This window comes from Colwellia sp. 5_MG-2023 (assembly GCF_030547795.1).
Taxonomy (GTDB): Bacteria; Pseudomonadota; Gammaproteobacteria; order Enterobacterales; family Alteromonadaceae; genus Colwellia.
Genome location: NZ_JAUOPW010000030.1, coordinates 1 through 47,991 on the forward strand (window position 1 = coordinate 1; position 47,991 = coordinate 47,991).

45 protein-coding genes are annotated in these 47,991 nt (G+C 34.9%); 21 read left to right on the forward strand and 24 right to left on the reverse strand.

Translation table 11 applies throughout. From position 1 onward, the window contains the following. From Q4496_RS15580 to fabB, 4 genes are all read right to left on the reverse strand, one after another. Positions 1–2,294 (reverse strand): FimV/HubP family polar landmark protein (locus Q4496_RS15580; protein WP_303610789.1); only part of this gene is annotated, 2,294 nt, incomplete at its 3' end. Between the two features lie 314 nt (positions 2,295–2,608). After that, positions 2,609–3,628, reverse strand: a complete 1,020-nt coding sequence (locus Q4496_RS15585) for an aspartate-semialdehyde dehydrogenase (RefSeq protein WP_215971959.1) — start codon at positions 3,626–3,628, stop codon at positions 2,609–2,611. A gap of 44 nt (positions 3,629–3,672) precedes the next feature. After that, positions 3,673–4,821, reverse strand: a complete 1,149-nt coding sequence (locus Q4496_RS15590; protein ID WP_303610790.1) for a 4-phosphoerythronate dehydrogenase — start codon at positions 4,819–4,821, stop codon at positions 3,673–3,675. Between the two features lie 140 nt (positions 4,822–4,961). Further along, the gene (gene fabB, locus Q4496_RS15595) at positions 4,962–6,173 is read right to left on the reverse strand and encodes a beta-ketoacyl-ACP synthase I (RefSeq protein ID WP_215971957.1); all 1,212 of its coding nucleotides are present in this window, start codon (positions 6,171–6,173) and stop codon (positions 4,962–4,964) included. Positions 6,174–6,450: 277 nt separating this feature from the next. On the opposite strand from fabB, the gene mnmC reads away from it, so the two are divergent. After that, on the forward strand, positions 6,451–8,496 hold the full coding sequence (mnmC, locus tag Q4496_RS15600) for a bifunctional tRNA (5-methylaminomethyl-2-thiouridine)(34)-methyltransferase MnmD/FAD-dependent 5-carboxymethylaminomethyl-2-thiouridine(34) oxidoreductase MnmC (protein WP_303610791.1): 2,046 nt from the start codon (positions 6,451–6,453) through the stop codon (positions 8,494–8,496). Positions 8,497–8,545: 49 nt separating this feature from the next. Here the strand turns inward: mnmC and Q4496_RS15605 are convergent, their stop codons facing one another. Further along, positions 8,546–8,818: a YfcL family protein gene (locus Q4496_RS15605; protein ID WP_303602326.1), complete on the reverse strand. Its 273-nt coding sequence runs from the start codon at positions 8,816–8,818 to the stop codon at positions 8,546–8,548. Between the two features lie 125 nt (positions 8,819–8,943). Here Q4496_RS15605 and Q4496_RS15610 point away from each other — a divergent pair, with 125 nt between their 5' ends. Next, a complete protein-coding gene (locus Q4496_RS15610) occupies positions 8,944–9,483 on the forward strand; it encodes an isochorismatase family protein (protein WP_215971954.1) in 540 nt (179 codons plus the stop codon). A gap of 110 nt (positions 9,484–9,593) precedes the next feature. On the opposite strand, the gene Q4496_RS15615 is transcribed toward Q4496_RS15610, so the two are convergent. Further along, on the reverse strand, positions 9,594–10,283 hold the full coding sequence (locus Q4496_RS15615) for a 2OG-Fe(II) oxygenase (protein ID WP_215971953.1): 690 nt from the start codon (positions 10,281–10,283) through the stop codon (positions 9,594–9,596). Positions 10,284–10,581: 298 nt separating this feature from the next. On the opposite strand from Q4496_RS15615, the gene Q4496_RS15620 reads away from it, so the two are divergent. After that, positions 10,582–11,232 (forward strand): hypothetical protein, encoded by a 651-nt coding sequence (locus Q4496_RS15620; RefSeq protein WP_215971952.1) that lies wholly within the window; start codon positions 10,582–10,584, stop codon positions 11,230–11,232. Between the two features lie 12 nt (positions 11,233–11,244). Here Q4496_RS15620 and Q4496_RS15625 read toward each other — a convergent pair whose 3' ends face one another. Genes Q4496_RS15625 through Q4496_RS15635 form a run of 3 tightly spaced genes read right to left on the reverse strand, consistent with a single transcriptional unit; the run spans position 11,245 to position 14,792 of the window. Next, positions 11,245–12,627: a sigma 54-interacting transcriptional regulator gene (locus Q4496_RS15625; RefSeq protein ID WP_289847518.1), complete on the reverse strand. Its 1,383-nt coding sequence runs from the start codon at positions 12,625–12,627 to the stop codon at positions 11,245–11,247. A 3-nt stretch (positions 12,628–12,630) separates the two neighbouring features. Further along, on the reverse strand, positions 12,631–13,266 hold the full coding sequence (locus tag Q4496_RS15630; protein ID WP_215971951.1) for a hypothetical protein: 636 nt from the start codon (positions 13,264–13,266) through the stop codon (positions 12,631–12,633). After that, positions 13,263–14,792 (reverse strand): cell wall metabolism sensor histidine kinase WalK, encoded by a 1,530-nt coding sequence (locus tag Q4496_RS15635; RefSeq protein WP_215971950.1) that lies wholly within the window; start codon positions 14,790–14,792, stop codon positions 13,263–13,265. Before Q4496_RS15635 ends, Q4496_RS15630 begins: the two co-directional genes overlap by 4 nt. A 405-nt stretch (positions 14,793–15,197) precedes the next feature. Between Q4496_RS15635 and Q4496_RS15640 the strand changes: the two genes are divergently transcribed. The 3 genes from Q4496_RS15640 (at position 15,198) to Q4496_RS15650 (ending at position 19,066) form a co-directional block, all read left to right on the forward strand. Further along, the gene (locus Q4496_RS15640) at positions 15,198–15,548 is read left to right on the forward strand and encodes a hypothetical protein (RefSeq protein WP_215971949.1); all 351 of its coding nucleotides are present in this window, start codon (positions 15,198–15,200) and stop codon (positions 15,546–15,548) included. Positions 15,549–15,858: 310 nt separating this feature from the next. Then, a complete protein-coding gene (locus tag Q4496_RS15645; RefSeq protein WP_303610792.1) occupies positions 15,859–18,600 on the forward strand; it encodes a TonB-dependent receptor in 2,742 nt (913 codons plus the stop codon). 166 nt (positions 18,601–18,766) lie between these two features. Further along, entirely contained in the window at positions 18,767–19,066 is a 300-nt protein-coding gene (locus Q4496_RS15650) for a hypothetical protein (RefSeq protein ID WP_215971947.1), read from the forward strand. 128 nt (positions 19,067–19,194) lie between these two features. Here Q4496_RS15650 and Q4496_RS15655 read toward each other — a convergent pair whose 3' ends face one another. Next, a complete protein-coding gene (locus tag Q4496_RS15655; protein WP_215971946.1) occupies positions 19,195–19,689 on the reverse strand; it encodes a DUF1353 domain-containing protein in 495 nt (164 codons plus the stop codon). 127 nt (positions 19,690–19,816) lie between these two features. Between Q4496_RS15655 and Q4496_RS15660 the strand changes: the two genes are divergently transcribed. Beyond that, on the forward strand, positions 19,817–21,163 hold the full coding sequence (locus Q4496_RS15660; RefSeq protein WP_215971945.1) for a magnesium transporter: 1,347 nt from the start codon (positions 19,817–19,819) through the stop codon (positions 21,161–21,163). Positions 21,164–21,215: 52 nt separating this feature from the next. Next, on the forward strand, positions 21,216–22,178 hold the full coding sequence (locus Q4496_RS15665) for a zinc transporter ZntB (RefSeq protein WP_215971944.1): 963 nt from the start codon (positions 21,216–21,218) through the stop codon (positions 22,176–22,178). 326 nt (positions 22,179–22,504) lie between these two features. Here the strand turns inward: Q4496_RS15665 and hxpB are convergent, their stop codons facing one another. The 6 genes from hxpB to Q4496_RS15695 form a co-directional block, all read right to left on the reverse strand. After that, the gene (gene hxpB, locus Q4496_RS15670; protein WP_303610793.1) at positions 22,505–23,182 is read right to left on the reverse strand and encodes a hexitol phosphatase HxpB; all 678 of its coding nucleotides are present in this window, start codon (positions 23,180–23,182) and stop codon (positions 22,505–22,507) included. A 114-nt stretch (positions 23,183–23,296) separates the two neighbouring features. After that, entirely contained in the window at positions 23,297–23,569 is a 273-nt protein-coding gene (locus tag Q4496_RS15675; RefSeq protein WP_303610794.1) for a hypothetical protein, read from the reverse strand. A gap of 273 nt (positions 23,570–23,842) precedes the next feature. Then, positions 23,843–24,379, reverse strand: a complete 537-nt coding sequence (locus Q4496_RS15680) for a DinB family protein (RefSeq protein ID WP_303610795.1) — start codon at positions 24,377–24,379, stop codon at positions 23,843–23,845. A gap of 682 nt (positions 24,380–25,061) precedes the next feature. Next, on the reverse strand, positions 25,062–25,781 hold the full coding sequence (locus Q4496_RS15685; RefSeq protein ID WP_303610796.1) for a DUF2971 domain-containing protein: 720 nt from the start codon (positions 25,779–25,781) through the stop codon (positions 25,062–25,064). Positions 25,782–25,910: 129 nt separating this feature from the next. Continuing rightward, the gene (locus tag Q4496_RS15690; protein ID WP_303610797.1) at positions 25,911–26,237 is read right to left on the reverse strand and encodes a hypothetical protein; all 327 of its coding nucleotides are present in this window, start codon (positions 26,235–26,237) and stop codon (positions 25,911–25,913) included. 100 nt (positions 26,238–26,337) lie between these two features. Next, positions 26,338–26,739, reverse strand: coding sequence for a hypothetical protein (locus Q4496_RS15695; protein WP_303610798.1), 402 nt, complete (start codon positions 26,737–26,739; stop codon positions 26,338–26,340). A gap of 352 nt (positions 26,740–27,091) precedes the next feature. On the opposite strand from Q4496_RS15695, the gene Q4496_RS15700 reads away from it, so the two are divergent. Next, the gene (locus Q4496_RS15700; RefSeq protein ID WP_215971940.1) at positions 27,092–28,060 is read left to right on the forward strand and encodes an integron integrase; all 969 of its coding nucleotides are present in this window, start codon (positions 27,092–27,094) and stop codon (positions 28,058–28,060) included. A 193-nt stretch (positions 28,061–28,253) separates the two neighbouring features. On the opposite strand, the gene Q4496_RS15705 is transcribed toward Q4496_RS15700, so the two are convergent. Further along, the gene (locus Q4496_RS15705; RefSeq protein ID WP_303610799.1) at positions 28,254–28,631 is read right to left on the reverse strand and encodes a DUF3224 domain-containing protein; all 378 of its coding nucleotides are present in this window, start codon (positions 28,629–28,631) and stop codon (positions 28,254–28,256) included. Between the two features lie 95 nt (positions 28,632–28,726). On the opposite strand from Q4496_RS15705, the gene Q4496_RS15710 reads away from it, so the two are divergent. From Q4496_RS15710 to Q4496_RS15720, 3 genes are all read left to right on the forward strand, one after another. After that, positions 28,727–29,524, forward strand: a complete 798-nt coding sequence (locus Q4496_RS15710; RefSeq protein ID WP_215971938.1) for an AraC family transcriptional regulator — start codon at positions 28,727–28,729, stop codon at positions 29,522–29,524. A 577-nt stretch (positions 29,525–30,101) separates the two neighbouring features. Next, positions 30,102–30,380 carry a hypothetical protein gene (locus Q4496_RS15715; protein ID WP_215971937.1) on the forward strand — a complete coding sequence of 93 codons (279 nt, stop codon included), beginning with the start codon at positions 30,102–30,104 and terminating at the stop codon, positions 30,378–30,380. A 25-nt stretch (positions 30,381–30,405) separates the two neighbouring features. Continuing rightward, a complete protein-coding gene (locus Q4496_RS15720) occupies positions 30,406–30,654 on the forward strand; it encodes a hypothetical protein (protein WP_215971936.1) in 249 nt (82 codons plus the stop codon). Positions 30,655–30,731: 77 nt separating this feature from the next. Here Q4496_RS15720 and Q4496_RS15725 read toward each other — a convergent pair whose 3' ends face one another. Continuing rightward, positions 30,732–31,580 (reverse strand): LysR family transcriptional regulator, encoded by an 849-nt coding sequence (locus Q4496_RS15725; protein WP_215971935.1) that lies wholly within the window; start codon positions 31,578–31,580, stop codon positions 30,732–30,734. Positions 31,581–31,727: 147 nt separating this feature from the next. On the opposite strand from Q4496_RS15725, the gene rimK reads away from it, so the two are divergent. Genes rimK through Q4496_RS15745 form a run of 4 tightly spaced genes read left to right on the forward strand, consistent with a single transcriptional unit; the run spans position 31,728 to position 35,038 of the window. Further along, entirely contained in the window at positions 31,728–32,633 is a 906-nt protein-coding gene (gene rimK, locus Q4496_RS15730; RefSeq protein ID WP_215971934.1) for a 30S ribosomal protein S6--L-glutamate ligase, read from the forward strand. Between the two features lie 11 nt (positions 32,634–32,644). Next, positions 32,645–33,670, forward strand: coding sequence for a succinylglutamate desuccinylase/aspartoacylase family protein (locus tag Q4496_RS15735; protein ID WP_215971933.1), 1,026 nt, complete (start codon positions 32,645–32,647; stop codon positions 33,668–33,670). Between the two features lie 8 nt (positions 33,671–33,678). Then, the gene (locus tag Q4496_RS15740; protein ID WP_215971932.1) at positions 33,679–34,107 is read left to right on the forward strand and encodes an ATP-dependent zinc protease; all 429 of its coding nucleotides are present in this window, start codon (positions 33,679–33,681) and stop codon (positions 34,105–34,107) included. Positions 34,108–34,156: 49 nt separating this feature from the next. Beyond that, the gene (locus Q4496_RS15745) at positions 34,157–35,038 is read left to right on the forward strand and encodes a mechanosensitive ion channel family protein (protein WP_303610800.1); all 882 of its coding nucleotides are present in this window, start codon (positions 34,157–34,159) and stop codon (positions 35,036–35,038) included. 73 nt (positions 35,039–35,111) lie between these two features. Here the strand turns inward: Q4496_RS15745 and Q4496_RS15750 are convergent, their stop codons facing one another. Further along, on the reverse strand, positions 35,112–35,876 hold the full coding sequence (locus tag Q4496_RS15750) for a mechanosensitive ion channel family protein (protein ID WP_252727364.1): 765 nt from the start codon (positions 35,874–35,876) through the stop codon (positions 35,112–35,114). A 449-nt stretch (positions 35,877–36,325) separates the two neighbouring features. Beyond that, positions 36,326–37,711 (reverse strand): signal recognition particle protein, encoded by a 1,386-nt coding sequence (gene ffh / locus Q4496_RS15755; protein ID WP_215971929.1) that lies wholly within the window; start codon positions 37,709–37,711, stop codon positions 36,326–36,328. Positions 37,712–37,908: 197 nt separating this feature from the next. On the opposite strand from ffh, the gene Q4496_RS15760 reads away from it, so the two are divergent. The 3 genes from Q4496_RS15760 to Q4496_RS15770 all read left to right on the forward strand — a co-directional run bounded on the left by Q4496_RS15760 (position 37,909) and on the right by Q4496_RS15770 (position 41,338). Then, a complete protein-coding gene (locus Q4496_RS15760; RefSeq protein WP_303610801.1) occupies positions 37,909–39,087 on the forward strand; it encodes an SO_0444 family Cu/Zn efflux transporter in 1,179 nt (392 codons plus the stop codon). Between the two features lie 101 nt (positions 39,088–39,188). After that, entirely contained in the window at positions 39,189–39,989 is an 801-nt protein-coding gene (locus Q4496_RS15765; RefSeq protein WP_215971927.1) for an inner membrane protein YpjD, read from the forward strand. 44 nt (positions 39,990–40,033) lie between these two features. Then, entirely contained in the window at positions 40,034–41,338 is a 1,305-nt protein-coding gene (locus tag Q4496_RS15770; protein ID WP_215971926.1) for an HlyC/CorC family transporter, read from the forward strand. A 372-nt stretch (positions 41,339–41,710) separates the two neighbouring features. Here Q4496_RS15770 and Q4496_RS15775 read toward each other — a convergent pair whose 3' ends face one another. Next, complete coding sequence (locus Q4496_RS15775; protein ID WP_215971925.1) at positions 41,711–42,331, reverse strand: hypothetical protein; 621 nt, start codon at positions 42,329–42,331, stop codon at positions 41,711–41,713. A 602-nt stretch (positions 42,332–42,933) separates the two neighbouring features. Further along, entirely contained in the window at positions 42,934–43,455 is a 522-nt protein-coding gene (locus tag Q4496_RS15780) for an NADPH-dependent FMN reductase (protein WP_215971924.1), read from the reverse strand. A gap of 160 nt (positions 43,456–43,615) precedes the next feature. Here Q4496_RS15780 and Q4496_RS15785 point away from each other — a divergent pair, with 160 nt between their 5' ends. Both Q4496_RS15785 and Q4496_RS15790 read left to right on the forward strand, forming a co-directional pair. Beyond that, positions 43,616–44,518 carry a LysR family transcriptional regulator gene (locus tag Q4496_RS15785; protein ID WP_215971923.1) on the forward strand — a complete coding sequence of 301 codons (903 nt, stop codon included), beginning with the start codon at positions 43,616–43,618 and terminating at the stop codon, positions 44,516–44,518. Positions 44,519–44,690: 172 nt separating this feature from the next. Next, positions 44,691–45,434: a DNA/RNA non-specific endonuclease gene (locus Q4496_RS15790; RefSeq protein ID WP_215971922.1), complete on the forward strand. Its 744-nt coding sequence runs from the start codon at positions 44,691–44,693 to the stop codon at positions 45,432–45,434. A gap of 81 nt (positions 45,435–45,515) precedes the next feature. Here Q4496_RS15790 and Q4496_RS15795 read toward each other — a convergent pair whose 3' ends face one another. Next, positions 45,516–45,845 (reverse strand): multidrug efflux SMR transporter, encoded by a 330-nt coding sequence (locus tag Q4496_RS15795; protein WP_215971962.1) that lies wholly within the window; start codon positions 45,843–45,845, stop codon positions 45,516–45,518. Positions 45,846–46,405: 560 nt separating this feature from the next. Further along, positions 46,406–47,419, reverse strand: coding sequence for an MBL fold metallo-hydrolase (locus Q4496_RS15800; RefSeq protein WP_303610802.1), 1,014 nt, complete (start codon positions 47,417–47,419; stop codon positions 46,406–46,408). Positions 47,420–47,991 lie beyond the last annotated feature (572 nt).

Here is a 47,991-nt window from a genome sequence, read left to right on the forward strand (position 1 = left end):
TCAACATCATTGTCGAGTGAGCTATCATTTGACTGTTCCATATCAGCAATTAGGTCATCGATATCAAGCTCGTCATCGGTTAACTCATTACTTTTTTGAGTCAATTCAGCTTCATCTAGCTCAGGTTCTGTTAATTTATCTTCTGATGACTTATTCAAAATATCACTAAAATCCGTTGATAATAACGGCGAGATATACTCTTCAGTTAAACTTTCAATTTTAGCTTTATTCTCACTAACATCTGACTCATCAATAGCCGTTTGTTCATCATTTTCATCTGGGTCGGTTACTTCAGACTCAGCTGGCTCTTCTGCAATAGCTTCATCCGCATCAACACCAATAGAATCTAGCAAGGCATCAATATCATCTGGGTCGGTTACTTCAGACTCAGCTGCCTCTTCTGCAATAGCCTCATCCGCATCAACACCAATAGAGTCTAGCAAGGCATCAATATCGTCTGGGTCGGTTACTTCAGACTCAGCTGCCTCTTCTGCAATAGCTTCATCCGCATCAACACCAATAGAATCTAGCAAGGCATCAATATCGTCTGGGTCGGTTACTTCAGACTCAGCTGGCTCTTCTGCAATAGCTTCATCCGCATCAACACCAATAGAATCTAGCAAGGCATCAATATCGTCTGGGTCGGTTACTTCAGACTCAGCTGCCTCTTCTGCAATAGCTTCATCCGCATCAACACCAATAGAATCTAGCAAGGCATCAATATCGTCTGGGTCGGTTACTTCAGATTCAGCTGGCTCTTCTGCAATAGCTTCATCCGCATCAACATCAATAGAATCTAGCAAGGCATCAATATCATCTGGGTCGGTTACTTCAGACTCAGCTACTTCCTCTGAAACTAAAGGCTCCTCTTCCTGAATATTTGCTTCATCATCAAGCCCACTTAACAAGTCATCCAAATCATTTTGATCTAGTTCATTATTTGCTAAAACATCATCTTCCGGAGACTCGTCTTTATCTTCATCTTTGCCAGCCAGTAAGGAATCAAGTGCAGATTGATCTAACTCTCCACCTTCAAGTAAAGCTGATTCATCAACCTCCTTATCAAGTATCATGTCGTCTAGATCATCCAAGTCATCTAAATCGTCTAAGTCATTTAATGTGTCATCGTCACCATCAAGGTGTATAACATCGCTATCATCAGTCTCAAGAAGATCACTAGATAAATCGTCATCTAGTGATAATTCATCATCTAGTAATAACTCTTCATCCAGAGATAGTTCTTCATCTAATGATAATTCATCGTCGAGCGACAATTCTTCAGGCGCTTCAACTTCTTCTGTGACTTTGTCAGCTTTAGTTTTTTCTTTTAATGGCTCTTTTGGAGAATCTTCTAGGGTTGCAGGCTCTTTTTTCCTACGCTTCAGGATAAATGCAGCCACAAGTAAGATTAAAATGGCCGGTAATGTTGCCATTAATACAACAAACCATTGACTACTAAAAATATTATCATCTAACTTGGCTTGTTCTTTTTCTAAAAGTAGTTCTTCTTCTCTCGCTTGTGCTTTTGCCAGTAACGCCTGCTGCAATTGAATCATATCATCCATTTGTAGCTTAATTTCTTTGCTTTTAGCGACTTCTGCCTGCATTGTGTCTAATTGATCATTAAAAGATGACAAACGTTGGCGTAATGCCTCATTTTCTTTTAAAAGCGCTTGTAAACCACCGATAGAATCTAAAATATCCTGTTGGATATTTTCTAAGCGTAACTGTTGTTCACTATCTATTTTTTCTAATTGATCATTGAGCTCGACTTTTACGGTATCTAAATCTTGTTTATTAACATTCCGTCTAGCTGTTTTTGATGCTGAGGTCGATTTCTTAGATGAGTTGTTTTTCCATGCTTGTTCGTCTTCACTAGATTTTTTCTTTGCTGCACTAGTGTCAACTAACATCATATATTCAAACGATGGTATCTTTAAATATTCGCCATTAACTAAAAGGTTAAGATTACCATCAACAAAGGCATTAGGATTAGCTTGATATAGGGCTTGCATCACTTGATAAACACTTAAGCGATTATCAGGTCGAACGGTTAACGCTATATTCCATAGCGTATCACTTTTATTTATAGGGCCATAACGTTCATAACGTACAACATCTGATCCCTTAGGGCCTAACATACGAACGCCAGCTCTTTCTGGTAAAGCTTCTTGAGCAAAAGTAGGGAAACCAATAACGGATACACTAGTAATGATAAGGCTAGCGCTTAATATACTAGCTATTGATATGCTAAGAACAACCTGCCGTAGGCACAGGTGTAATAATTTTGGCATCGAAGTTTTCCTAGTTATTGTTTTGCAAAATTAGCTATAGGTCAGTTATTTGACAATATTTCGATAATAGTTAATCTTTAAAATATAAGCAAAAATCATTCCATTTAAAGGTGTAGCTTTAATACAACGATTAGTTTGTCATTAGGAATAATAGCAAATTCAACGTAAATATCTCAATATTTTAGTGATATAAAACAAAAAACCCGCAATTAACATATTTTATACAATGTTAACGGCGAGTTTTAAATTTTCTTAAGAGTAACAAGTAAACTATAATGGATAAGTTGAGCTTGCTACTTTTCTATCGTATTTTATTAGCTTAAATAATCTTTCACTAACAACTCAGCTATTTGAACACTATTAGTAGCAGCGCCTTTACGAATGTTGTCTGCAACAATCCATAAGTTAATACCATTTGGGTGGGTGATATCCTCACGTACACGACCGACATAAGTATCATCTTGGCCACTTGCTTCACCAATTTGTGTTGGGAAATCTTCATCATTTTCACATAATACAACACCTGTTGCATTACTTAGCAATGCTTTAACTTCATCAACCGAGATTTGGCTACGTGTTTCAATGTGCAACGCTTCAGCGTGACCAAAAAATACCGGAACACGAACGGCCGTAGGGTTAACTAAAACGTTATCATCTCCAAATATTTTCTTGGTTTCCCAAACCATTTTCATTTCTTCTTTGGTGTAACCATTTTCAAGGAAAACATCGATTTGCGGAATTACATTGAATGCGATTTGACGAGAGAAATTTTTAGATTCAACTGGCTTACCTTGTAATAAATCAGCCGTTTGCTTTGCAAGCTCATCCATTGATTCTTTACCACCACCAGAAACTGATTGGTAAGTACACACGTTAATTCTATCAATGCCTACAGCATCTTGAATTGGCTTTAACGCCACTAACATTTGAATAGTTGAACAATTAGGATTAGCAATGATGTTGCGGTTTCTATATTCAGCTAATGCTTCTGGATTTACTTCTGGCACAACTAATGGAATATCGTCGTCGTAACGAAATTCAGAGGTGTTATCAATAACGATACAACCGGCATCACCAGCCAAAGGTGCAAACTTTGCTGACGTTGCACCACCAGCAGAGAAAAAGCCAATTTGCGCTAAGCTCCAGTCAAACTTATCTGCATCAAGCACTTCAATGCTTTCGCCATTAAATTCAATAAATTCTCCAGCAGAGCGAGCACTTGCTAATGGGTATAATTTATTAATTGGGAAGTTTCTTTGTTCTAAAATTTCCATAATGGTTTTGCCAACTAGCCCTGTTGCGCCAAGTATGCATACATCAAATTTCTGTGCCATGATCCTCTCTCTTTTTCGTTAAATTTAGCTAAACTAATGCTAGTTTATGTTTTATTAAAACCTAAGCGATGTGGCACATCACTTGAGGTACTAGATGACAAGGTAACTTGTACCGCTGAAAACTCCCGTCTTACCGGATAGTTCTTTCTTAAGCTATCAAAACCTTTAATTGATAAGTGCTGACGGAAAATAGCATCGTCACGTCTTACATCGTAAACCATTTTTACCAGTTGGTTTAGCAATTCTTCATTAAATTCTTGATTTAATTTTACTTCTGAAATATTTGCAGGAGGTAAAAAGTTAATTAATTTACGTTTTGGCTCAAGATTAATATTCTGACGTTTTTCTATATGGCGACATAATGCCTGATAAAGCATTTCTGTTCCACCTGCTTTTCCTTCTAAGCTATAACCTGCGATATGTGCTGTCGCTATTTCTGTATGTTCAATAAGTGGCGTTAATACTTCCGGCTCACCTTCCCATACATCCAGCACAATTTTTAGTCCATGGCCTTGTAACTTTAATGCTAATAGAGCATGGTTATCAATGACTTCACCACGACAGGCATTAATTAATATTTGATTGTCTTTTAATTTAACTAAGCGTTCTTCATTTAATAAATGATAGGTTGGATAATCACCATCAGTAATTTTAGGCACATGTAATGAAATAACATCACACGCTAACACCTCTTCTAACGATGAAAAGTCTCTTGTATCTTCTTTATTATGCTCAAGTAAAGGGTCACAAATTTTATATGGAATACCTAACGCTGTTAGCTTTTCACTTAACCGTGTTCCAGTATTACCACCACCAACAATCCCAACCGTTAATAGGCTTAAATTTAATAAATAGCGTTCTGCTAACACCACCAAACTACTGATAACATATTCAGCAACAGAAATAGCATTACAGCCAGGTGCAGAATGAAAATCTATATTGCGTTGAGCTAGGTAGGTTTGATCAATATGATCTAACCCAATAGTTGCGGTACCAACAAAACTAAGCTTTTTATTCTTTTTTAAAAGCGCTTCATTAACTTTAGTAATTGAGCGAACCAATAATACATCAGCATCTATTATTTGCTCTGCTGTTAAGTTTCGCCCAGAGAAAGGTATCAAGTCCCCTTCCTTACAAAAATCGTTAAAAAACTCTTTAGCGTAAGGCATGTTTTCATCGAAGAATATTTTCATTAATTTTTCATTTATTTATTTAGCGGGAGTGTTCAAAAACTAAGTTATAGAGTAACTGCACTTGCAGAGGCAAGCAATAAAAAAGCCATAATAAGTAAATACCTAATATGGCTTTATTTAAGTCCCCTCGCTAAAGGCTATTATTTATATTTTTTCATCACTAACGTTGCATTAGTTCCACCAAAGCCAAAACTATTAGACATAATTAAGTTAAGCTCTTTGTCTAACTTCTCAGTCACAATATTCAAACCTTTTGCTTGTTCATCTAAGTTATCAATATTAATCGATGGTGCAACAAAACTATTTTCCATCATTAAAATTGAATAGATGGCTTCATGAACACCAGCAGCTCCTAGTGCATGACCAGTCATTGCTTTTGTTGCGCTAATTGCAGGGGAATTTTCACCAAACAACTCTTGAATAGCGCCTAGCTCTTTAACATCACCAACAGGTGTAGAAGTACCATGAGTATTTAAATAATCAATTTCGCCTTCAACACCTTCCATTGCTTGTTGCATACAACGTACCGCGCCTTCACCGCTTGGTGCTACCATGTCATAGCCATCAGATGTTGCGCCATAACCAACAATTTCAGCATAAATATGTGCACCACGAGCCAAAGCATGCTCTAATTCTTCAACAACAACCATGCCGCCACCGCCAGAAATAACAAAACCATCTCTGTCTGCATCATAAGTACGTGATGCTAACTCAGGTGTATCGTTACGACCTGCAGATAATGCGCCCATGCCGTCAAACATCATAGCTAAAGACCAATCAACTTCTTCACCACCACCAGCAAAAACAACATCTTGCTTACCTAGCTGGATAAGCTCCATTGCATGACCAATACAGTGAGCACTCGTTGCACAAGCAGAGCTGATAGAGTAGTTAACGCCTTTAATTTTAAATGGTGTAGCTAAACAAGCAGAAACTGTACTACCCATAGTTTTAGGTACTGCGTAAGGACCAACACGACGAATACCACGATTACGTAAAGTATCACAAGAAGCAACAATATTTGCTGACGATGCACCACCGCTACCAGCAACAATACCCGTTCTAAAATCTGAAACTTGTTCCTCTGTTAGTTTTGCATCAGTAATGGCTTGCTCCATCGCTATGTAGGCATAACCTGCTGCATCACCCATAAAGCGCAATGCTTTACGATCGATATGATCTTTAATATCAATGTTAGGTTTACCCCAAACATTACTTTTTAACCCTTGTTCAGCAAAACTCTCTGAATATGTAATGCCTGATTTTCCTGATTTTAAAGAGGTTAAAACCTCATCAGCATTATTACCAATGCTAGATACAATACCGATACCGGTGATTACTACACGTTTCATTTAAATAACCATTGTTTAATAAAAAATTAAGTACGAATTTGGAAAGTTCAGACTTTGATACACAAAAAATACTGAGTATTATACTGAGCTTAATCTAATAACTGGTACAACAAGTAAACTAAAAACAGACCAACCAGCGTACACCTGTACACCATAATATAATGTTACTGATAGAATATCTACGTTATCACAATAATAAAAATGTAATTACGCTGATCTAAAGCTAAAATTAACGTAAAATCTCAGACATTATGCACTGTATATAGTTGAGTTTCTTTTGAAAAAACCTGTTAGATCATCCCCTGAGTTAAGCTTTCAGCAAGATGGTACGCCATATTCTAAACAATTTACTGATATTTACTTTGATAGTGAATCTGGATATCAACAAAGCGAACAAGTTTTTTTATTAGGAAACAATATCAGTGATAGAATAAAACACAAAGATGACCGTTTTGTGATTATGGAAACTGGGTTTGGTACCGGACTTAATTTTCTATTGACCTTACAGGCGTACCATAAATTATTACAAGAAGTCACAGATAAGGAATTACCTGAATTATCTTTTATTAGCGTTGAAAAATTTCCACTTACTAAGCAACAGTTGGTTAAATCACTGCAAGCACTACCACAATTAACTAATTTTTCTAACTTACTATTAGCACAATATCCTGAGTTATCTTGTGACAACGACAACGTTGAAGAGTTTTCGCTTAGTTTTTTTAATAATAAAGTCACGCTCACTGTTATTATTAATGATGCCACCAAAGGGTTATCCAACCTTAATCCACTAAAAAATGATTTAGCTGACGCATGGTATCTCGATGGTTTTTCTCCTGCTAAAAATCCAGAAATGTGGAGTAAGGCATTATTCGAACAAATAGCTCGTTTATCGAAACCTGAAGCTAGCATAGCCACCTTTACTGTCGCTGGTTTTGTAAAACGACAAATGCAAGACGTTGGCTTTAGAACACAAAAAACAGCCTGTATCGGTAATAAGCACGAAATGTTAACTGGCGTTTTTCAACAAAATCCTTATTCAAAAAAAGGGTATCAACTTCGCTCTATTATCACTAAACCGCAACATGTCAGCATCATCGGCGGTGGTATTGCTTCAGCTTGTGCCGCATTAGCTTTAACTAAACAAGGTATTAAAGTAACTATCTACTGTAAAGATAACTCGCTTGCTCAAGGCGCATCAAGTAACGCAATTGGTGCTTTATATCCTTTATTACACCAACAAGCCGATGATATTAGTTTGTTTTATCAACAAGCATTTTGGCGAGCTAAAACACTTTATAATACGATTATTGAAGATGGTTTTAGTTTTCCTCACCAATGGTGTGGCTTATTAGAAATAGCCTATAAAGAGGCACTTGAAAAACGTCAACAGAAGTTTAATGAGTTAGCCACTTGGCCAACAAAACTAATTCATAGGGTTGATGCTAACAAGGCAAGTGAGTTAGCTAATATAGAGTTAACTCATGGTGGTTTATTTATGCCACATGCAGGCTGGATATCACCGCAAGATGCGGTTAAACAAATAATCAATGCAGCAAAAGCCACTGGTCGATTAAAAGTTGAAAATAATATATTAGTAAATAAAATAAAAAAAATAGAAACAGGTAAACCTAACAATAGTCATCAGAAAAACTGGACGTTACTCACAAATAAAGGTGAATTCGATGCCTGTGTTGTTGTTTTTTGTGGAGGCGCAGAAATAATTGATTTTGACTGGGTAAAACAATTACCTTTTAGCTCAGTTCAAGGCCAAGTAACCAACATGAATACCAATGAAAGTATCAGTGACCTTTCAACAGTGATATGTCATAAAGGTTATTTAACCCCTCAACATAACAATATGCATGCTATTGGCGCTACATTTAATAAAGACTGTACAAGAACCACAACGACATCTGAAGAAGATCAATTCAATCTAAATATGTTATCAACTTGCTTACCTGAATTAACTCAAAAAATAGGTTGGGATACAAGTGACATTGCTAGAAGTAAATCAAGGTTACGCTGTATGACCCCTGATCATATGCCAATAGTGGGTGCTATGCCTGATATTGAAAAACACATTGAAATATATCCACATTTAGCCAAAGATAAAAATTGGAAGTATGATCAAATTGCACCGGTTATTGATAATTTATATGTCATGATGGGCTTTGGTGCTAGAGGCCTATGTTCAGCACCATTGGCTGCCGATATTCTAGCAGCTGACTTGTGTGCTACTCCCTACCCTGTTGATAACGAAATGCTTTTCAATTTAAGTCCAAATCGTTTTGTCATTCGAGATATTATTAGACGAAAAATTTAACAATACCTCGGTTCTCAGATACATTAACAGAGTATAAACTTAATCCGTATTACATTAAACCTTGCACAACAGACCAGAAATTTTGGACTATCGCATTATCTTGTGGACTAAGTTCAGATTTTGCATTTGCTAATCTTTGTGAAACATTTTCCACTAAGGCTGCAGACATAGCTTGTTGTTCATCCCCACTATCGGTTGCGGCCAACGAAACTAAACCGCGAAGATAGCCTCCGGCAAAGAGCGTATCACTATCAACATCTTGATCAAAAAGATTATCTAAATATTGGTAAAGATCATTTAACGTATTTATTTTTTCTATCATGGTTTTCTATTCTTTATTGTCGTCATGGTTCGTATTATACCGATTCTATTAAATTAAATAAGCTTGATCCAAATATTGTTATTGATATATTGAACACAAGTAAAATTTAAAGTTAAGGTGTGACTATGCTAAAACGAGAAAAAACAGGTCTTATTGTTGTTGATATCCAAGGAAAGCTGGCACGCTTAGTTCATGATAGTCACACGTTAATTTCGAATTGTGAAAAACTCATCAAAGGAGCAAAAGCGCTTGATTTACCGGTTATCTTACTGGAGCAAAATCCTGATAAACTTGGTGCTACCACTGATGAACTAAAAACGTTACTAGCAACCAACTCTCCAATTACTAAATTTACTTTTGATGGATGCGCAGAGCCTTCATTCATCGAACAAATTAACACGATAGATGTTGATACTTGGCTTATTTGCGGCATTGAAGCACATATTTGTGTTTATCAAACAGCATTGCATTTACATCTACTAGGCTTAAAAGTACAGTTGGTGACAGACTGCATATCGGCCAGAACTCTTGTTAATAAAGAGTTAGCAATAAAAAAACTTATTAATAGAGGCCTTGATATTTCTGGGCTAGAAATGTGTTTATATGAACTTGTTAAAGATTGCAGGGCCAGTGAATTTAAAGAAATTCTTAATTTAGTTAAATAACCTGTGCTGCTTGATTAATATAATCTAAGTACGATTTAATAAACAAGCAGAGACCTCTAACAGACAGTTATAGTTAAGAAAAATTTAAAAGAAAACTAAAAGCGATAAGATTAACTTGGTGGATCAATATTATTAGCAATACTATTATTTAAGCGAAACCAACCCGCTATAGAATAACGATCACGTTTTGCCGGTAGAACTTCATGAACAAACTCTTCACTTAAAAAAACCACTATTGTGCCAAAACTTGGGATCACCGTTACTTTTTTGTTATCAATAGCAGCTGAAGCTGGTAGCTTTTTATCGTATATCACTAACTCGCCAGCATCATCTGCTGACCAATGTTGATTAAGGTATACCACAACAGATAACACGCGATTTCCCTCACCTTTAAAAGCATCTTTATGTTTTTTATAAAAATCGCCTTTGGTATAACGAGCAAAGTGACTCTCAAAAGAAAATAAACCGAGAAATAACCGTCTGTTCAAATAAGCCTGTAATGCCGCAGCCCATGATATCCACGCACTGCCAGCTTCACTACTTCCTGTTATCCAACTGATTTCATCTGTTCTGATAAAATCATTAATTATATGATCTTTAGCGCGGCCAATACCTGCCCGTTTAAAGTTTGATTCAGGTAATTCGGTAATATGGTGTAATAATAAATTGGTTAAATTTTCAGGTAATGCATAAGGTCGAATACTGTAACCTTTTTCAATAATATCATTCGCGATGAATTCAAATAGCGATTCAAACAATGATGAATCATCGTCAAGAAGGCTAGCTTTAGGTAGGTTCATGGTCTGTTCTATGGTGTAATTGGGCAAGTAATAGCCACATTAAAAGGATAAATCTAATTGTGAACATATGCGACGAGTAACTTTTGATGCACAATATCAGCTATTCATCTCAACGTCTGTTTTATATACTAATAAAAACCCTTTATCTATCTTTTATTTTTACCCGAGATAGACATAAAAGTTAAGACCTTAAACATAGGTGCCTTACGAGCTAATATTTTACAAACTAAAAGCTTAAAAAATAACAAGTTTCAAGTTTCCTAACAACCATAGTGTAGAATCAACGGATCACAATACAATGTTATTAAAACTATCAGCACACAATAAATCTAGCCAGAGCTATTATGAAAATAAATTACTAGGGCTCAGTGTCGGCATTCAAGATAGTAATAATCATATGAAAAGAGCAACGTCACATGACAGCGATAAGTTCGTCACTATAGTAGAGGGCTCTGCTGAAATAAAGAACACAATTACGGGTAAAGTTGATAAGGTAAATCAGGGAGAAAGCTTTGTTATTCCACAAGGTTATACTTATCAATGGCAACAAAGTGCTAATTTAATCACTTTTCATCTTACTTACCTAGCATCGGAACAGTCCTTACCTATATCAGAAAAACTTAAAGATATTTTTTTTATTGATGAAAAAAATGAAACTCCTTGGCAAGACACGTCTGACGGTTACAAAAAAAAGGTTGAATATCAAAGCTATAACAAAAAATTTACCGCAGGAGTATGGCAAGGAGGACAATTTAAAACAGGGCTTATTGCCTTTCCTTATAATGAATTCATTTTAGTTAAATGTGGCACTCTTATTTGTACTGATGAACAAGAAAATATACACACAATTAATACAGACGAAGCACTATTTATTCCTCAAGGTACTCGTTGCTCTTGGACGTCTCAAGGAAAAATTAGCCTTCACTTTGTACAAGTCAAAAAAGATTAAATATTTTTTATATTATTCGGTTACCCTAAACGCTTCAGCAGATAGATGATGTCGATTCAATAACTTGTAAAACTCAGTACGATTGCGCTGAGCTATTTTAGCTGCTTGAGATACATTCCCTTCCGTTAGCTTTAATAATTTAGCTAAATAATCTCGTTCAAACTCATCTTTAGCTTGCTGAAATGAAGGTAATGAACTACTTTCGTCACGCAAAGCATTTTTAACTAAACTCGCGACAATTATACTTTCTCGAGATAAAGCGACACTCTGCTCAACAACATTTTGTAATTGCCTAATATTCCCAGGCCACGGAGCAGCAATAAGTACCTCCATTGCTTCTTGCGAAAAACCATTAATATCAAGACTGGTTTGTTTACTGCTATGATTAAGAAAGTGTTGAGCAAGTAAAGGAATATCTTCTCGACGTTCTATTAAGGGCGGCAATTCTAGTTCAACCACATTTAAACGATAATATAAATCTTCTCTAAACGTTTTTTCTTTTATCGCTTCCTGCAAATTTTTATGAGTAGCTGAAATAATTCTAACATCAACTTTAACGGCTTGTGTACTGCCCACAGGACGCACTTCTCTTTCCTGTAAAGCTCTGAGTAACTTAACCTGAAACCCCATTGGCATATCACCAATTTCATCTAAGAATAATGTGCCTCCGTTACTGGCTTGAAAAAGTCCTTGGTAACTTTTATCCGCTCCCGTAAATGCGCCTTTAACGTGACCAAATAACTCTGATTCTAATAACTGTTCTGGAATTGCGGCACAGTTAATCGCCGTAAATGGTTTATCAGAACGATGGCTTGCCTGGTGAATTGCTTGTGCTAAGAGCTCTTTACCAGTACCACTTTCACTATGGATAAGTAAACTAAAATCACTTGTAGCAACCTGCTTTGTTTGTTGCAATAACGATTCCATAATAGCGCTACGACTAATTATTTTCTCACGCCATGTCGCTTCTTTATCTTTATTAGTAGAGCTTGAAGGTTGTAAACGAATAGCTTGAGCAACCGTTTCAAGTAACTGTTGGCTTTCAAAAGGTTTAGTTAGAAAACTAAAAACACCTTGTTTGGTTGCATTAATCGCATCTGGTATTGTGCCGTGTGCGGTCATAATAATAACGGGGACATTAGGTGATTGTTGACGTATTTGTTCAAATAACGCCATGCCATCCATTCCTTCCATACGTAAATCGCTAATCACTAATTGGGGGTGAAAACTTTTTAACATACCCAATGCCACTTTTGCATTAGCTGCAGATTCAACTAAATACCCCGCTGCAGATAGACGTATACCTAATAAACGTAATAAGCTAGGATCATCGTCAACAATTAAAATTTTATCTTGCTCAATATTCGTCATGGGTTGATGATCTGATAATTTCATAATTTATTGTCCATGCTCACTAATATTTTGCTCAATTTTTTTCAGCTGAGTTATTTGTTCTGTTAACTGTTTAACGGTTAATTCGAGTGCTGCAATTTTATTCACTTGCTTTTTCTCATTAATTCGATTTTTAGTCACTTGCTTATCATAAGCAAGCTCCTGATTAATTAACTTCTGGAATAAGAATAACTGCTGATTTAATTGATCTTTAAGTAAACGGATAAAAGCTTGATCAGCTGTACTCAATGGATAATTCTGATACGTTTTTAATTGTTCATTTAGTTGAGATTTAGCCGAATAAACATTATGAATAGAAGAATTAGGCAAGCTATATAATAAAATTAAATTAATTCCAGCTTCAATATTACCGGCTCGCTTTTTAGCCTGTTGCTCTTCTATCTCTTTTTGCAGCTCAGCGTCTGATAGTGTCTTAAGTTTGAGATAATACTGACCAAAGCTAACGGTATTAGTGACAATCGTATTATTGGCATCTTCTTCTGTGCTTTGAGGCGATAAAGATTTCTCAATCGGTACAGTATTTTGACATGCAGTAATTCCAATACTAATAAACACAATAAAAAGAGCTTTATAGAATTTAAAGCCTTGCTTTATATCCTGTGCATTTATAACTAAATTCATTGCTTATCTCCAATACCAACACTATTAAGTATGATTTTCATTGTTGTACCACTAGGCGGCTTTGTTTGACTAATAAGCGTAATGTCACCATTTAATCTCATCAGTAGTTCTTTCACAATAGTTAAACCAAGACCACTACTTTTAATATTATAATCTTTGGCTGGTGTTCCTTGATAAAAAGCATCAAAAACTTTACCTTGTTGCTCCTTTTCAATACCGCTCCCTTGATCGCTAACGGAAAATACCAACTGATTATTACAAATAACCGCGAATATTTTTACCATTCCGTTTTCAGGTGAATATTTGATAGCGTTAGATAATAAATTATCAATAATAACATTGAGTTGCTTCATATTACTTTCAATAGTGATATTGGGGTAATCTTTTTCTATTATGATATTTTTGCGTTTAATATCGAGTATTCTATCATTTAAGACTTGTTCAATAAGTTCTGACAAATTAATCGTTTCCTTATCTTGCAAACTTGTAGAATCTAAAACAATATTAAAATCAAGTAGCTCTTCAATTAACCGTTGTAATCGAGTTGTACTGTTACGAATAATTTTAGTTATCTCCTGTTGATCACTATTAAGCGAACCAACACTGTTATCATAAATTAACTCTGTACCTTCTCGTATTGCGGCTAATGGCGTTTTTAATTCATGAGAAATATGCCTAATAAAGCTCGATTTTTGTAACTCTAGCGCATGTAAGCGGCCTCTCATACGATTTAATGCATCATTAATCTCTTTAATTTCAAGAAAACCAGCAACATAGTCCGTAGGTAAATTAGTATCTTGTTCAAAATTACCTTGCTGAAGTCTACCTATTTTTAGAATTAACCGTTTGAGAGGCTGAGTGATTAATACAATAAATATCCCTGCAATTAATAATGAAATTGGGATAATAAATAGACTTTGTAATAAGGTATGGCTTACTTTCTCTGTAGCATCTTTGATGCCTTGCGCTTGTTGACTGATAAACTCGCGGCTACGCGTATCTATTTCCTCATTAATATTAATCAACCGTTTAAACTGACTCTGTAATTCTTCTAAAGACGTTACCACCACTACACTATCAGTATTTAATGTCGTCGTGCTAGGAATCATTATACTCTGGTGCACCTGAAGTATTGCTGTTGAGAACTGTTCACTCAACTCTTTAATTACCCTATCATCAAACTGATGTAGCTTCTCATTGGTTGCCTGTAATATTTGTTGTTCAATAATGTAGTTATCTATTAATTCAATATCTTGCAGTACTAAGTATTGGCTAGCGTACCTTTCCATTTTCTTTAATGTATTATTTATTTTTTGGTTGGTATTAATTAATTCTGCCACAGTAAAAATAGAACTAGCCCCTTGCTTAGAGAGTTCATTCACCTGCTTAGCACTGTATAAAAGCGCTAAAACTAAAGGCAATGCAACGAGTGTAAATCCCAAAAAAGTTAATGTCTTTATTGATAACGATTTTACTCGATTTAATTTACTACCAAGATCGATCTTCAATTTCTTCAGCCAAAGCACCCTGAATAACTCCTTATCATTAATTCAACGCCTTTTTATGTCATTTTTAATGTAAATACAATGATGTCTCAAATTGGAGACAAATATCAGAATAAAAAACGACTCTATTACCCATTGATTTATAAAGATTTATTTTAAAACAAGGACTTTTAATTTCATAAAACTTTATCACACCAATAAACCTGTCGCCAAAAAGAGACACACCTACTAGAGAAAACACCTAAAAATAAAAAATATACCAATAAAAACAACGAATTACAAAGTAGGCATGGAGTATGCAATCACTGTATTCGAACACATAACAGAGCATAAATAATGCATATACACTGATTTATTTAACTCATTATGGATTTTATCGTAAATACACATCGAGCGTTGCTCGACTACAAATAAAAAGGTATCAAAATGAAAAACATTAATTTATTCAAAGTTACTGTAATGGTAATTACTGCGGCTCTTGCTTCTAATTTTGTTAACGCTGAAGATAAAATAAGTACAGCGATAGAAAGTTCTCAGCCAACAATGGCTAAAGTCGAACAACAACTTAGCTTCCCTGCATTAATCACCGAATTAGACGGCGATGCAAATGGCATGTTAAGCCAAGATGAAGTTGCTGTTTCTCACCTAACCTTCTTGCAAGAAGAGTTCAATAATATCGATGCCAATCAAGATGGCCAAATTGAGGAAGCTGAATTTAATAGCTTTATCGCTCAGCTGAAAGATAAAGTAACAGATATGGCTAATACTGAAGATTAGTATTTTAGGCTATTAAGATCTATTAAGCCGGCTGTCCCCTTACAGTCGGTTTTTTTGAGCATTTAGTGCGCTCTAATTAAAGCTAAACAATTGAACCAATTCAAAAAAGTTACTTCCCACTACACAAATGTAACGTTAATAGGCAAAACATTGATTAAATTTATCCCTAAGAGAATAGTACTTCAATTAACCAATGACACAAGCTATGTATCATCCTTTTCGAAATCATTAACTCAGCATTTAAAGCTTTACTTTATATTCGTCATTCGCCCCTTGCGAGCTCATTAGTAAATTATAAACGGAGATTCACATGAAAAAGCACTTCGCCAAAAAGACACTAGCTATAGCTATTATTGGCGCTCTCAGCTCTGTATCAATAACGACCTTAGCACAAACGGATACAAATGAAGGTGACATAGAAACAATTGAAATTAAAGGCTTTCGCGGTAGTTTACTTCAAGCAAAAGACTTAAAACGAAATGCATTGGGTACGCAAGACTCAATTGTAGCTGAAGATATCGCTGACTTTCCAGATCTTAACCTTGCCGATGCATTGCAGCGTATTCCTGGTGTTGCCATTACTCGTGAAGGTGGTGAAGGCCGACAAATTTCATTACGTGGCTTAGGCCCAGATTTTACCCAAGTTCAGCTTAATGGAATGGAAGCATTAGGTACTTCATCTTCGGCTATGGATAGTCGTGGCTCAATCAGTCGCTCACGCGCTTTTGATTTTAACATTTTTGCTTCTGAGTTATTTAACCGTGTTGATGTGAACAAATCTTTCTCAGCCGACATGGATGAAGGTGGCATCGGTGGAACAGTTAATTTAGTAACTGCAAAACCTTTTGATTATGATGGCTTTAAAGGGGCGATTAGTGGTCAAATAGGACAAAATACTTTAGCCGATGGTACAAGTCCTCGAGTAGCTGCATTAATTTCGAATACATGGGGAGATTTTGGTGCCTTAGCATCGATCGCCTACAGCAAACGTAATACCAATGAACAAGGCTTTAATACCTATCGTTGGCGATTAAAAAATGCAGATGGGTCGGATATTTCGGCTCTATCTCAGGAAAACCAAGATGCTGTTAACAGTGGTGACCTAAGGTTTTCACGCGGTAGCCGTTATTCTTCATTTGAAAATGAACAAACCCGTATTGGTGCAACCGTTGCTTTGCAGTATCGTCCTAGTAGTAACTTTAAAATAGGGTTTGATGGCTTATACGGTGTTTTGGATAACGACCGTAATGAATTTCACCTGCAAAGTAGAGGCTCAAGCTCTACTGCTTTAGGCTGCACAGGCCCAACTTATAGTAGTATCCAAGCAGAAGCTAACGCACCTATTTGCTCAAGTTTAGTCGATATACAATATAATGCGGGTAACGAAGTAATCTATTCACATTTTGAAAACGCAGCGATTCACTCAGAAAGTCGTCAACAAAATGCTGATACTACATTAACCCAAATGGTGTTAAATAGTGAATGGAGCATCACTGATAGCTTCACTTTAAAAGCATTAGTTGGTCACGCTAATAGTGATTTTGATACTGGAAGCACTAAAGTCTATTTGGAATCCTTTGGTGATCAAACAATTGACTATACTAAGAATCAATTTTATGGCATTAACACCTATGGCTATGATGTAACCGACGTTGATGAGTATAGGTACCACGAAATAGATCTAGAAGAAGATCAAATATCGAATAGCTTTGACCTTGCCAAGCTAGACACAATCTATATGTTAGATAATGCTGGTACTATCTCTGCAGGTATTTCCTTAAAAAACTTTAAAAATGAAGCATGGGAAAACAAAACTGACAATATCTTACGTACCGAATGGGAACAAGGAGATATAAGCGATATTATTGACCCTAATGTAACTTATACCTATACAGGACATAACGAACAACAGTGGTTAGTTGTTGACGTACCTAGCGTATTAAATGCCTATGGCATTGATAGTAACTTACCTCAAGCTAGCTATTCAAACCAAGTAGAAGAGGAGACCTTAGGCGCTTATTTACAATACGAATTTAGTGCTGACTTTTCTAATGGCTTCTTACGTGGCAATATAGGTGCTCGATATTACAATACAAACATTAGTTCCGTAGGTTTAGTCAATAATGAACTTACTGAAGTAACACAAGAATACTCTGGTGTATTGCCAACATTAAATCTAGCTTGGGAGGCGACCAATAACCTAGTGATACGGGCAAGTATTGGAAAAAATGTTACACGCCCTTCATTAGCGGCATTAAATGCAACAGGAACAGTACAAAATGATCCTAACTCAACAAATGGCCTGAGCATTTCTGCAGGTAATCCAGGACTACAACCATTTGAATCAACTAATTTTGAAACAGCAATAGAATATTACTTCGATGAAGTCGGTTATGTATCTGCCGCCTACTTTACTAAATCAATTGACAATTTCATTGTTACCAATACAACCTCATTAGCGTATGGAAATACTGGCTATTCATTATCATTTTTAGGTGACGTTGATGGCAATGGCAATCCACAAACAGCAGATACTATGTATACCGTTATTCAGCCTATTAATACCGATAAAAGCAATATTAGCGGTTATGAAATGGCATTTCAGCGAGATTTAGACTTTTTACCAGAGCCACTAAATAATATGGGGCTAATTATTAATTATACTTATGCCGATGGCGAAGCCTTGTATCGCAATGTGGGTAACACTGGAGTTGATGAGTTTAAATCGTTCCCTGGATTATCTGAGCATTCAGGCAACTTTACCATTTATTTTGAGCAAGAAAATTGGGGAACACGTATCTCCGCAGCTTACCGTAGTGATTATATTTCAGATGTCTCATCAAATAGTGATGAAGATGAACGTGGTTACCATGCAACCACCTATGTTGATTTTTCAGCTTTTTACAATATATCGGAACAATTAAAAGTAACCATTGAAGGTACCAACTTAACTGATGTGAAAGAGGAACAGTACAGTGACTCAGCAGACAGACTATACAATGTAACTGAAAACGGCCGTACTTTCTACTTAGGTGCTACCTATACGTTCTAACAAATAATGTTTACTAATAAAATAGCAATGATGTCATAGCATTTTTTAAATATAGTCCAGTTATTGTTAGTTTAATATACTTAGCTGATAGTTTATGCTGTCAGCTTTTTGGATCGAACAATTAAGAAAAATCATAATTGTTATATATCAACAAGAGGCATATAAGATGAATGAAAAAATAACTCGTCATATTAAAATAAATGATTGGATTTTCGAAGTAAAAATGGTGAAAGCTATACGTGTTGAAAACTATGGAGAGCCCTATAGTGCAGTCGCTAATATTAATTTAAATGGTAATAACGCATACATTGACGGCATGATGCAAAAAAATTTATTACAAATAAGCACTAAAGACATCGCTGCTATTGAACAATATTGTGACAAAATGTCAATCGATGACATAACATTTGATACACAAGCCCCTAAATTACATAGCTCCCCATTATTTTCATTACCTACAGGGTAATAACGATCAGAGAATACCTAAATAGAGCGTGATCGATAAAGTACTCACTTAAATTACTCATCTTCAGTCATAACTAATAAATGAATAATTATCGTCATTCTAGAAACTACCTCACAGTAACTATACAACTACATGCTTTTATTCGCATTAACAGGAAATAACTCCACTGATTTTTTTCTTTGAAAAGTAAACCAATTTATCCAACCAAAACTAATACAAACAAGCCACATAAAATAGTCAATCAACAATAATTCATTCCTTTCAATACCGACATTACGTATTAATGCTGACCATTTAAAGAAACCATTACCAGCCTTAAATTTATATACTCGCTCCCCCTGCTTTGCCCATAAATAATTATATTTAAAACAAAAGTCATGCAATATCACTGGAATTAACAGCAGCCCTGTCGGTGAAAAAAAGATCCATACGATTGATGGATAGGAGCTACCGTCAAATACAAATCCTTTAGGGATAATAATGACCCTTTTATTTGGTAATACATAATGCCAATCTTCAACAAGTTGCCATTGCCTTTTTCTAAAAAGTAAACGCCATAGCTTAGAATAAAACGAAAAACGTTGTGTCTTAATGGCAAAGGGCTGTAATTTTGGCATTTCCATAAAATTTATCACATTATTAATAGTTAATAATGTGATTCTATAGTTAAATGTATCATAGATTAAAACGTAAAATTTCACTTAGTTTAATTAAAAAAATTTGTTGAACAACGGCCTATTAGGAAAAGTAATGTCTTTAGAGTTATTACCTGAATATATTGAAAAAGTAGATGAGCTTTTTACTCATGAATTACCACTCAATGCACTTACCGTAGAAATTGAACGTGAATTGTTACCCGAAAATACTGCCATTCTACTCGAAGCGTTTCCAATAAAGCCTCGTTTAATGCTTTGGAAAGAATTCAGTAGTGAGTACCAGCAAAATATTTTCCTAGAGATGAAAAATGAATCCAGGCAAATGCTATTAAATGCTATGGATGATGATGCATGTTTACCGCTGTTTGATAAATTAGATGCTAATAGCTTACTTGAACTTACCGAAGATCTAAGTGTTCGCTTTATTGAGTATGCGATTTCTCAAATGACAGCAAAGCAGCGCGAACATTTCAAAAAAGCACAAGATTATTCAGAAGACGAAGTTGGCCATTGGCAAAGTTTTGATGAGCACAAAATCCTTGCTAAGTTAAAAGTATCGTCAGCAAAGAAAATTTGCTCAAAAAAACAAGCTGCTTGTAGTGAAGTTATTTATATTATTGATAATAAATCTGTTTTACTCGGTGAAATAGCGATTAATAAATTATTACTTTTAAATGATGAACAACCATTAAGCGAGTTAGTCGATGAAGAGTTTATAGCATTAGACAGTACTAAAAATATAGATGAAGCCGCTGAAGCAGTAATTCTTTCAGGTAAATTGGCATTACCCATCATCGACGAAAATGGTTGCTTAACTGGGCGCTTAGACTTACATACAGCATACAAATACAAAGAACAACAAAAAGATAATCAGTTAATTCAATCAGCCGGTTTAAGTGAAGAAGAAGATTTATTCTCTAGTGTATGGCTAAGTAGTAAAAACCGTGCGATTTGGTTAGGTGTTAATTTAGTAACCGCTTTTTTAGCTTCTTGGTTTATCGGATTATTTGAAGCTACATTACAACAAGTAGTCGCTTTAGCGGTACTAATGCCTGTTGTTGCTTCAATGGGAGGAATATCCGGTAGTCAAACATTAACGCTAATTATTAGAGGGTTAGCATTAGGACAAATAAGTGACTCGAATAGACAAGCTATCATCAATAAAGAACTAAAAGTCGGAGCAATAAATGGCATACTCTGGGCAACAGTCATCGGTATAATTACTTTTTATTGGTTTTCAAATCCTATGTTATCAGTCACCATTTGTCTCGCGATCTTAGGTAATATTCTAGTTGCTTCATTATCTGGAGTTTGGATCCCTTGGATACTAACTAAGTTTAAAATCGATCCTGCTTTGTCAGGAGCTGTAATCTTAACTACCGTCACAGATATATTTGGTTTTATCGCATTCTTAGGCTGCGGTACATTGTTATTGTTATAAACATTTTATAACAAACTATACTTTTGTTAGAGATAACAATTTAGAGGTAATTATGAGTCAAGCAGCGTTCATTTATGGTTATTATTTTGATCAAAGTAGCCCAAACGACACTATTTCATCACTCGATACGTTAGAAAGTAATCGCCCTTACTGGTTGCATTTTGATTATACGAAAGACGAAACAAAACAATGGCTAGAACAGCAAGAACACTTAAACCCAGTTGTTATTAGCGCGTTACTAAATGATGAAACTCGCCCTAGAGCAACCATGCTTAATGACGGAGTATTATTATCATTAAGGGGGGTAAATCTAGCACCTAATAGTGATCCTCAAGATATGGTATCTATCCGTATATGGTTCACTAAAAATAATATTATCAGTACACGTGCTCGTACGTTATTATCAACCAAAGATATAGCGACTAATTTTGATAACAATTGTGGCCCTAAAAGTGCGTCTGAATTTATCACTTTAATGACCGAAAATTTAATCGTAAGAATGAGTCAAACGCTTTATGAAATAGAAGATAATGTATCAGAAATAGAAGAGAACACCCTAGCAGCAAATAGTTATGATCTACGAAATGAGCTTTCTGACTTACGAAGACAAATTATATCTCTTCGACGTTATTTATCACCTCAGCGAGAAGCGATGACTCAATTAGTAAGTGATAAAATCACACTTTTTTCTAACGAAGAAAAAATACAATTACGAGAAACCTCTGATCATTTAACACGCTACATTGAAGATTTAGATTCTATTAAAGACCGAGCAATTGTCTGCCAAGAGGAGCTAAACAATAAATTAGCCGAACAAATGAATAACAGAATGTTTGTGCTATCGGTTGTTGCCGCAATATTTCTTCCTTTAGGATTCTTAACCGGCTTATTAGGGATTAACGTTGGCGGTATCCCAGGTTCGGATAACACCAGTGCATTCAGTATTTTTATCTTAATACTTATTGCTGTAGTGGTATTACAAGTTTGGATCTTCAAAAAGAAAAAATGGTTTTAGTTTATTTACCGAGGGTTTGTATTCACAAACCTCTTGAATACCCCAATAAAAAAACATCTAGCTATTATCACGCTTTAAAACCTAACATGTATTTATAAATTCAGTTGTTTCAAGTGACCGCTGTAGTGACTTTGTTGCCAGTCATTATAAATACGAATGTAGAATTGAGGCCAATGACTCCTACAAGCTCATAGCTGGCAGTGGTGTGTTGTCTCTGAACGATAACTTTTGCCACATTGCGGACATTAGCTGTTAGTCGTCAAGAATTGATTCGGATGAGGTTTTGTATTGATAACTAACCATAGTCTCTTGTTAAATGGAATTTTTTAGACACCTAACTCCATATGATTAATTATTTTTTCTAAATGAGTGTCGGAAAAGTCAGATAAGCACTTAAGCTTAATATAAGATAATTCATATTTTTCATCTGTAAACTCAAGTTCAGGTGGAACTACAACAGTTTTCATCTTTGCTTGATTTGCAGAAAGGATGCCCGAAACACTATCTTCAAATGCAATGCATTTTGAGGGTTCAACATTCAATTTTTTAGCCGTAGATAAATATACGGCTGGATCAGGTTTTCCTTTTATTTCATGTTCCGAAGAAGAAGTAGCATGAAAGTAATGAGAAATATTAAGTTTTTTTAAAACAATAGGAATTAGTTTTGAAGGAGCATTAGTTGATAAACCGATTTTAAAACTCTTTTCTTGAAAAAAGTCTAAAACTTTATATACTCCTTCCAAAGCAACACCTTCATCAATAATTAATTCTGCTACACGATCAATAACTTCATTTTCGACTTCACCTAAGCTTTTACCTAACCAAGGAAAATGATTATACCAAAACTCTGTTACTTCACGAGTAGTCATCCGAACAGTTTGAGATGAAAGTTCATTAGTTACTTTTACGCCTAAAGATGAAAAAATTTCCTTTTCCGCTTTTTTCCACATCGGCTCCGAATCGATTAACGTTCCATCCATATCAAAAATTGCAGCTTGCATCATACTGATTCCATTTAACGCTTTGCTAAGATGCTAAAACGGTTGGATTGTTTTTTTTGCGGTACTTTGCAAAAAACGAACAAACTATTTTAGTCCTTTGAGCAACTTATACATAATTTATTTACTGTATTTAAGCTCAAAGAGCTCTTTAAGTAAATTAGTTCTTTGAACATTAGATTGACCAACAATACCGATAGAAATAATTAATATTATTACAGCACCACTTAAATCATTAGCTAAATCTAATCCAAAATACGCCAGTAATAAAAAAGCGAAAAAGTAGAGAGGAATAAAGCTTAATCTGTGAAGTTTACTTTCGATTTTTTGAATTTGATCAATCTTATTAAATTCAACTTTTGCGTCTAATTCTGCTTTTGAATTGATTTCCATATGCTTACCGTGATTATTATCCAACGAGTTTGTAGAATAACTCGTTTATTATAAATTTCCCCATAAAATAGGGGTACTAAATGCATTACCTATATCGCGTTAACACTCTACAGCCTGATACAGGAGCTAAAAAAACTCATCGTTTTGACTGAGTTAGTTATTCTACAGCCTCAACGCCTCGCTCAGCGTGTTGACGAAAGTGGCGATTCTTTTGCAGTTTTTTCGCAAAAGAAGTGACGCTTTTGGCAATCCGATGCAGCAATTTGTTATACCTTACCCCACATTTGGTATGTTAACCAACAAGTCTGTGACACCAATATCTATGCCTTGCTGATATAGCAAAGTAGATACCTGGCCACGATGATGTGTTTGATGATTAAAAAAGTGCTGCAATACGTGACCAAAGTTTTTAATGAATGCCTGACCATTTGTGTTTTTATAGGAAAGCGGTTCAGAAATAGCCTTATCAGTAAGCTCTTTAGTAAAGAGTTTAATCACTTTATCCATTTTTTCTCGTTTTTCTTTTAACGTACCAAATTCTGAATATAAAATAGTATCAAGTGATTTTGGTGTTTCTAGTGCCCGAACATAATCAAGTGCCGGATAACTTTCTAGATGATTGGCAAAGCGTTGAAGCCAAATAGTATCACCTACAAGGATATGATTTAGAGTATTAATAATTGAACCAAAGAATACACCTTGGTCTTTAGCCAAATTAGTTTCACTTAACTTAGAAGCAGCTTGATAAATATTTTCATTAATCCCTTGATTATACTCTGCCATCAATTCGAAATTTAATTTAAGTGACATAACTCTCCTTAGGTATAAACACAATGACTCCCCACGAGATGCTAGCCTCTGAACGTGAGCTAGTTTTACAAACCAGAGCCATACTAACTGTGTCAACAATATAAAACAGAGGCTAGCATGTCAAAACATAACATACTTTTCATTGAAGTTTTATTTGAGTTTTATTTGACCACCCATAATAACGTGGATGAAATTCAATCCATAAACTAAGCTTAATTTACCTTGATTAAGTTTGGTGATATGTGATTTTAGCGAACATGTTGGTTTGCAACGTACACATGGCATAGCCAATGCGAGAGCCTGTTTGAATAGCGCATAACCCACACACTAAAAGCGCTAGTTATTTAATTTTATGTTATTTCAAAATAACGGTTTTAACTCGGCTTAAATTCAACCATTTCACCAATATTCATAATATCTCCGAAGATAATCTTAATTCCCTCGAATTAATCAATATTTGAGTAACCCAAAAAACCTAAAGAGGCTGTCTATTATTGCCTGATTATTATGGGTGCTAATTGATGGGTGTCCCAAATTTTTCTTCTGTACTGCCTTAAAGACTCTGCTACTTTTGAAAACTTATTTAAATCCATTTCACCCTCAGATTACGTAGTACATTGAACGCCAAGCTCACCAGAATTTGGGGAGCGCAGCGAGTAAAATTTCTGTGTGTAACGCCTTGTTATATTTTTTGAAACTCTAAAGCATATTTGGTTTTTGATTTAACTGCTTGATACCATTTCACATGCTTCCATTCACTACCAGATAAAAGCTTTCTCAGAGTTAGCTTATCTCTTTCTGCCATCCTTAAACCAAACGCAATAGAGTTAACTGCTTTTTCAGGAAACTTTATTGCTTGAGATTTTTGAAATATAAGCCTACGTTCTTTTTCATATTTCCAACTAGAGTATTTTGTACCAAGTACTGAATAAAAAATATCACCAGCTATGCTCTGTTTATTATTAACTCCAGGGAATTGTTCAAAGTATTTAAATCTATTAATAATTTCGTTAAATGGGTACTCTGCTTGATATGTAACATCTAAAGGAAAAATATTTGAGCCGTCTGGACGAAGAATGCGTTCATTAAACCCAATACAGATCCCTTTATGCTCATCTGCATAATGAGACCACATTAATTGATTTTTCCTAGTTTTGCTGAATGAACATATACCAGTAGTTTGTAACTGCTTTTCTATAATTTCTTTATATTTTTTTCTTTCATCTTCGGGAAATGGATAGCGCTCCCAAACAGCTTGGAGAACTTCTGAAAATGAAGACTCCCCTTCAAAGGGGTCATTCAGTGAACTAGGATTAGCGAACCATAGCTCTCCATTTACTAGGAGTTCGATACTACTTTTATCGAATTTACGATATTTGAATAAATTAGTTGGAGTAATCATGAATCCCTATGAGAAATATAACGCCTCACTCAGAGGCTAAAAATTGATGGCTAAAATAAGCGAGGCACGAGCAATAGCCAGCTGTTTTTAGTCCTTTGCAGTGACTTGTTATATGTACATGCCACTATATTATTGTTTTTCCCATTTATCGTGAATAATTTTATAGTTAGAAATTGTTAATTCATGATTTTTTATATATTGCCACTTTGAAAAGGCACGCAATACCATAGGTATAAGAGATATTAAAAACGATCCTTTTAATAAAGGTATCCAAATAGCTAGAGATGACGCTATTGAGTAATCGAAACTTTCACCAAATAGAAACTTATCTAAGAAATTTAGCGTGAACATAATGACGAAAAAGACACCACCTGTTTTCACTAAAGATAGTAAAAGCGTCGTAATCTCTAAAGTTATAAAATAATGAAAATACTTTTTCATATCACCTAAACTCAAAGTACATATAACGCCTCGTTAAGAGGCAAATAATATGTTGGCTAAAATAAGCGACGCAGGAGCAAAAGCCAACTGTTATTTGTCCTGCTTTAACGACTTGTTAGGGCAACTTACCATATGACGTATCAAGCTGTACGCTGTATGTTATATTTGTATTGCTATGATTCAACTCAAAGCTTGCAGAGTCACCTACCGTTAAATCCATAGCGTGACCACCCACATAATATGGTTTACCTGTAGATATATCTTTAAGATTGATTAACAGATTGACTTTCTTAAAGTCGTCGGTACGAGTAGTTATTTTGAATGTATATTGACCTTTAAAATCAATTGAATGAACATCATTAAAGTTAACTAATACCGCATTATTATAAATTTGACGCGTTTCTGATTCTTCAGATATTTTGATTGTTTTAGTTATAACAAATTGTGTAACCAAACCATCTTCAGCAATTACATTTAATGATAGAAAAGAAAAAACAATTGCGGTGATATATTTCATAGCAGAACTTCCTTGTTGCCCTAACAGCTTATTATGTATACGGCTCAGTAATGTCCGTTTCATAATTATTATTTAATTCGTAATAATATCTCATAACTTCAACGGATTAGAAACAATAAAAATATAATATAAACCGAAGTACAGATATTACTAAGCCGGCTCAGTAACGTCTATACTTTATAAAAACTACAAATCAACGTAAATTCAGTTAGATAGGCAGTTATATTGAGTGATGTTTGCCATTTGTAATATATTACTGAGCCGGCTCAGTAATATATTTTTATAAGTATGTTTGATATTTATTTAATTAAAAACTATAACTGTATATACATACAGATAACAGGGTTTAATTATGTCTCCATCTCCTTTTTTAGAAAGCATACGTCATATTATTCGTACGATGCACTACAGCATACAAACTGAAAAAACCTATTTAGTATGGATAAAGCGCTTTATTCTATTTAATCAAAAGCGTCACCCTAAGGATATGGGAGAAGAGGAAGTTAGTAACTTTTTAACTCATCTTGCCGTTGATCGGAATGTAACCTCATCAACACAAAACTTAGCCTTATGCTCCATTGTTTTTATGTACAGACATGTATTTCAAAGAGAATTAACATTATTGGCGGGTACAATTAGAGCTAAGACACCAACAAGAGTGCCTACTGTATTATCAAACGATGAGGCCATGGCTATTATTAACGAATTAAAGCCGCCCTATCACCTCATGTTTAGCATACTTTATGGATGTGGGCTAAGAAAAGCAGAGCTTCTGAGATTACGAATAAAGGATATAGATTTTTCAGGTAACTCAATTTATGTATTTCGTGGTAAAGGAGCTAAAGATAGGATAACACTGTTACCCAGCACTCTGATAGACCCATTAAAAGACCAAATTGCAAAAGTTGAACACATTCACCAGAAAGATTTAGCTGAAGGTCAAGGAAAAACGAGTCTACCTGCTGGATTAGCCCGAAAATACCCATATGCTATTACCGAGTTAAAATGGCAATACATATTTCCTTCTACTGTTAAGTGTCAACACCCAACAGACGGCTATTTTTGTCGTCATCATCTACATTGGACAGCACTAAGCAAAGTCCTTAGAAAAGCATTAATAAAAACAAATATTCATAAACGCGTTACCGCTCATACTTTTAGGCACAGCTTTGCCACGCAATTACTATTAAATGGTGCCGACATAAGAACAGTACAGGAGCTACTAGGACACGAAGATGTTAAAACGACTCAAATTTATACTCATGTTATAGGTCAACATTCTTCTGGAATTTTAAGCCCTATTGATAGAAATAAGCATTAGAAAATATAGGATAAAAAAATTAAGGTTAACGTCAACAATACGCACTAAGTGATCGTTAATATTTCAAACGTGAATGACAGCTTTGGTCGCTCAGGAGCCAGTCATTGCGTTGCTCAATCGAATTTGGTGTGTTACGACAGCTATGACTCCTGAAAGCTCATTGCTGCCGTTTATATTCTATTTTTAACGTCAACTATAAACCTATAACGAAGTTCGCTTGCCCGCCCTCTGCTGATTTGAAATATCCTTTCAAACCTACCAGCTCTTCATGGGTACTGCTATTAAGGATGACAAACTGGCTTTTGGCTGATCCTTCCTCAAACTTTCCATCATGCTTTATCGTCAATTTACAAGGTTTTCCTGCTATATTTCCCAAAAGGAACTCAAACCCGATAAAAGTAGCGTTTCCGTTAGGCTCATAATTCATTTGAAACTTAATTTCACTTTTACCTATAATATCACCACTGTAATCTTGGCAAACAATCGCAGTAGTCAGCTTTCCCCCTTCATCAAACGATTTTTCAATAGACTCTTTCCAATCAATGATTTGAAATATTCCCTTCAGTTGCATAATGACCTCTTGTATATTCAATAGAAAACTTAGCGTAAGAATACCATGGGCGTTACATGGTATTGTAAAAACACGACATTGAATTGAGAACTGTTTTGAAGAGTAACGTTAAAAATCCAACAGGAGTGCAACATCACAAGCTTAGTGCAGAGCGATATCACTTACGCAGGTACTTTCCTGATGAACCTTTGATAGAATTAATCGAACAATTTTGGCTTGTGAATTGGGATCTTAGAGATGAAAAAAACCATACGCAGAAAAACTTACCCGATCCAAACTTTCATTTAATATTAGATAATCGAAAACTAAAATTAATTGGCCCTATTAGTAAAACCTATTCTTATAAAATGGAAGGTGTTGGGAAAATTATTGGAATAAAGTTTGCGTTGGGAGCGTTGACAGATTTTTTAGAATCGCCCCTATCTAAGTATGTAGACAAAGAATTAGATTTTCAGCAATTAGTAGACTTTGATGCGGACACGTTTATTTCAGAGCTGGATGGGCTACAGGACGATGAACAAATAGTTGATTTATTGCAAACTTATATGACTCCCTTTGTAATAACATCTTCATCAGAACTGATAAGAGTCAGGGAGCTGGTTAATCGAATAAAAAATGACTCAGATATCACCAGAGTTGAGCATTTGTCTAAAAAATCAAACCTTTCAATTCGCACAATTCAACGTTGTTTTAAATATTATTTAGGGCTAAGTCCTAAATGGTTAATTCGTAAATATCGTCTTCACCAAGCATTAGAACTTATTGAAAAAGAAGATGTGAATTTTTTAGATATAGTGGAATGGTTAGGTTATACAGACCAATCTCATCTAATTCGAGACTTTAAAGAAATTATTGGTGTGACACCAATAAATTACATTAACCAATCGTACTGATAAGCTGAAATTTGTGCTTTATGCACTCTAGTAGTTATACAAATACAATTCCGTGAACGACCGCTTTGCTGGCATTGCTGCCTATCATCGTGAAGATAGCTAAAAGTCTTCTGAATACAAATACAACTCAAAAGCTATTGATGCTAATGACCGTTTTGTCGGTTATGCTCTAGCTAGTCAAACAAAAAATAATATCACCCAAGCACAAAATGAACTTAATTTTATTCATAATAAACCAGATGTAATTAAGTGCTTATACTAAATGTTCTCAGATGGTAGCTTTAGACTATAATAACTGACATCTTCAATGTAATTAGCTGGTTAAATTTATATAACAGCCCACACATATAACATTAAATATAAATCATTAAGTTAATAGCGCCCTTCCCCTTTTATATATGCTCCTATCTTCTAAATTGTCCTTAATTCATCTGGACTTATCATTTTAAAATTTATTTATCTCCCTTATTCAATCAAATATTTTGATTGAAAACACAAAAATATTTCGCTTTTCAATTAATAAATATAGGTACATTATTTTATGAAAATTCAACTTTGATTTTTATAGGGTAAATCAATGAACATTAATACATATGAAGATGCTAGCACTGATTTAGATATGGATATAGATCTTGATCTTGAAGAAGATATAGATGCAGATGCGGATTTAATTTTTGATACTGGCATCGCAGGTTTCGAAATTGCCTATGGTTCAAAAAATAAAGAGATGATTAAGAAAAATCTTAAAAGATCAGCAAGACAACAATATCAAACTAGACAAAAATTAGATTCTATACGTGAAAAAAGAACATTCGAAAAAGAAAACAACTCGTTTAGCGATTATTGGGATAGCTAACAAATACCACCTAAGAGAGAACAACATGAAAAAAATAGTAGCTTTTACATTGTTAACTTTGTTCACCAACATAGCTTGCAGCCAAGATAACGACAATGAATTAGAAGACGCACCAAAAAGTTACATACAAAACTTGTTTAGTGAATGTAAGGAATATGCTGAGCTAGAAGAAGTAGCGTCAGAAAACTTAAATACATATTTATTACATTGTATTAATGAAGAGTTAGAAACTAGCTTTTATAAACGTATAAGCTCTCTTCCTACTGAAGAATAGATTATGCAATAAGAAGATTTATTGACTCAAATTACTTAGCTCATTTACAAAAGTGAGCTATTTAATTTGAGTCTTTTTTAAATTTTTAGATAAGGAAATAATTGAATCGTTTGCTCAATAATATCTTTTTTCTGGCTTTTAGCTAAATAAGCCGCAAAAACTTCTCGTGAATACACTGGCGCCTTTTCAACAACAAACAACTGATTTTTTTCAATATATTCAAATGCCATTTGCCTTGGTAAATATGCACTTCCCCCCGCATCAAGTAAAAAATTCAACGCTATTCTCGGCTGACTCATATAATGTTTTGCTGGGGTCATATCTTGAAAATCTCGTCTATATTGTGCATTAAGCGCATCACCATAATCCACCATAATAAAATTTTCTAATGAGGTCAGGTTATCCAAATCATGTGGCTCAGTTGTCACTAAATGTAAAGGAACACTTGCTACCTTTTCAGTAATAAGATCTTCAACAAAAGGAGGTTCAAACAGAAAAGCAATATCAATAACGCGACTAAGCACACTTTTGCGTAATTCAATGGGTGAATAAGTATTTGTCAACAAGCTAACATCATCCATATTACGATGAATTTTTTTTAGCCAATCTTGTAACACTATATCCCATATTGACATCATAGAACCAACAACAAGCTGATGAGAATCATATTCAGACATACCAACATCTTGTTTAGCTTTCTGCCACATAAACAAAAGTTCATTAGCATGTTTAATTAATCGATGACCTTCTGACGTTATTTTTAAATGTTTTTGACTGCGATCAAACAACAAAACCCCTAAGTCGTCTTCCAATAATTTTATACGCGCACTTACTGCTGATTGCGTAATAAATAAGTTTTCAGACGCAATTCTAAAATGTAGCGTTCGACTCACTTCAAGGAACGTTCTTAATAATTCAATTTTCATTATATTTCCAAAACCGCCTGTAATCACTTTTTTTGATTGAACACATCAAAATATAGCATTTTATTATTTAACAGTCTGACTATACACTGCACTACAATTATTACATCACTTTTTAATAAGAAAGAGTGATAAACAAAGGTTTAAATTATGAAAATTGCCATTTTATCCAGAAACCCAAAATTATATTCTACTCGACGCTTAAAAGAAGCTGGTGAAGCTATGGGTCATGAAGTTGATATTATTGATACTCTACACTGTTATATGGATATTACTAGTAGCCGCTCAACAGTGCGTTACCATGGTAAAGAATTGCCTATGTACGATGCAATTATTCCACGCATTGGCGCTTCAGTAACCTTCTATGGTACCGCTGTTGCACGACAATTTGAAATGATGGGCACATTTAATATTAATGAATCAGTTGCTATTAGCCGTTCACGCGATAAATTACGCTCATTACAGTTGTTATCTCGCAAAGGTATTGGCTTACCACGTACAGGCTTTGCAAGTAAACCTGATAACATTAAAGATTTAATTAAAAATGTAGGTGGTGCACCTGTTGTTATTAAATTATTAGAAGGTACGCAAGGCATTGGCGTTGTTCTTGCTGATACCGCTAAAGCAGCTGAAGCTATTATCGAAGCTTTTATGGGCTTAAAAGCCAATATTTTAGTGCAAGAATTTGTCAAAGAAGCTGGTGGTGCTGACATTCGTTGCTTAGTTATTGGCGGTAAAGTTGTAGCAGCAATGAAACGACAAGGTGCTGAAGGTGAATTTCGCTCTAACTTACATCGTGGTGGTAGCGCTGAAGTGGTTAAATTATCAAGAGCAGAACGTGAAACAGCCGTTAATGCCGCTAAAGCAATGGGATTAAATTTATGTGGCGTTGATTTACTTCGCTCACAAAGTGGCCCAATGGTAATGGAAGTTAACTCATCTCCAGGCCTAGAAGGCATTGAAACTGCAACAGGTAAAAATGTTGCAGGTATGGTCTTTGAATTTTTAGAAAAAAATGCGAAGCCAAATAGAACACAAACACGTGGCAAAGGTTAATAGAGGCGACTATGGAAAAACTACGAATAGGTGAATTTGATATATTACCAGGCGAACAAAGAAAAATTGAATTACCCGTTGCTAAGTTATACACCGATGCCAACGTATCTTTGCCGGTACATATTATACGTTCGAAAAAACCAGGCCCTACTATTTTTGTAAGTGCAGCAGTGCATGGAGATGAACTTAACGGCATTGAAATTATTCGACGCTTAATTAAGCAGAAAAAATTTAAAATAATCAAAGGTACGGTTATCGCTGTACCAATGGTAAATGTTTATGGCGTGGTGAATCAAAGTCGCTATATGCCAGATCGCCGCGATCTTAATCGCTGCTTTCCTGGCTCAGCGAAAGGCTCCTTAGCCGGCAGAGTTGCCTATATTTTTCTGAATGAAATTGTTAAACATTGTGATTATGGTATTGATTTGCATACAGGCGCTATTCATCGTTCAAATTTACCACAAATCAGAGCAGATATGTCTGATATTGAAACCAAAGAATTAGCAGAAGTGTTTGGCGTACCAGTAATACTTAACTCTAATTTAGTGGATGGCTCACTACGTGAATCCGCCGTTAAAAATAAAACTAAAATTTTATTATACGAAGCCGGTGAAGCGCTGCGTTTTGATGAGTTTTCAATAAGAGCAGGTATGAAAGGCATTTTAAATGTTCTACAACACTTAGGAATGACAAGAAAGTCTCTTTCTAAAAAGAAAAGATTAGCCCCTTTTATTGCTAACGGTAGTCAATGGGTTAGAGCCAATGCCAGTGGTATTGTGCACAACATAGTGAATTTAGGTGACCAAATCACTAAAGGTCAAATATTAGCTGAAATTGGTAGCCCTTACGGTGAAGTTATTGATGCTGTTAAAGCAACACGTTCAGGGATCCTAATTGGAAAACAAAACATTCCTCTTGTACAAGAAGGTGAAGCCATGTTCCATATTGCTTACTTCAGTGAAGATGATGAAGATATAGCTGAACAAATTGAAAATGTTCAAGAATTATTATTACCAGAAAACAATGGAACGAATTGAGGGTTAAGATGAGTAACAACAAAACAATTATTGGCCGCTTAGAGTCAATTGCATTACCCGAACTTGCAATTAATGATTTACAAGTTAGGGTCGACACTGGTGCTAAAACATCATCACTACATGTAGATAATATAACGAAGATAGTTAAAAACGGCAAAAAATGCGTCACCTTTGACATTCACCCTGATGCACATAATGTTAATAGTATTGTTAACTGTACCGCACCAATAAGCGATATTAGAAAGATAAAATCGTCGAATGGTACGGCTGAACAACGATATGTAATAGAAACAACGGTAACGCTTGGCACAGAAACATGGCCAATAGAAATCACCTTAACTGATCGTTCAGATATGAGTTATTTAATGCTTTTTGGCAGAGAAGCCATTGGTAAACGCTTTTTGGTTGATCCGTCTAAAGTTTTTATTCACTCATAACAACATCATTAATGCGCTATGTAGGTTATACAACAAAGAGTAACAAATAATGACATTTGAAAAAATTGTAGCTTTTCTCAATACATCCATTATTTCAATTGAAAATCAGCCTATTACTATGGGAGATATTTTATTAATCCCATTATTACTGATAATAGGCGTTTATTTAACAAAATGGTTTGTAAAAAGAATAACCAAACAATTAACAACACAACACACTGATCCTAATATCATTCATTTATTGAGACGAATATTTTATATTATTGCAATAACGATAATAATTATTACTATTTTGGATCTTATTAATGTGCCTATCACTGCATTTGCTTTCTTATCCGGAGCTATTGCGATAGGTTTTGGTTTTGGCGCACAAAATATTATTAATAATTTTATTAGTGGTTGGATCCTCATGTGGGAACGCCCAATTCGTATTGGTGATTTTTTAGAAATTGAAGATGCAAAAGGGATTGTTGAAGAAATTAACACTCGTTCAACTCGCATTAAACGTGTCGATGGGGTTCATATGCTAATCCCGAACAGTAAATTAATAGAAAATACGGTTATCAACTGGACCCTTGTCGATCGATTAGTACGAACAACGGTCAGAGTGGGCGTGGCATATGGCTCACCAGTTAAAGAAGTAGCTGACTTAATATTACAAGCCACAGTTGAACAAGAAGAAATATTATCAACTCCCAACCCTTCAGTAACCTTTGAAGACTTTGGTGATAATGCGCTAATTTTTGATATTAACTTTTGGATTAATTCTAATGTTGAAGGCGGCTTAAGAAGAGCAAGAAGTAATGTTAGGTTTCGTTTAGCAGAATTATTTGAAGAACATAATATTGTCGTGGCTTACCCACAAAGAGATGTCCACTTAGACGGTTCAATAACCTTACTCCCACCTGAAGAAAGCAAGCTAAAACTATAGTTAACTTACTATCTGCGTATCATTGTGTTAGTTCTGCATGGAACCAACATAATGATAATGATACGCATTAAGTTTAATCTTTAGAGACTAAGGCTAGACTTTTTTGTTCAAACCACAAGTACATAAAATCTTGTGTTAGTTTCTGCTCTATCTCTAAGGCTTGCTCAGTGGGACAGAAGATAGTGAAAAGGACTTCAGTATCACCAATTTCTGATGTTGCAATTTGAATATGAGGCTCAGGTCCCGCAATATTAATTTCAAGACGGTTTTCTATTAGCTGGTTATAACGAATAGCGACATCTTTAAAATCATCACAATATAAATTAGCTTTCTCATTTAACTGCTCAATAAACTCAAAAGGATTAACGCTATCATCTCTTACAATCGTAAAATGATGCATAGCATAACGCTTTAAAAAGTTCAGATTCTTTATTACTGACGTTACCATTAAACTATTAGGTAAATACAAGGTTTTACCCGTATATTGGTAATCATCTTTGTTAACTTCCAATAATGTTAACTTCGCCCAATCAGTAGAATGCACTTCACCGAAATAATTACCTATTTGTATCCAATCACCAATTCGAAAAGGCCGACTAGAAATAAGATAAAGAAAACCGATAAAACATTGGATGAATTCTCTTGTTGCTAGCACAATGGCAACAACGAAAGCCGCAATAGAAAAAGCGAACTTTTGAATTTCATGTGACCAAGTATTAAAAAGGGCCACTATAATTAATAAAGTAAATATATTATTTACCATATTAATTTTTATTTTCTTATCGCTTTTATCACTTTTAGATTTATGCTTAATCGTTTTAATTAATAATTTTTTCAAAAGAAAAAACATCAAAAATAAAACCACTGTGAAAACAAATTTATTGTCAAAAATTAACGCATGCAATGTAGATAAATTAAATGTAGAAAAAAACTCATTCATAGTGATATATAAGATGCCTTAACGGGTCATGGAATATTAGATATATTATCTAATAGTCGCTGGATACTCAGCTGCTTTATTCTACATCATTGCGAGGGATGAAATAAACAAGCATAGTAGTAAAAATAAAATAACAATTCCATCAACACTTCTTTTTTTTGTTTCATTTTTTGCAGAAATAAAGTTTACGATGAGGCGCATTGTAATCAGTTATAGATAAGAATCAAACGCAATAATTTATTGGTTATAATCAATTTTTTTTATAAAACAGCATAAAATCATTTATAATTTTATGCTGCTCTTTAACGAGTATACGAGGAAGGTTTACGGTAAATAAAACTGTGTAATTAACGGCCAAACATACCGCCGCCCCCGCCCATACCGCCTGGTGGCATCATACCTTGCATTGACCGCATCATTTTCTTCATGCCGCCTTTACCTGATACTTTTTTCATCATTTTTTGCATTTGCGTAAACTGTTTAAGCAACTTATTTACATCTTGAATTTGTGTACCTGAACCTGCTGCAATACGACGCTTACGAGAACCTTTAATAATATCAGGACGTTCACGCTCGCCTGGTGTCATTGAATTAATAATAGCTTCCATACGAATGGTTAGCTTATCATCCATTTGATCTTTGATCTTATCAGACATATTACCCATACCTGGTAATTTATCCATCATTCCCATCATGCCACCCATGCTTTTCATTTGCACAAGTTGGTCACGGAAATCTTCCAAACTAAAGCCTTTACCACTTTTAACTTTTTTCGCTAATTGTTCTGCTTTCTTTTTATCAACCTTTTGTTCAACTTCTTCTATCAATGATAGAACATCGCCCATTCCTAATATGCGAGAAGCTATTCTATCTGGATGAAATGGCTCTAACGCTTCAATTTTCTCACCAACACCCATAAATTTAATAGGTTTGCCAGTAATATGACGAATAGATAACGCTGCACCTCCGCGAGCATCACCATCCGTTTTGGTTAAAATAACACCTGTTAATGGTAAGGCATCATTAAACGCTTTAGCCGTATTCGCTGCATCTTGCCCGGTCATTGCATCAACAGTAAATAATGTTTCAATTGGATTAATCGCCGCATGAAGTGCTTTGATTTCGTCCATCATGCTTTCATCTACATGTAAACGACCTGCCGTATCGACAATAACAACATCAAAAAAGTTTTTCTTAGCGTGATCTATCGCCGCATTAGCGATACTAATAGGTTTTTGTGTAATATCACTTGGAAAGAAGCCAACATTTATTTCTGTCGCTAATGTTTCAAGCTGTTTAATAGCTGCTGGGCGATATACATCGGCACTTACTACCAGTACTTTTTTCTTTTCACGTTCTGTTAAAAATTTTGCTAATTTAGCAACAGAGGTTGTTTTACCCGCACCTTGTAAACCAGCCATTAAAACAATAGCAGGTGGCGCCGCTTTTAAATTTAGGTTTTCATTAATGCCACCCATGGCAAGTTCAAGTTCTTTTTGAACAATTTTAACGAATACTTGCCCAGGCGTAAGGCTTTTAGAAACATCAACACCTACAGCTTGTTCTTTAACTTTAGCAACAAATTCTCTGATAACAGGTAACGCGACATCGGCTTCAAGTAAAGCCATGCGAACTTCGCGTAATGTATCTTTTATATTATCTTCGGTTAAGCGACCACGGCCACTAATATTTTTAAGGGTTTTACCCAATCGATCAGAAAGATTTTCAAACATGAATAACTCTAGTAGCGCTCTTTATAGCGAAAAATGTGAAAATTAATACTGCTATTATACCCGTGATTAAATCATTGTCGAGATCAGCATCATTTGCCTCTAATATAAGCCTACCTAGCCATTGAAAACTTCTCCATTGATAAAAGCGTGATATAATCTAACTTGTCGATTTCATCTTAATTTTCATGGCTATAATTATGGAACACCTATCGTATTTTATTAATAATTTTATTGACCTCAGTGCCGAAGCAAGCCCTTGGTTATTACTGGGCTTATTAATAGCAGGTTTAATGAAGGCTTGGGTACCAAGTGAAATATTAAGTAAACATCTCGGTAGAGGAAAATCAGCCGTAGTCAAAGCCGCCTTAATCGGTGCGCCATTACCTTTATGCTCTTGTGGCGTTATTCCTGTAGCGGCTGAATTAAGGCGCAGTGGTGCTTCAGCGCCAGCAACAGCGTCTTTTTTAGTAGCAACACCTGAAACGGGTATTGACTCGGTATCAGTATCTTATGCGCTACTCGGGCCTGTTTTTGCCATTTATCGCCCGTTGGCCGCAATCATGTCTGCTATTATTACCGGCTTACTGGTCGCAACAATTAAAGATGAAAAAATAAAAAAACCAACCACTGAAAATAAAAAGAACACAAGCTGCTGTACCAGCCTTGCGCAACCAGAGCCTGTAACCAAACCAATCACAAGCAGTTGCTGTAGTAGTAAAAAAATGGAGGCAAGTCTCACACCAACACCAAGCTCTTGCTGTTCAACACCTCCCTCTTCTTCCACTGTAGCAATAGATACGATTACTGAACCAGCAAAGCCTCTTATATCGAAGCGCTTTGTTAAGAAAACCAAAACTGGTGTTTATTATGCATCAACACAATTAATTGACGACATTATTATTTGGTTAGTTGTAGGACTTGTTTTTGCCACTATTATTCGTACTTTTTTACCCAACGAATTTTTACTTAGTTATGGCAGCGGTTTACCCGCAATGTTATTGATGATTGCGATATCAATTCCTATGTATATTTGTGCAACAGCTTCCACCCCTATTGCTGCAGGATTTATCATGGCAGGATTATCGCCCGGTACCGCATTAGTATTTATGATGGCAGGACCTGCTACTAATATATCCACTTTAGGTGTTATTAAAAGTGAAATGGGTAGCGCTGTTTTAATACGATATTTATTAGGTGTAGCTTTATCGGCTATTGGTTTTGCCCTGATACTCGATTATAGTTTGAGTTTTTTTGCGATTAGTATTACTGATCAAATGGCGCATTCACATGAAATGCTCCCACAATGGTTTGGTTTAACTTGTGCGGCATTAATCGCCTTATTAGCAATTAAACCACTACGAAAGTTAATATTTTAATTTTAATCTAAATCAAGCAAAGTAATAATTGTCATGGTAGTTAACGTTTTATCTGATAGAATTAATGAAGTTATATTTAGTGTCTTTAGGAGTTTAAATTAGTGGATTTTCAGGTTATTGGTTCAGGCTTGGCGTTTATCGCCTACTTGCTAGCCACTATGGCAATTATATCTCGCTTATTTCACCCTAACGGACCTAACATTGGACAAGTGTTAATCTTAGCAACAACAGCTATCACTATTCACTTGTTTAACGATAGTCAATTATTTTTTACCCAAAATGGTATTAACTTCAGTCTCCCTAATGTTATTTCTTTAGTAAGCCTAATTATTACTATCACCATTTCAATTGTCGCATTACGAGTAAAGGTAAATCTATTACTTCCTGTTATCTACGGTTTTGCAGGTATTTGGCAGCTTGTGAGAACTTTTATTCCTACCACTGAATCAATCCCATTAGTGGCGAATAAAGTTATTTTAATTAGCCATATAAGTATCGCTTTAATTGCTTATTGTATTTTAATTATTGCCACTTTATATGCCTTCCAAGTAACTTATATTAACTTTAAATTAAAAAGAAAAAACCTAACGGCAGTGGCGCATCTTCCTCCATTAATGCAAGTCGAAAAACAACTATTTACTATTTTAGTTGTTGGCGCAATCTGTTTATTCACCAGTGAGCTTATTGGTTTCATTTTTTTAGAGGGCTTTTTCGCGAAAGCAAATATACATAAAACAGTTCTATCTCTTCTAGCATTACTATTGTACTCAGTGATTTTAGTTGGCCACCATATACAAGGCTGGCGAGGTCATCGTATATTAGTACTTATGGTTACGGCTAGTACGTTATTAACTTTGTCATACTTCGGTAGTCGATTCGTTAAAGAGTTTCTGCTATCTTAATTTTTTACTAAATATTCTTATTATATTATTGAAGGACTTCCTTTTTGGATAACATATCAACTCAGATGCTATTTATTATTCTTGGCATACTGATCCTTATATCTGCTTATTTTTCTAGTTCAGAAACAGGTATGATGTCGCTCAACCGCTATAGACTAAGGCATCTTGAAAAAGAAAAACACAAAGGTGCTAAACGGGTCAGCGATCTTCTAAAACGCCCTGACAGACTGATTGGCTTAATTTTAATTGGCAATAACTTAGTCAATATAGCTGCATCAGCTATAGCAACAATTATAGCGTTAAGGTTATCGCATGAACTGGGGATATCAGAAGATATCAGTGTTTTAATAGCCACGGTTATCTTGACTTTAGTGGTCTTAATTTTTGCCGAAGTAACCCCTAAAACACTCGCAGCTTTATACCCAGAACAAATTGCTTTTCCTAGCTCAATATTTTTAACCTTACTATTAAAGTTATTGCTACCGCTGGTTGTCAGCGTTAATTGGATTACTAATGGCATATTAATGTTATTAGGTATCAGTTCAGAGCAACGAGAACAACACAGTTTAAGCAGTGAAGAGCTACGTACTGTAGTAAATGAATCTGGCGCATTATTACACGAACGAGATCAAAGCATGCTAATGAGCATACTCGATCTTGAAAAAGTAAGTGTTGACGACATAATGATCCCACGAAGTGAATTAGTTGGCATAGATGTTAATGAAGACTGGAAAAGAATTCAAAAGCAACTAACGCAGGCAAATCACACACGGGTATTATTATATCGTGACAATATAGATGATGTAGTTGGCTATATCCACGCCCGTGATGCATTAAAACTATTGTCAAAAAGCCAATACACTAAAGCAACCTTATTACGTGCTGTACGTGAGCTTTATTTTATTCCTGAGGGTACACCGCTAAATATCCAACTATTAAAATTTCAACATGCTAAAGAACGTTTAGGCTTGGTTGTTGATGAATATGGTGATATTCAGGGCTTAGTGACTTTAGAAGATATTCTGGAAGAAATTGTCGGTGACTTCACCACAACTCAAACGCCAACGCCAAGTGATGTAGTTACTCTACAACCTGACGGTAGTTACTTGGTAAAAGGTAATGCCAGTATACGAGACGTAAATAAAGAAATGTCATGGCAATTACCAACAGATGGCCCAAAAACACTTAATGGTATGATAATTGAGCATTTAGAAGATATTCCACAAAATAACATTAGCGTTCGTATTGCTGGCTATCCAATAGAAATAGTTGACGCTTCAGAAAATAGAATTAATACCGTAAGAGTAATGCCTGAATATTTCGTTGATGAAGAAATAGATGAAGAATAGCCAATCAAGCAATCTACTTTACATTTATCTTAAAGTAGATTGAATCTATCAACAGTTAAAAAAGTTAATCACAATGTTATCCACAAGCAACTTAATGAAAATAGCTTTCCACAATTTCTGTGGATAACAAGGTCAAAGCCTATTAATTACAGCTTTTAACTATTTCAACAAATTTTTAAGAAAAAAACACACTTTTTTAATAAAAATAAAAACGTCTAGCTTTAAGCCATATAAGTCGTGGTTTAGCTCAAAAAATTCATAAAAATAATAAAATGGCAAGGCTTTTAAACAAGGATTTTATTATTTTTATCTTCTAGAGAATAACTTCTCAACGTAAATATCCAGCAAGTGAAATACATCAATTATTGATATTTAGCCAAAGAATAATCGCCATAGCCAGCCATGATTTAATTCTTCTTCACAACTTTTTAATTGAGAAGAATAACGGCGAGAACGATTGTCTACTTTACGAGCAACGCCCACTAACCACGACTTCTTTTTATAACTCTTACGCTTAAAACCACCCCAGCCTTCATGATAATTCAAGTATTGGTTATAGGCATCCCACTTTGAAACACCATTAATTTTTTGTGTTTTAAAAATAAACCACCCCATAAAATCAATCGCGTCTTCAAAATCATCACGATCAGCTCCTGAGTTATTCGTTTCTCTAGTATAATCATTCCATGTCATTGTTTTAGCTTGTGAGTAACCATAAGCAGTACTCACTCTACCCCAAGGGATGAAGCCAAGTAAATAGTCTCTAGGAGGTAAGGCATTATGTTTAAAAGAGCTTTCTTGGTACATCATACTCATAGGCACATGAATGGGCACGCCCCAACGTTCTCTCGCGTCTTTAGCGGCAAAATACCAATCACGATGCTCTCGAAAGATCTCGCAAATATTTTCAGGGTTTTGGGGAGGAGGTGTCGCACAACTTGACAACAACAATATACTAGCCAAAGTAATGCAAGAGAGTTTAGCAGTAAGCATAAAATATAAAGTGGCACTTAAACGTAAAAAATAATGAATACAATAGTGCCAGATTTTTAACGGTTTAGCATTATTAACCCACCCTTTTCAATATTAACAAATAAATTGAACTATATCGTAATAAGTCACTCTTACTTAATAGTAATGTTATTCCCTTAATGTTTTATAGTGTTTCATGTTTTTATGCATCTATTTTTATAGATGCATTTTTTTTGCCTGTCGATTACCTATCTTATCTAAATAACTATGCTCGGAGTACCACCTTAATACCAATCTCACTAGCTATGTGATCATTTCTACTTGCTAAAACCACCAACTACATCATTATTTATTTAATTATTAGAACAACTAGTCATTAAATAAATACCTTGTGTTTGGCAATTTTATCTACGTATAAAACGGTTCTCTTAATTAATAAGACTGGTATTAGCAAAGTATAAAAGTGAATGTTTACTAACCTTAGCTAGATTATTATTGCTATATTCACGCGCATTCTAATAAGAAAAACTAAGTATTAAGTTGTGTTAAAATAAGCCTAAATAGTTTGCTTTACTGAATAGCTACAATTAATTGACTAAAATGAAGTTATTAACGTTAATTAATTAAAGTTTCGCAATTACCGCTTTTATATTATCGACGAGCGCTTTATTTGTTAATTGTCCGCTTTCTACATCAAAATTATCATAAAAGTTTGGTACTGAAATAGCTCCTTTTAAATCGGCGGCAAAGTGAGGCGCTGAGCCCTGAGCTGCCGACAATACAGTTGCAGCGCCACCCGGTCCTGGTGATGTTGCCAACATAATAACCGGCTTATTTTGAAATAATTGCCTATTAATGCGAGACGTCCAATCAAAAAGGTTCTTATATGCGGCTGCATAAGAGCCATTATGTTCAGCAAAAGAGATAACAATAATATCTGCCTCTCCAAGCTTTTGATAAAAAGCTTTGGCAAGCATTGGTTGCCCTAATTCTTTTTCTCTATCCTCACTAAACAGAGGAATTTCATAATCATTTAGATCAAGTAGTTCTACTTGTGCTCCTTCAATTTGTTTAGCGGCGTAATTGGCTAACTGCTTATTAATAGAGTTTTTACTGGTTGTTGCTGCAAAGGCGAGTACTTTCATTGTTATTTCCTATCTTTTCTTTTATTGGATGGTTACACTTTATATTATTATCATTTGATGATTAATATTGTTTTTGTGGACATATTATTTCCAAATGGCGTTTAATTGATTCACGATTGACTCACATTAAAAATAATTTTTAGTTTAACAGGAACATATCATGGCAATTAAAAATAAATTATTCGACGGCATGGTTGTTTTTTTTCATGTAGTAAAGTCGGGCAGCTTTACCTTAGCCGCAGATATTACCGGTCACTCCACTTCTTACATTAGTAAAGAAGTTAATAAACTAGAAGCTCGTCTAGGTATTCGTTTGTTACATAGAACAACGCGATCATTGAGCTTAACGCAAGAAGGTGAATTATACTTTCAACTCTGCCAACAAATTATTGAAGATGCAGAGCAAGCAGAAAATGCCATTGTCGGTAATCAATCAGAGCCTAGCGGTAAACTTAGAATCAGCTGCCCAATTTCTTATGGTTTATCTAACCTTAGTCCAGTATTGAGCCAATTTACTGAAAAATATCAAAAAGTGCAGCTAGAATTGGAACTTAATGACAGAAAAGTTGACCTTATTTCTGATGGCTTTGATTTAGTCATAAGAGCCACAGTACAACTTGAAGACTCTAGCTTAATTAGCCGCAGAATTACTCAGTCAGAAGCTTTAGTATTAGCATCCCCAAATTACCTAGCTAAACACGGTATACCTGAGCACCCTTATGATTTAACACGACATAAAATAATCACCTACAGCAATTCAAAGCAGCCCAATATTTGGTTATTTCACGATAATAATGGCGCAGCAATTCAAGTAAATGTTGAAAGTCATGTACTAACCAATAATGCCTCATTAGAAATAGCCTTAGGTGTTGCTGGCCAAGGCATAATTCGCGTACCACGTTTTGCATTGAAAGATGAAATGGAAACCGGCACATTAGTTGAAGTTTTCTCTGATTGGCCTAAACCTTCAATCGGCGTTTACATGGTTTACCCAAGTAGAAAGCATATGTCAGCAAAAGTACGAAGTTTTATTAATTTTATTTTAGAAACATTAGGTGATTAGTAATAAAGCTAATGCTCGACCAAGTTAGAGCCAGCTCCCCTGTTATTTTACCTATAAACTATAACAGATAAAAAATGTTTAGTTTTTTCGTCAAACAAAATAAAAACAAAGGGTTGCTATAAGTTAAGCGCTATATTAAATTTCAACAATAAACATACTTAGAGTAAAATTAATGTTAAAAATTGATAAATTTATCTTGTTACTACTTATCGCTTTTAGCGCGATTGTTAATGCTGAAATCAGAAGTGTTCATTGCCCTTTAGGCTGCCCTAGTTTAGATATAGTAAATAACGATGTTGTCTTTAATCATACTTACGCGTTAAGCAATAATCCAAAAACAAAGTTTGCCGATTGGGTTGCTTATGAAGTCGATGTGGCTAACTTTGGTGATAGCCCTGGTCGAAACTGGGGCAATGATAAGTTAATTGACGATGATGAATCGTTAGAAGAGCTAGACTATAAAGGTGCATTTAAGTTATTAAAAACCGACCGAGGCCATCAAGCACCACTAGCAAGCTTTGCAGGACATAAAAACTGGACTGAGCTAAACTATCTATCCAATATCACTCCTCAAAAATCGGCTTTAAACCAAGGTGCTTGGGTCGCGTTAGAAATTGCCGTTCGTAATGCCGTAAGTTTTAGAAACTCGCTTTATGTGATCACTGGCACTTTATATTCAAAAGAAGAGCAGCCATTACCCGGCGCAGATGAATCACACATTATTCCATCTTCCTACTTTAAAATAATCTACGACTTAAAAGGTAATGCCGCGAGTTTCATCTTTGATCAAAACTTGCCAAGAAAAGCAGATTATTGCCAGCAAAAAACGAATAATAAAGCGCTACAAGCTGAAGTGCCGTTTGCCATTCCAAGCTTTACTGACTCAATAGAAATATTGAAAAGACTCGGCTGCTAGGGGTATACGAATTGATAAGTTAATAAGTTTCGAATATTAACGGGAGAAAAAGCAAGCTATCATTCTCCCGCTTAACATACGTTAATGACTTACCGTTTTTGAAAGTACATTAATGATAACAACGCCGGCTAAAATAAAACACATACCGATAATAGCCGGTAAATCGGGCACTTGTTTATATACAACTGCACTTATTGCTGTAATTAAAACAATTCCCATGCCAGCCCAAATAGCATAAGCGATACCAACAGGCACAGTTTTAAGCACTAAAGATAAAAAATAGAAAGCAACGACATATCCAATAACACATAGAGTACTGAACGTTGCATGAGTAAAATTATCTGACGCTTTAAGTGCTAATGTTGCGACAACTTCGGCACAAATCGCTATTGCCAAATACCAATATCCCATACTCAATCCTTCTATAAACATATTAAGCCTACTTCAGTAGCAAGCTATTAAACTACAATTGTCAAAATAAAGTTATCAAAAAAAATTAGCAAAGTACCAGCATTAAACGCCATATCTTTTTCAAGTATCATATAGACTTATCAATAAAAGACAAAGAGTTTAAAGTTATGGCTTTGGCTTAGAAATAAGCTTAATCCGATTTTTAAGATTAAATTCTACTATTTAAGCTACCTAGCCCCCCTGACGCCTCTCTTCTATTTAAAAAATCCGTAAATCGCTCTCTTTCATGATATAAAAAACAATAATAAATTTAACAAAATCTTTCAGTGGCAAAGTATTTGGTTATTTGTTACAAATGACATCAATAGTACAGTGCATAAAATTTACGCAGGATAATGTGTGAGTTATGTACTCTTAAATTATTATGTTTTGAGTATTTATGATTACAGTCGAAGCTAAAACTGTGTGAAGAAATTCAAGCAACGCTAGCGGTTAGTGCCTGCCGTTAAGTTTAGGTTTAGGTTTAGGTTTAGGTTTAGCCTTATTAGAATACACTTTGCTTACAGCAAAACCTTATGCCCTTGCTTTGCCATTATAAAATTCAAACCTAATTTATTATGTTGCTGTAATTGGCTTTGAACCACTGCACTCGCATCGACACCTTTTAATGTACTACTCTTTACATGACTAACAATCACTTTTGTACTTTTTAATATTGCCGGTTCATCAAGTAAAGTAGACAAGTTCATTAATTCTTTCGTTAACCATTTAGGGGTTAAATGTCCATAAAGGTATTTGTCTGGGTGGTTATCAGGAAAAGATGCTTCTATTATGATGCCACGTAAATTTTTAGACTTAACTTGCTCTGCAAGATACTGCCAAACTTTTTCTATTTTATTTTCTTTTTCTAGTTCGTCTGGTCCCGTATCGCCAAAATACACCATAATATCTTTGTTATTTTCGATAATGAATGCAGTAGACTCAACGGGATGACTTAAGCTAAAGGCGGTAACTTTTAATGATGTATCTGCTATCTTAACATTTGTTGTTAAAGGTAAGTCGACCATTTGATATTTATTTAAGCTAGGTGGCTTACCTCGATTAGAAAAATTAGGCCACGCTTGCCAATTAAAATAAGAGCTAATAATCGCTTTATTAACCGAAGGTAATGCGTATATAGGCTTAGCATTATCATCAGGTGATACTACCAATAAGCCTGCAATATGATCTAAATGTCCATGACTTATCAAATATCCTGCAATATGGTTTCGTAAAATATTAATACTCGGTGCTAAGTTTTGTTCAGTATCAATTTTAATACCGCTAAAAGCATTTTGTTGTAGCGACTGTTCAATGCCATTTAATAAAGTCCCTGTATCAAGCGCAACATATTTATCGTCGGTTAAATCTCGAAGTAAAAAAGCACTTAAATTACCATCTCGTCCACCACCTGAATCTCCCAGTACAACAAGTTCAAAAACGGGTGCACTTCCAGTATCAAGCTCGCTAGCAAATAAATAAAAAGAACAACAAGTGATAAAGAGTAAAGCGAATGATTTTATAAGATTATACATAAAGGTTTTTGAATCGAATGACTTTACAAGAATTTTATTATTTCAAACATCTAATATTATGCAAGTTATTCTATTACTCTTTGTAATATTCCATCATCATTAAGCCACACAACAGAGCAACAACAAATTAACTTTACGAGCAATTTTTCTGAAAAATAATTAAGCTAATCCATACAAGTATATAGTTAATAGATGAAAGGGGAGTTCTTGCTTTTAAATAAACTTATTCTTTCTACAAATAAATTGAACTTTATCGTAAGAAGTGACTCTTATTTAACAGTAATGTTATTTCCTTAATGTTTTATTAGTGTTTCATGTTTTTTATGCATCTATTCTTATAGATGCATTTTTTTTGCCTGAAAATCAATGATTCCATTCTGGTAAAAATAATACTAAAAGTGATTTCTAACTTTTTAAATAAATTTATTCTTCTACAAATAAATTGAACTTTATCGTAAGAAGCGACTCTTATTTAACAGTAATGTTATTTCCTTAATGTTTTATTAGTGTTTCATGTTTTTTATGCATCTATTCTTATAGATGCATTTTTTTTGCCTGAAAATCAATGATTC

Excerpts from the sequence above, each read along its gene's own strand:
- Q4496_RS15585 (WP_215971959.1), bottom strand. The coding sequence starts at position 3,628 with ATGGCACAGAAATTTGATGTATGCATACTTGGCGCAACAGGGCTAGTT.
- Q4496_RS15590 (WP_303610790.1), bottom strand. The coding sequence starts at position 4,821 with ATGAAAATATTCTTCGATGAAAACATGCCTTACGCTAAAGAGTTTTTT.
- fabB (WP_215971957.1), bottom strand. The coding sequence starts at position 6,173 with ATGAAACGTGTAGTAATCACCGGTATCGGTATTGTATCTAGCATTGGT.
- Q4496_RS15605 (WP_303602326.1), bottom strand. The coding sequence starts at position 8,818 with ATGATAGAAAAAATAAATACGTTAAATGATCTTTACCAATATTTAGAT.
- Q4496_RS15610 (WP_215971954.1), top strand. The coding sequence starts at position 8,944 with ATGCTAAAACGAGAAAAAACAGGTCTTATTGTTGTTGATATCCAAGGA.
- Q4496_RS15615 (WP_215971953.1), bottom strand. The coding sequence starts at position 10,283 with ATGAACCTACCTAAAGCTAGCCTTCTTGACGATGATTCATCATTGTTT.
- Q4496_RS15620 (WP_215971952.1), top strand. The coding sequence starts at position 10,582 with ATGTTATTAAAACTATCAGCACACAATAAATCTAGCCAGAGCTATTAT.
- Q4496_RS15625 (WP_289847518.1), bottom strand. The coding sequence starts at position 12,627 with ATGAAATTATCAGATCATCAACCCATGACGAATATTGAGCAAGATAAA.
- Q4496_RS15630 (WP_215971951.1), bottom strand. The coding sequence starts at position 13,266 with ATGAATTTAGTTATAAATGCACAGGATATAAAGCAAGGCTTTAAATTC.
- Q4496_RS15640 (WP_215971949.1), top strand. The coding sequence starts at position 15,198 with ATGAAAAACATTAATTTATTCAAAGTTACTGTAATGGTAATTACTGCG.
- Q4496_RS15645 (WP_303610792.1), top strand. The coding sequence starts at position 15,859 with ATGAAAAAGCACTTCGCCAAAAAGACACTAGCTATAGCTATTATTGGC.
- Q4496_RS15650 (WP_215971947.1), top strand. The coding sequence starts at position 18,767 with ATGAATGAAAAAATAACTCGTCATATTAAAATAAATGATTGGATTTTC.
- Q4496_RS15655 (WP_215971946.1), bottom strand. The coding sequence starts at position 19,689 with ATGGAAATGCCAAAATTACAGCCCTTTGCCATTAAGACACAACGTTTT.
- Q4496_RS15660 (WP_215971945.1), top strand. The coding sequence starts at position 19,817 with ATGTCTTTAGAGTTATTACCTGAATATATTGAAAAAGTAGATGAGCTT.
- Q4496_RS15665 (WP_215971944.1), top strand. The coding sequence starts at position 21,216 with ATGAGTCAAGCAGCGTTCATTTATGGTTATTATTTTGATCAAAGTAGC.
- hxpB (WP_303610793.1), bottom strand. The coding sequence starts at position 23,182 with ATGATGCAAGCTGCAATTTTTGATATGGATGGAACGTTAATCGATTCG.
- Q4496_RS15675 (WP_303610794.1), bottom strand. The coding sequence starts at position 23,569 with ATGGAAATCAATTCAAAAGCAGAATTAGACGCAAAAGTTGAATTTAAT.
- Q4496_RS15680 (WP_303610795.1), bottom strand. The coding sequence starts at position 24,379 with ATGTCACTTAAATTAAATTTCGAATTGATGGCAGAGTATAATCAAGGG.
- Q4496_RS15685 (WP_303610796.1), bottom strand. The coding sequence starts at position 25,781 with ATGATTACTCCAACTAATTTATTCAAATATCGTAAATTCGATAAAAGT.
- Q4496_RS15695 (WP_303610798.1), bottom strand. The coding sequence starts at position 26,739 with ATGAAATATATCACCGCAATTGTTTTTTCTTTTCTATCATTAAATGTA.
- Q4496_RS15700 (WP_215971940.1), top strand. The coding sequence starts at position 27,092 with ATGTCTCCATCTCCTTTTTTAGAAAGCATACGTCATATTATTCGTACG.
- Q4496_RS15705 (WP_303610799.1), bottom strand. The coding sequence starts at position 28,631 with ATGCAACTGAAGGGAATATTTCAAATCATTGATTGGAAAGAGTCTATT.
- Q4496_RS15715 (WP_215971937.1), top strand. The coding sequence starts at position 30,102 with ATGAACATTAATACATATGAAGATGCTAGCACTGATTTAGATATGGAT.
- Q4496_RS15720 (WP_215971936.1), top strand. The coding sequence starts at position 30,406 with ATGAAAAAAATAGTAGCTTTTACATTGTTAACTTTGTTCACCAACATA.
- Q4496_RS15725 (WP_215971935.1), bottom strand. The coding sequence starts at position 31,580 with ATGAAAATTGAATTATTAAGAACGTTCCTTGAAGTGAGTCGAACGCTA.
- rimK (WP_215971934.1), top strand. The coding sequence starts at position 31,728 with ATGAAAATTGCCATTTTATCCAGAAACCCAAAATTATATTCTACTCGA.
- Q4496_RS15735 (WP_215971933.1), top strand. The coding sequence starts at position 32,645 with ATGGAAAAACTACGAATAGGTGAATTTGATATATTACCAGGCGAACAA.
- Q4496_RS15740 (WP_215971932.1), top strand. The coding sequence starts at position 33,679 with ATGAGTAACAACAAAACAATTATTGGCCGCTTAGAGTCAATTGCATTA.
- Q4496_RS15745 (WP_303610800.1), top strand. The coding sequence starts at position 34,157 with ATGACATTTGAAAAAATTGTAGCTTTTCTCAATACATCCATTATTTCA.
- ffh (WP_215971929.1), bottom strand. The coding sequence starts at position 37,711 with ATGTTTGAAAATCTTTCTGATCGATTGGGTAAAACCCTTAAAAATATT.
- Q4496_RS15760 (WP_303610801.1), top strand. The coding sequence starts at position 37,909 with ATGGAACACCTATCGTATTTTATTAATAATTTTATTGACCTCAGTGCC.
- Q4496_RS15775 (WP_215971925.1), bottom strand. The coding sequence starts at position 42,331 with ATGCTTACTGCTAAACTCTCTTGCATTACTTTGGCTAGTATATTGTTG.
- Q4496_RS15780 (WP_215971924.1), bottom strand. The coding sequence starts at position 43,455 with ATGAAAGTACTCGCCTTTGCAGCAACAACCAGTAAAAACTCTATTAAT.
- Q4496_RS15785 (WP_215971923.1), top strand. The coding sequence starts at position 43,616 with ATGGCAATTAAAAATAAATTATTCGACGGCATGGTTGTTTTTTTTCAT.
- Q4496_RS15790 (WP_215971922.1), top strand. The coding sequence starts at position 44,691 with ATGTTAAAAATTGATAAATTTATCTTGTTACTACTTATCGCTTTTAGC.
- Q4496_RS15795 (WP_215971962.1), bottom strand. The coding sequence starts at position 45,845 with ATGGGATATTGGTATTTGGCAATAGCGATTTGTGCCGAAGTTGTCGCA.
- Q4496_RS15800 (WP_303610802.1), bottom strand. The coding sequence starts at position 47,419 with ATGTATAATCTTATAAAATCATTCGCTTTACTCTTTATCACTTGTTGT.